At 46.4% G+C, this 43,995-nt stretch carries 35 protein-coding genes and 2 pseudogenes; 10 read left to right on the plus strand and 27 right to left on the minus strand.

What is annotated here, in order from left to right; genetic code table 11:
• Positions 1-147: 147 nt before the first annotated feature.
• Both glgB and V2H45_RS10640 read right to left on the minus strand, forming a co-directional pair.
• Positions 148-2,418 (minus strand): 1,4-alpha-glucan branching protein GlgB, encoded by a 2,271-nt coding sequence (gene glgB / locus V2H45_RS10635; RefSeq protein WP_330483620.1) that lies wholly within the window; start codon positions 2,416-2,418, stop codon positions 148-150.
• 98 nt (positions 2,419-2,516) lie between these two features.
• On the minus strand, positions 2,517-4,526 hold the full coding sequence (locus tag V2H45_RS10640; RefSeq protein WP_330483621.1) for a DUF1565 domain-containing protein: 2,010 nt from the start codon (positions 4,524-4,526) through the stop codon (positions 2,517-2,519).
• Positions 4,527-4,776: 250 nt separating this feature from the next.
• Here V2H45_RS10640 and V2H45_RS10645 point away from each other — a divergent pair, with 250 nt between their 5' ends.
• On the plus strand, positions 4,777-5,568 hold the full coding sequence (locus tag V2H45_RS10645) for a fatty acid desaturase (RefSeq protein ID WP_330483622.1): 792 nt from the start codon (positions 4,777-4,779) through the stop codon (positions 5,566-5,568).
• A gap of 84 nt (positions 5,569-5,652) precedes the next feature.
• On the opposite strand, the gene gloA is transcribed toward V2H45_RS10645, so the two are convergent.
• The 8 genes from gloA to V2H45_RS10685 all read right to left on the minus strand — a co-directional run bounded on the left by gloA (position 5,653) and on the right by V2H45_RS10685 (position 11,504).
• The gene (gloA, locus tag V2H45_RS10650) at positions 5,653-6,042 is read right to left on the minus strand and encodes a lactoylglutathione lyase (RefSeq protein ID WP_330483623.1); all 390 of its coding nucleotides are present in this window, start codon (positions 6,040-6,042) and stop codon (positions 5,653-5,655) included.
• Positions 6,043-6,118: 76 nt separating this feature from the next.
• A complete protein-coding gene (locus V2H45_RS10655; protein WP_330483624.1) occupies positions 6,119-6,577 on the minus strand; it encodes a DUF3531 family protein in 459 nt (152 codons plus the stop codon).
• Between the two features lie 317 nt (positions 6,578-6,894).
• Positions 6,895-7,302 carry a ChuX/HutX family heme-like substrate-binding protein gene (locus V2H45_RS10660; RefSeq protein WP_330483625.1) on the minus strand — a complete coding sequence of 136 codons (408 nt, stop codon included), beginning with the start codon at positions 7,300-7,302 and terminating at the stop codon, positions 6,895-6,897.
• 189 nt (positions 7,303-7,491) lie between these two features.
• The gene (locus tag V2H45_RS10665) at positions 7,492-8,496 is read right to left on the minus strand and encodes a heme o synthase (RefSeq protein WP_330483626.1); all 1,005 of its coding nucleotides are present in this window, start codon (positions 8,494-8,496) and stop codon (positions 7,492-7,494) included.
• A gap of 202 nt (positions 8,497-8,698) precedes the next feature.
• A complete protein-coding gene (locus tag V2H45_RS10670; protein WP_330483627.1) occupies positions 8,699-9,649 on the minus strand; it encodes a COX15/CtaA family protein in 951 nt (316 codons plus the stop codon).
• A 226-nt stretch (positions 9,650-9,875) separates the two neighbouring features.
• Positions 9,876-10,415, minus strand: coding sequence for a Spy/CpxP family protein refolding chaperone (locus tag V2H45_RS10675; RefSeq protein ID WP_330483628.1), 540 nt, complete (start codon positions 10,413-10,415; stop codon positions 9,876-9,878).
• 70 nt (positions 10,416-10,485) lie between these two features.
• Complete coding sequence (locus V2H45_RS10680) at positions 10,486-10,899, minus strand: hypothetical protein (protein WP_330483629.1); 414 nt, start codon at positions 10,897-10,899, stop codon at positions 10,486-10,488.
• Positions 10,896-11,504, minus strand: a complete 609-nt coding sequence (locus V2H45_RS10685; RefSeq protein ID WP_330483630.1) for a sigma-70 family RNA polymerase sigma factor — start codon at positions 11,502-11,504, stop codon at positions 10,896-10,898. The genes V2H45_RS10680 and V2H45_RS10685 overlap by 4 nt, the downstream gene beginning before the upstream one ends.
• A gap of 188 nt (positions 11,505-11,692) precedes the next feature.
• Between V2H45_RS10685 and V2H45_RS10690 the strand changes: the two genes are divergently transcribed.
• A complete protein-coding gene (locus V2H45_RS10690; RefSeq protein ID WP_330483631.1) occupies positions 11,693-12,193 on the plus strand; it encodes an LmeA family phospholipid-binding protein in 501 nt (166 codons plus the stop codon).
• On the opposite strand, the gene V2H45_RS10695 is transcribed toward V2H45_RS10690, so the two are convergent.
• The 3 genes and pseudogenes from V2H45_RS10695 to V2H45_RS25590 all read right to left on the minus strand — a co-directional run.
• A complete protein-coding gene (locus V2H45_RS10695) occupies positions 12,190-12,642 on the minus strand; it encodes a type II toxin-antitoxin system VapC family toxin (protein WP_330483632.1) in 453 nt (150 codons plus the stop codon). The two genes, V2H45_RS10690 and V2H45_RS10695, sit on opposite strands and share 4 nt — an antisense overlap.
• Positions 12,642-13,100, minus strand: a complete 459-nt coding sequence (locus tag V2H45_RS10700; protein WP_330483633.1) for a hypothetical protein — start codon at positions 13,098-13,100, stop codon at positions 12,642-12,644. Before V2H45_RS10700 ends, V2H45_RS10695 begins: the two co-directional genes overlap by 1 nt.
• A gap of 3 nt (positions 13,101-13,103) precedes the next feature.
• A pseudogene (locus V2H45_RS25590) lies at positions 13,104-13,160 on the minus strand (HNH endonuclease); the annotation flags it as partial.
• Positions 13,161-13,256: 96 nt separating this feature from the next.
• On the opposite strand from V2H45_RS25590, the gene psb30 reads away from it, so the two are divergent.
• Positions 13,257-13,397 carry a photosystem II reaction center protein Ycf12/Psb30 gene (gene psb30, locus V2H45_RS10705; RefSeq protein WP_330483634.1) on the plus strand — a complete coding sequence of 47 codons (141 nt, stop codon included), beginning with the start codon at positions 13,257-13,259 and terminating at the stop codon, positions 13,395-13,397.
• Here the strand turns inward: psb30 and V2H45_RS10710 are convergent.
• The 7 genes from V2H45_RS10710 to V2H45_RS10740 all read right to left on the minus strand — a co-directional run bounded on the left by V2H45_RS10710 (position 13,371) and on the right by V2H45_RS10740 (position 30,570).
• Positions 13,371-14,927 (minus strand): YcjF family protein, encoded by a 1,557-nt coding sequence (locus tag V2H45_RS10710; protein ID WP_330483635.1) that lies wholly within the window; start codon positions 14,925-14,927, stop codon positions 13,371-13,373. The genes psb30 and V2H45_RS10710 overlap by 27 nt on opposite strands.
• Before the next feature lie 94 nt (positions 14,928-15,021).
• Positions 15,022-19,431, minus strand: a complete 4,410-nt coding sequence (locus V2H45_RS10715) for a beta strand repeat-containing protein (RefSeq protein WP_330483636.1) — start codon at positions 19,429-19,431, stop codon at positions 15,022-15,024.
• A 44-nt stretch (positions 19,432-19,475) separates the two neighbouring features.
• Positions 19,476-21,614 (minus strand): OmpA family protein, encoded by a 2,139-nt coding sequence (locus V2H45_RS10720; protein ID WP_330483637.1) that lies wholly within the window; start codon positions 21,612-21,614, stop codon positions 19,476-19,478.
• Positions 21,615-21,684: 70 nt separating this feature from the next.
• Positions 21,685-25,599: an invasin domain 3-containing protein gene (locus V2H45_RS10725; protein WP_330483638.1), complete on the minus strand. Its 3,915-nt coding sequence runs from the start codon at positions 25,597-25,599 to the stop codon at positions 21,685-21,687.
• Positions 25,596-27,101 carry a hypothetical protein gene (locus V2H45_RS10730; protein ID WP_330483639.1) on the minus strand — a complete coding sequence of 502 codons (1,506 nt, stop codon included), beginning with the start codon at positions 27,099-27,101 and terminating at the stop codon, positions 25,596-25,598. Before V2H45_RS10730 ends, V2H45_RS10725 begins: the two co-directional genes overlap by 4 nt.
• A 78-nt stretch (positions 27,102-27,179) precedes the next feature.
• Positions 27,180-27,764 carry a hypothetical protein gene (locus tag V2H45_RS10735; RefSeq protein WP_330483640.1) on the minus strand — a complete coding sequence of 195 codons (585 nt, stop codon included), beginning with the start codon at positions 27,762-27,764 and terminating at the stop codon, positions 27,180-27,182.
• 127 nt (positions 27,765-27,891) lie between these two features.
• Positions 27,892-30,570: a beta strand repeat-containing protein gene (locus tag V2H45_RS10740; protein WP_330483641.1), complete on the minus strand. Its 2,679-nt coding sequence runs from the start codon at positions 30,568-30,570 to the stop codon at positions 27,892-27,894.
• Between the two features lie 870 nt (positions 30,571-31,440).
• Here V2H45_RS10740 and V2H45_RS10745 point away from each other — a divergent pair.
• The 4 genes and pseudogenes from V2H45_RS10745 to V2H45_RS25595 all read left to right on the plus strand — a co-directional run bounded on the left by V2H45_RS10745 (position 31,441) and on the right by V2H45_RS25595 (position 35,235).
• On the plus strand, positions 31,441-32,013 hold the full coding sequence (locus tag V2H45_RS10745) for a shikimate kinase (protein ID WP_330483642.1): 573 nt from the start codon (positions 31,441-31,443) through the stop codon (positions 32,011-32,013).
• A 34-nt stretch (positions 32,014-32,047) separates the two neighbouring features.
• Positions 32,048-33,922, plus strand: coding sequence for a DNA repair protein RecN (gene recN / locus V2H45_RS10750; RefSeq protein WP_330483643.1), 1,875 nt, complete (start codon positions 32,048-32,050; stop codon positions 33,920-33,922).
• Between the two features lie 124 nt (positions 33,923-34,046).
• Positions 34,047-34,385 carry a YbaB/EbfC family nucleoid-associated protein gene (locus V2H45_RS10755; RefSeq protein ID WP_330483644.1) on the plus strand — a complete coding sequence of 113 codons (339 nt, stop codon included), beginning with the start codon at positions 34,047-34,049 and terminating at the stop codon, positions 34,383-34,385.
• Between the two features lie 237 nt (positions 34,386-34,622).
• Positions 34,623-35,235, plus strand: a pseudogene (locus V2H45_RS25595) (Uma2 family endonuclease).
• A 64-nt stretch (positions 35,236-35,299) separates the two neighbouring features.
• On the opposite strand, the gene V2H45_RS10765 reads toward V2H45_RS25595, so the two are convergent.
• A complete protein-coding gene (locus tag V2H45_RS10765; protein WP_330483646.1) occupies positions 35,300-35,629 on the minus strand; it encodes a helix-turn-helix domain-containing protein in 330 nt (109 codons plus the stop codon).
• Position 35,630: 1 nt separating this feature from the next.
• Complete coding sequence (locus tag V2H45_RS10770; protein ID WP_330483647.1) at positions 35,631-36,011, minus strand: type II toxin-antitoxin system RelE/ParE family toxin; 381 nt, start codon at positions 36,009-36,011, stop codon at positions 35,631-35,633.
• Positions 36,012-36,581: 570 nt separating this feature from the next.
• Between V2H45_RS10770 and V2H45_RS10775 the strand changes: the two genes are divergently transcribed.
• Positions 36,582-37,253 carry a hypothetical protein gene (locus tag V2H45_RS10775; protein WP_330483648.1) on the plus strand — a complete coding sequence of 224 codons (672 nt, stop codon included), beginning with the start codon at positions 36,582-36,584 and terminating at the stop codon, positions 37,251-37,253.
• A 408-nt stretch (positions 37,254-37,661) separates the two neighbouring features.
• Positions 37,662-38,453 carry a phospholipase D-like domain-containing protein gene (locus V2H45_RS10780; protein WP_330483649.1) on the plus strand — a complete coding sequence of 264 codons (792 nt, stop codon included), beginning with the start codon at positions 37,662-37,664 and terminating at the stop codon, positions 38,451-38,453.
• 266 nt (positions 38,454-38,719) lie between these two features.
• Here the strand turns inward: V2H45_RS10780 and rsgA are convergent, their stop codons facing one another.
• From rsgA to V2H45_RS10805, 5 genes are all read right to left on the minus strand, one after another.
• Positions 38,720-39,859, minus strand: a complete 1,140-nt coding sequence (rsgA, locus tag V2H45_RS10785) for a small ribosomal subunit biogenesis GTPase RsgA (RefSeq protein WP_330483650.1) — start codon at positions 39,857-39,859, stop codon at positions 38,720-38,722.
• Complete coding sequence (locus tag V2H45_RS10790) at positions 39,856-40,077, minus strand: sulfurtransferase TusA family protein (RefSeq protein ID WP_330483651.1); 222 nt, start codon at positions 40,075-40,077, stop codon at positions 39,856-39,858. Before V2H45_RS10790 ends, rsgA begins: the two co-directional genes overlap by 4 nt.
• A 6-nt stretch (positions 40,078-40,083) precedes the next feature.
• A complete protein-coding gene (gene dnaJ / locus V2H45_RS10795; protein ID WP_330483652.1) occupies positions 40,084-41,199 on the minus strand; it encodes a molecular chaperone DnaJ in 1,116 nt (371 codons plus the stop codon).
• 176 nt (positions 41,200-41,375) lie between these two features.
• Entirely contained in the window at positions 41,376-41,672 is a 297-nt protein-coding gene (locus tag V2H45_RS10800; protein ID WP_330483653.1) for a 2Fe-2S iron-sulfur cluster-binding protein, read from the minus strand.
• 73 nt (positions 41,673-41,745) lie between these two features.
• Positions 41,746-42,531, minus strand: a complete 786-nt coding sequence (locus V2H45_RS10805; protein WP_330483654.1) for a precorrin-2 C(20)-methyltransferase — start codon at positions 42,529-42,531, stop codon at positions 41,746-41,748.
• A gap of 85 nt (positions 42,532-42,616) precedes the next feature.
• Here V2H45_RS10805 and V2H45_RS10810 point away from each other — a divergent pair, with 85 nt between their 5' ends.
• A complete protein-coding gene (locus tag V2H45_RS10810; protein ID WP_330483655.1) occupies positions 42,617-43,750 on the plus strand; it encodes an ABC transporter ATP-binding protein in 1,134 nt (377 codons plus the stop codon).
• Positions 43,751-43,995 lie beyond the last annotated feature (245 nt).

The following is a 43,995-nucleotide window of genomic DNA, read 5'->3' on the forward strand; positions in this document are numbered from 1 at the left end:
GTAAAGACTTCGCCCATCCTTTCTATTGGTCTGCGTTTATCTTGATTGGCAATGGGTTGTAGGTTTTAATCATCCCACCAAAAAAATTGAGCGAAATCAAAACCTGACTCCGCTCAATTCTTACACGATTCAATCCTAATGAAGATTCTATTCTTCTTTCGTTTCTTGGAATTTAAAGGCGACGACCGCTAAAGGAGGTAAACAAGCATTTAGCGAGTAGGGCTGATTGTGGCAACCCCAGTCATCCGAGTATTTACCACCCAGATTGCCCATGCCGCTGCCACCGTAAACCGTAGCATCGCTATTGAGAATCTCCTTATAGAATCCCTTAGCAGGAACGCCAATACGATAGTCGCCGTGGGGGACGGGGGTAAAGTTACAGGCAACAACGATAAATTCGCCATTGTCGCTGCGACGGATAAACGCCACAACGGAATTATTTGTGTCATCGCAGGCAATCCACTGGAAACCTTCAGGCGAGAAATCTAAGGTGTGCAAAGCAGGCTCAGCCTTGATCAAGCCATTAAGATCGCCCACGAACTTCTGAAGGTTCTTGTGAGGAGCAAATTGAAGCAGTCCCCATTCCAAATCGCCCCAAACATTCCATTCACTCCATTGGGCAAATTCCATCCCCATGAACAGAGTTTTCTTGCCGGGATGGGTAAACATATAGCCATATAGACAACGCAGGTTGGCGAACTTCTGCCATTCATCTCCAGGGATTTTACCGGGCATGGCGCTCTTGCCATGCACGACTTCATCGTGAGATAGCGCTAGCATGAAGTTCTCACTGAAGGCATACATGATGCTAAAGGTGACGTTGTTTTGGTGGAACTGACGGAACCAAGGATCCATACTGAAGTAGTCGAGCATATCGTGCATCCAGCCCATGTTCCACTTCAGATTAAAGCCTAAGCCACCCGCATAGGTCGGCCAGGTGATCATGGGATAGGAAGTTGATTCTTCTGCGATCGAGAGGACACCGGGGAAGTAGCTAAACAAGATGCTATGGAGATGACGGAATAACTCGATCGCACTGATATTCTCGCGACCGCCATATTGGTTCGGTAACCACTCGCCCTGCTTACGGTTGTAATCGAGGTAAAGCATAGAAGCCACCGCATCGACGCGAATTCCATCAATGTGATATTTGTCAAACCAAAAGAGAGCATTCGCAATCAGATAGTTGCGAACTTCGTTACGGGAATAGTTAAAGATTAACGTTCCCCATTCCTTATGTTCGCCAATGCGAGGGTCGGCATGTTCGTATAGGTGCGTTCCATCAAAGTTTGCCAAGCCATGACCATCTTTAGGGAAGTGGGCTGGAACCCAATCGACGATCACGCCAATGCCGTTAGCATGACAGCGATCGATGAAGTACATCAGGTCTTGGGGCGTGCCGTAACGCGAGGTGGCAGCATAATGTCCGATCACCTGATAGCCCCAAGAGCCATCAAAGGGATGCTCGGCGATCGGAAGCAATTCAATATGGGTGAAGCCTAGCTCTTTGACGTAGGGAATCAGTTTGTCAGCCAGTTCGCGATAGGTTAAAAATCTTGCCGTAGGCTTAAGGTCAGCGGCAGAAACGGTGGGATAGCCATCCGCAGGAGGCTGTTCGATCGCCCCATGCATCCAAGATCCTAGATGCAGTTCGTAGACTGAGACGGGCTTTTTGAGCGGATCGGTGGTGCGGCGCGTTTCCATCCAGTCTCGATCTTGCCATTGGTAAGTGCTGAGGTCAGCCACAATTGAGGCCGTCTTAGGACGAATTTCTTGCTGAAATCCATAGGGATCGGACTTTTCGTAGATATGCCCATCGGAATTTTTAATTTCGTACTTATACGCTGTACCTACGCCAATGTCAGGTATAAATAACTCCCATACCCCAGGATCGACGCGGCGCATTTGGTGCTTGCGCCCATCCCATAAATTAAAATCACCAAGTACTGAAACGTTACGAGCATTGGGCGCCCAAACCGCAAAATATACACCCTTTACCCCATCTACTTCCGTGAGGTGAGCGCCCATCTTTTCGTAAATCTGGTAATGATTGCCCTCACCAAATAGGTAGCGATCAAAGTCAGTCAAAAGGGGTGACTTGAAATAGTAAGGGTCGTAAATCAAGCGATCGCCGCCCGGTTCGGTCACTTTAAGTTTGTAGCTGAATAGTTGTGGGGCATCCGCGATCACGCATTCAAAAAAGTGAGGGTGATGTACAGACTGCATGGGATAGTGGCTTTTTTCATCAGGATTAATAACGGCTGCGGCTGTAGCGTCAGGCAGGTAGGCACGAATCACCCAGACAGATTTACCATCTAACTCAATTTCATGGGGACCTAAGACAGAGTAAGGATCGTGATGCTGATTCCAAACAATCCGATCGATCTGCTCTGTTGCAATTGTGGGTGCTATAGCCATAAAAATTGAGTAAATATACTTATTGTTAAGATTTCTTACTGAAATTGTATCTCTGAAATGATACATTTCTCGCTCTAACTAAAGATAGAGCTATTCAATTATAGGCTGCTGTGGTAAGCCACCCTAGAATCTAACCCAAACGATCGCAAAATTGCGCTTAAAACCTCAGCCCGATCGCGATCGGGGTAGCCCTGCACGCGAATGTGAGTCCCTAGCCTTGAAGGGGCAATTTGAGCCGTAGGGACAATACTGCGAACCTGAAACAAAATGTTGGGCGAAGCTGAGGGAATAATCACAATATAGCGACTTAGCTCGAAACTAGAAGGTGGTACGAGCAAAGCGATCGGCATATTCAGCGGTTGCATAAAGGCTGGAATTGGCACGCTGTTGGGCAGTAAATTTGCCAAATATTGCTGAGATGACGCGATCGGAACGACGCGATCTTTAGCTGTTGGGGCCTTAGGTGTTTGAGTTTGCGGCTTGGAAGAATTCATCGGTTTTGACTGTGCCACAGTAGTTGTTGCTGGTTTGGGTGTAGCTGGTTTGGGTGTAACGGGCTTGACGGAAGATGGGGAAGTCACAGGTAAAGGTAGGGATGATACAACCTCCCTCATGATGGTGACAGAAGACAGATACATAGTTTCTGCCACAGGTGCGATCGCCACTTCTGAATCGGGTTGATTAAGGCTCGGTTTGGTGTCTGCACTTTGAAGCTTTATCCCCGCAGGAACCAGTAAGGCAGAGGGTAATGGTTCGCTAACTTGTGTTGGCTTTGGGGAAGGTGCGATCGCTACAGCAGGTTTCGGGAGTGGGGATACTACAGTAGGTTTCGGGACAGTGGGTTTCGGGGTTGTCGTCGTTGTTGGTAGATTCGCAACTGGATTCAGGGGCGGCTTGACGGTTGGATTAACGGTCGGAGTTGCAGCTAAAGGTTTAGGGGGTTGGGTTAGATTTGGGGATGGTTTAGGCGTTGGCTGAGATACAGTGGGTGCAATCGGTTTAGGATTTGGTAATGCCGCCACGGTCGGAATTGTAGGATTCTTAGGAGTTGTAGGGGTTGTAGCGATCGCGGTTGGCATACTGGCAGGATTTAGAGCTACGAGACCAGCGACCTTGTTGCGATCTAGATCGTTCCCCACTGCCGCTAAGGTTGCAGCGGTAGAATTATTAATATCTTTCTCACCGTTATTTTTAAAAATGTTGCCACCCAAGCTTTGGGGCGTGCCTAGATCGGGGCTGGGCTGACCTTTGCGGTCGCGTAAAACCACCAAGCCATTACGTTTGTTATTCGCAATCAAATTGTCTCGAAGCTTTGGAGTAGAGAGATTGGAAATCACTACGCCATCCATGTTATTGAGAATGCGGTTTTTCTCCACCAATACATTCGATCTTTGTCCGATTGCCAAGCCAAATCCCGTATTATCAAAGGTATTGAACCGAATCTCTCCAGTACTTGTTCCCACAGCGGAAAGTCCATTCGCACCATTCTGACTAAATAGATTGTCAATCACAGATGCATTGGCATCGCCTGCGAGAAATACTCCTTCGCGGTTGTTTTTTGTGAAGGTGTTATTGGTGATCGTCACGCGCTTCTGCGATTCAACCCAGACCCCTGTACCTCTCGTATTGAGATTCTCAATCGTGATGCCTTCAATGCGCGAGTCGCTCCCCACCAAGATCGTAACGTTCTGTCCTGCAAACGTTGGGCTGAGATACTTTCCCCCACCAAGAATGACAATCCCTTTTCCCTTAATCTCAGGATCGCCGCGCAGTGCAACCCCTTGGGGCAGTTTGATGGGGAAGCTTTCGCCTGTCTCAACACTGTAAGTCCCAGTGGCTAGCTGAATAATTGTATTGGCAGGTGGATTTGTTTTTAGCGCTGCGGTAATAGAAGGAAAGGGATGCGCCTCTGTACCATCAACCGTTATGTTTGTATTTCCAATGGGAATAGTATTTTTTTTTGGCGCGACAAAGATTACTGATTCGTTTTGAAAACTTATCTGGGTGTCTTTTTTACTTAAACCTGAGTTAATAAAATTATTAAGTGATGGATTAAAAGGAGCAGCTAAAGCAGTGGAAGTGAAAGCGATCGCTATGGCAGTCACCATAGAGGGGAGGATTGAATTGCGTCTCATAATCTAGCCCTTCTATAAAAATCAATTCGGTAATTCTTGAAATCCAAAACCTATTAACAGACTACCAAGTTTTACCGAATCATTGCTGCATTTTCATAGGAAATAGAGAATTGTTTCTCTTAGCGATCTATGACTCTAGGTAGAAAAACGCAAAACTCCTTAAAATAACTTAATATAAATATACAATCAGTTTGTAAAGAAATCCAACTTTCAAACTGTACGCATGAATTCGCCAACGATCGTTCCGCCCCAAAGCTATCTGCTCAAACAAGATAGTGATTTAGACCTGCAAAGATGGCGTAAGGTGCTTTCCGATTACCAAAGCATGGCGATCGCTTTGCTGATAGTTGGTCTATGGTCAATTAGTCTTTTCCTTTGCAATCGGCTGAATCTCGCAGAGATTCCAATACTCTTTGTTATTTTGGTGGTTCTGGTGCGAACCTTCTTGCATACGGGCTTGTTTATCGTTGCCCATGATGCCGCGCACGGGACAGTATTTACAAGCGATCGCAGGGTGAATGACTGGTTTGGTAGAATTGCGATCGCATTGTATGCACTCTTGCCCTATGCGAAGTTCCTTAAAAACCACGGTCTCCATCACAAAAATCCTGGTAGGGCAGGCGACCCAGACTTCCATGACGGACAGCATAAGAATGCGATCGCTTGGTATGTCGCGTTTATGGTTCGCTATCTCGATCGCCGCCAACTAGTAGTAATTTTTGTAGGGTTCACGGTTATCTTCCATTCCCTCAGACTGGGTATGCAAGTTTCGCCCATCAATCTTTTGCTGTTTTGGATCTTGCCGATTTTGCTGAGTTCCATGCAACTGTTCCTTTTTGGGACGTTCCTCACCCATCGTGAGCCCCAACAGGGCTATACCAATCGACATCATGCCATGAGTAGTGATTTCCCAGTGATGCTCTCATTTCTAGCTTGCTATCACTTTGGCTATCATTGGGAACACCACGAATATCCCCATTTGCCGTGGTACAAACTACCATCAGTCAGAAAGTGATTCGGATTTGGACGATCGGAGAGAAGCATTCTAGAGAAAAGTCCCTTAATATAAATACTCCACTCCCCGAAATTCTTGAAATTCTTATTGCTCTTTTAGCTGAATCAACTCGATCTTATAGCCATCAGGATCCTCTACAAAGGCGATTTCAGTGCTCCCATGCTTCATAGGACCGGGTTCGCGGGTAACCTTACCACCCAGTTCTTTAATATTCGCACAGGCAGAATAGATGTTATCCACACCCAATGCCACATGACCGAACCCATTGCCTAAGTCATAGGATGTCGTATCCCAATTGTGGGTTAACTCAATCACAGCATTACTTTTTTCATCGCCATACCCCACAAAGGCAAGTGTAAACTTACCATTTGGATAATCCGTTCGTCGTAATAGCTGCATACCCAACACATCACAATAAAACTTGATCGAGCGATCTAAATCACCCACCCGAATCATCGTATGTAAAACTCGCATAGTTTTTTTGATATGAACAACTCAACCTAAGCTAACACAAGTAGACTTAGATGGCTTCTCTTTACAGCTAAATTCTCTAGTACTCGCCGTTGCGTTCGGTGCGATCGCGTTCTTCCTTACTTTCTACCAGCCAGTCTTCATTTTGCCCACCAATAATCACTTGTTTGATTTGTACGTATTCGCGGCTGAGTTGTCGTAGAGAATTAATCAGTGTGTCTAAAGCGATCGCATCAGAAGTTCCCAAGTCAACCCAGCATCTTGCCCAGCCCCCTTCATATTCCACATCGCTCATATTGTGCATCACTGCCATAAAGTCATCTTCAGCAGCTTGCTCGTCATAATTAAAGTAACTGATATCTACACCTGTCTCTTGTACTTGTAGATTTCCTGCATTAAACCCACCAAGTTTTCCCATCAGGAACCAAGAGTTAAATAATTCATCTAAAAACTGTTTTTCTGGTTCTGAGGGAAATTCGCTAAATTCTATCCATATCCATAGATCGAACCAATCACATTCACGAAATCTAACTTCCATAATTCTTCTTCTCTCTATTTTAAGGCTACTATGCATGCGCAAGTCGGCAGGCGCAAGTCGAACTTATACCATTTTCAAAAAATGATGCAACGCATCTTTTTGAAAAAACCGCGCTCAGCGCGGAATCTAAAACCTGATCTGTCGCAAATATTTAGGAAATTGGTATTACCCCCTTGAAATTCTCCCTTCCAACAGAGGAAGAGCAGCAGTCAGGTATCCTCTCCTCCCCTGCGAAGAGCTACCTCGCGTCATGGCAAGGGAAGGATTAGGGTGAGGTAAGCTACTTCAAGGTTTAAGTTGTATCGAAAAAGAAAAATCTAGAGGCTTTCCAACTTTTCTGGAGTCCAAGTTTCGCCATATTTAGCTTTGAGTGCTTCCCAAGCTTCGATTTGACCAGGAGCATATTCACCTGGTTTGCCCCACTGTACAAAAATACTTAATTGCGACTCATCAGCTCCATCTAATAGCCTGATTGCATAGGTTGTGAAGTTTCCGCGCTTGGCTTCACCCGTTTCAAAACGAACGCGATCGATTTTATCCATGTTTAAGTGAAACTCAAACACCTCGGAGTGCATATTGGCATATTTGCCCTTGGGAAGCTCAGCATAAAAGAGTTTTTCAAGTTTACCTTTTGCTTCTAATACTGCCCCTGCATTCGTCACAATTAGACGTACTAAGCCAAGGGAATCACATTCTTCTAAAAAGTCTTTTAAAGTGGGAGCCATGCTAAATTTTTATGCGATCGCTAAGTTAGTTAAGGAAATTAAACCACATCTACCTTACGCACTTAAGGTTTTTAAAAGGGAGGAATCCGCACTGCCTGCCATAAGAAAGATTTCTGCATTGATGTGGGGCATAAGCAAGAAGGGGCACTGTAGACAGCGCCCCTTCTTGCTTTCTAAAGGAAAGTGCTTTTAGGAATTTAGATAAGTCGAGGAGAGAAAACCAAATAAATTGCTGAAGCTACCCGTTACATAGGCAGTGATTTGGTTATTTAGAATATGGGTAGCAGGGAGGCTATCGACACCCATAGCAATACAGAGAAAAGCCAGATAAAGAATCGAGTATTTAAACACAGAGCGGGCAGTTTGGCGATCGCTTGGGTTTTGCAAAAGTTGATAGGCTTTTTGAATAAATACGCCACCTAAATAAAGTGCGATCGCCGTATAAATCGCCCCCATCACATGCAAAGGGTAGACCAGTAGCATCGTTACAGGCATTAACAAGATCGTGTAAATCAAGATTTGCTTAGCCGTTGCAGCATCGCCTTCAACCACAGGCAACATCGGCACACCGACCTTGGCATATTCATCGCGAATCATTAGAGCCAAAGCCCAGAAGTGTGGAGGTGTCCAGACAAAAATAATTGCAAATAAGATCCAAGCTGCCCAACTGAGATCGCCTGTCACCGCTGCCCAACCCACCAGTGGGGGAATTGCGCCTGCTGCACCACCAATCACGATGTTTTGCGTGCTCGATCGCTTGAGCCAGCAAGTGTAAATGCCCACGTAGGTTGCAATGCCAGACATTGCCAAAACTGCCGCTAAAAGATTGGCACAGACCGTCAATAGGGTGAAAGAAATCATTGCCAAGGCGATCGCAAAGATCAGGGCATCTCTGGGGCTTACTCGTCCAGACGGAAGGGGACGCCAGCGCGTGCGTTCCATCACATAGTCAATATCGCGATCGTAGAGACAGTTAATCGTGTTTGCCGATGCGGCGGCTAGCGCACCACCTAAAACCGTCGTCAGCATCAAGACTGCATCAACCTGCCCCTCTGAGGCAATCCACATCGCTCCTGCGGTCGTGATCAAAAGTAATACGATGATGCGAGGCTTGGTTAACTGGACGTAACTTTGAAACGCTTCATAGAGATTCCGATTACGTCGTGCAACATCGGCATAGATAAGTTCTTGCATCTATCGACTCCAAAAAAGAGGTTTTGTAATTTATCTGTAGGGAGTTCCCAAAGGCTTGAAAAGATCGGTACTTATTCTGTTAAGAGTTTCTTGAAGGATTGAAAACCCTCAAAAAATACGCCTAAAAAACTTTCTAGATTCGGTATACCGATCGACTAATCGTTGACCAAGTATCAGTGTCTGAGTTCGCTATCAAAATTTGTTAAACAACTGCGTCCTGTTTCTCTAGATCTTGGGGAACAAGATCGCGTAACGCTAAAACTGTGAAACAAACTAAAGTGCCAAGTAATGCAGCTCCAGTAGCTTGATGGGCAACGGTGAGCGGCTCAACTTGTAGATGCAATTTGTAGGTGGCATAGCCGATTGCGACTTGGGCGACTAAACAAATCCCAACCACATAGGATAACTGTCTGAGCACAGGGTGAAGCGCCGCAGTTCTCCATGCCACGAACATCACAGAAATTGCAGCCAGACTAGCAGGGACAACTCCTACAAGGTGACTATTCATCACCGTACATAGTTCTTCACTGGCAAAACATTGATGTAAAGCCCAACGTGAGGCAACCAAGCCACCTAAGATACTTTGTAAATACACCAAAATTGCTGCCGTGAGACCAAACCAAGGCAGTTTGCCAGCAGAGTGATTTGGCTTATAGGGCAACAGCGCCACAGTAATGCTCAGGAGGCTAGAGAAAAATAGTAAACCTGTGCCTAAATGGGCAGTAACAATATCAAATCGGAGCAGTTCTGTAACCGTTAGCCCACCTAGAATTCCTTGAAAAATTACCAAAAATACTGCCCATGTTGCACCCCAAGGTAACCATTTAGGGAGTGCATGACGAAACCACCAAGCTAAGCCTGCAAAGATCAGGGTTAAAAAACCTACTGAAGAGGCAACCAGACGGTGAAACCACTCTAAAAACACCTGTAAGTTCATTTGAGCGGTGGGAATTACTTCGCCATAGCACAGCGGCCAGTCAGGGCAAGATAATCCTGCATTCATCACCCGCGTGGCACTACCTAAACCCATGAGAAAGAATGTAGCGATCGCGAGGGTAAAGACAAGGCGACGTACATAAACAATCGGCTCGGGCTTGGAATTCGTTTGTATTTCGCTTTTAGGAATGGTTCGAACAGAAAGGGAGTCAGCCATTTGGAAATGAGTCACTCGACAACAACTGGATAGAGATTTTGATGTAGTGCCGTGGGATATTTCAAATTTGCGGCATCTCGATTGTTTTTATTCTTACCAATTTGTTAAGAATATCTAAGAAACTCAACAAACTTTAACTTCTCTTGAGGCATATACATCCACCTATACTAAGTGAGACTAAATACCTATTGTGGATGACTTAACAATTTCTGAAGATACTGGAAAATCAACGCCCCAAAAAAGGCTTTCGTCTCTCATGGCGGCGCTGTTTCAGAAATTCGACGAGCTGACCGCGTTGTTGAGGGGTTAGAACTTCTCGCGTTGCCAACATGCGCTCAAAGTGGATTTGCCCGAGCTTTTGCCTCAGCCCTTGAACTTGGTTAAATTTTTCGCGCAAGCGATCGCTAGAGGCTGAATTAGACATGAGACTTTGTAGCTCTGTCTGTGCTGCTTGCAGTTGTTGTGTGGTTGTCTGGATCTCACTCTTATTGTTGTCTCGAATTGCCTTCATCTGGCGCAGTTGAGTATCCGAAAGATTAAGTCGGCGTAAAACTTGCCCTGGTGGGATGTTCGTAAAGTCTTGCGCTTGTGCCTCTTCGGTATGGGTTTCTGCCAAAAGAACTGGGGATTGCGTGCTAATACCTTGCGATTGAGATTCGCTAGCCTGCGATCCTTTCAAAAAATTAGGTGCTAAGACCCATGCAGTTAAAGCGATCGCAGCAGTGGCAGCAGTGGCAGCAGTATAGCGAATAACTTTAGCGTTCATGGTCATTACCTTACTTATCTGTTTAATCTGATATATATCTAAAAAATAAATCCCAAAAAGTCACGCTTACCTATTGATAACTAGTAAAGCTCTCCGTCGATGGATCGAGCAGCAAATAAGCAGTTGCCGTATCCTCGGTCTCTTGATCGGTAGCAGTAGACCAGCTATGTACTAAAGAAGCCTCGATCGTGTCCCGATCTGCTTGACTGAGTTGAGGTTCAGAGGGACGGCTACCAAACCAAATTCCAGCAGCCATCGCCGCGATCGCCAAGGGCAGCCCCCATAATAGGTTCTTGTAGACCGATGATTTCGTTCGGTTGTGAATCCGTTGCGTCTGTGGCTCAGCCACAATTTTGTGCATGATTTCTTGTTCCAGATTACTGACTGGAGCAGGAGCCGCAGGTTTATATTGCTGCAAAAAATTTACAAGCGCGCGATCGTCGTCACGCTCTGAAGACTTTCCTGAAGAATTGTTTGGTTTCATAGCTCTACACCTTGGGATTCTAGAAACTGCCTCAAGCCAGCTCTGGCGTGAAACAGACGGGATTTAATCGTACCAATGGGTACTGCGAGGATCTCAGCAATTTCTTTTTGTGGGATCTCTTCTAAGTCATGCAATACCAAAACTGTACGGTGATCGAGGCTCAGCTCGGCGAGTCCCCTTTGTACGAGGTCTTGATAGTGCATATCCATCAACTCTGTATTGGGCGTCGCCTTTGCCGACACCAGATCTGAGAGATTTTCGAGCTGTGTATCGTCTACAGATACACTCCGCGATCGGCCTTGGGCTAAAGTTCGACGGCGATCGCAGGCGACATTCCAAGTAATGCGATAGAGCCAAGTGGAGAATTGTGCCGTTTGCTTAAACTTACCAAGTCCTTTCCATGCTCGTAAGAACGTCTCTTGAACCAGATCGTCCAAGCCATCGCTGCCACATAGCTGAAACAGCGTCGATCTAACTTTTTTTTGATGCCGTTGATAGAGCAAACGAAAACTCTGAGTTTTTCCTTGCAAACACTCGCGTACAAGGACAATGTCTGGATCTGGTTGGCTGAGTTCCGCTACTTTGGTAAATACCACTGTGAGCATTTATACTTATGAACAGGTTTGGTTGGAGAAAGAAGCGATCGACGACGCGATATCTACAAGTTGGGAATCTACATATTTTGACTGAGAAAGTCCAAACAAGGTTCAACTGTCACTTGTTAACTATCAACTGTCAACTTTTCCACCCTAGAGTTTTACTATAAATCCTGTTCATCTGTTTAAGCTCAACTATGTCTGTAATTAGTACTGTCCTGATCCCCATTATTAAACTTTGGCTGCGATCGCAGGTAGAAGCAATTCAAAACTTAGAAATTAATGTGGAGGGCAGTAGTCGTCAAATTTTGCAAGGGAATATCCTACAGGCAACTGTTTCCGCAGAGCACATTATCTACGAAGGTCTGCATGTAAGTGGTATCAACCTTAAAGCCAATGAAATTCATTTAAATATCGCTCAAATTCTTAAAGGAGAATCCTTAAAACTGCTACAACCGATCGCTGTCTGTATGGACGCAACCCTTGAAGCTTCTGATTTTCAGCAATGCTTAAGTTCGCCCGTGTTTCTAGAGGCAATTCACAAGACAGAAGCTCCTGAAGCAAAAACAGATGCAGAGATACGCGCTTTGATAGAGATACTCGTCGATAAGTTAGGCGATGACTTTACCCTTGAAGAATTAACCATAGAGTCGGGTAACTGCCATTGTCGCGGTTCCTTTGCGATCGCTGCCACTTAGTAGTACATTGACATAATTTTTCTTAGCATAACGATTGCGCGATCGCTGATATTAGGTGGCTGCAACAAACGTACAAAGCCTTCTTGCTCAAAATGTTTGTCAGTCGTCAATGCCTTGGTAACTTTACGTTGATGCATCAACACAAAACTGACAGCATCACAAAGAGAATAAGTTTTATCTTGTCTCACAATCAATAATTCTACTGCTGCTCGATGCAGTGCTTCATCGACCCATACTGTTTCTATATCTGGACTTCCCAATAAATCAACCACAAAATTGAGAACAGAGGAGCGTGAAAAACGCCTTGCATTGGCTAGCGCTACATACTCTGCAATGATGTAACTGTGGGTCAATCGAGTTTTTGCTTCTTGGTAGTTGGCAAGAGCTTGTGTATGAAGAGGTTCGGTAGAAAAGTGCAGGCAGAGTAACCCAGACGTATCGAGGAGCATCATTTATCCTCGTGAATACCAGCATATTCTCTGGCTAAATCAGCGTCGATATTCTCATTGTCAAAACTCATTGACTGATCGTTCAATGCCCCAAAATGACGCTCAAATCTTGTTCGTGCTTCATCCTTCTCTACTTCGTTCAAAAGCAACTTAAAGGTGTTAGCTAACTGCCGTTCTAATAAAGTCGCTGCTAGGTACTCTGGAGACATGCCGATTGTTTCCGCTTGTTGCTGAATAGCAGCAAACACCCGTTCGCTTAATTCCAAAGTCAGAATTTGGCTCATGAGAATTCTTAAAATACGTTGAAGATACCCTAATTGTAGCCTTCCTGAAAAAACAATTTTTACTGATTGGCAGCTAGATTTTGTCGCCGTGTTTCTGCTGCCTTTTTCGCGACTGCACCTCGTTTGCGAGCTAAAGCGGCTTCCTAACCAGTGTCTTTCATCCTTTTCTTCCAATAACTATTTATGACAATTTGAGCAGAGGATTACGAGATTGCTGATTTCATTCCTGCCTTTTAGCTTGAATAATTGCCGTTAAGATTTAAGGTGCGATCGCGCTTTAAAATAGGTAAAATGACAATCACGTCTTTATATTAAATTGCAAATACTGGTATGGAAATTTTTGATGGGATTATAGGGTTTGTCTCGGCGATTAACTTTGAATTGATTTTTCAACTGACTTGTTTGGGTTTGATCGTTGTGTCTGGTCCAGTTGTAATCTTCCTTTTAGCCTTTAAAGGCGGAGATATGTAACTGGTCTTTTAGAATATTGGATACAAAATTTGTAAAAAAATAATCACCCTGCGTGCTGCGGAATGTATTCTGACAGAACTCATGCAGGGTATTTTTCATGGGGCTAGAACCGATGGGTAGATGGGGTTGCTGCTCTAAATAGGTAATAAAGCTTTGACCGCCAATGTGAGTGAGATAGGCAGAAGCGATCGCTTGGACGGAACCACCGATTGCATAGGTGACAGCATTGGTTTTGAGACAGGTAGCGATCGCGGTGGTTGCTAATTCTACGCAACCTAGTTGCAACAGGCTCTGGGCAATGATTGAGGCGGTTTGCTGGGCTTGTTTGAGATTGAATGGGCGATCGTAGATGCGACTAATCTCGATCAAAAGCTGTGTATTGATGGCAGCACTAGCAACCAAATCCAAAGCAGGCAAAGGATTGGCGAAGGTCGTGGTAGCCACAATGACTTGATAGCGCGTCAGAACTTTCTCTGCCTCAGTACGCTGTAATTTTTGTAATGCTAGCTGGGCTTCTCGCTTTAAAGCTTGAATTTGCAGATGGGTGTTTTTGAGTAAAAGCTGCTCCCATTCGCTAGAGAGAATTTGCTCGATCCGTTCTTTTAGCGCTGCAATATCTGGTGGTAAAGTTTCCAGCCATTCTTTCACAGGCTGTGCGTTGGGTGATGTAGAAGCTAGGGTGTCATATTGACGCACTTTGATCGGATTCGGTTGCGCTGCGATCGCGACGATATCCTGCGCTGATAAGAAGCCTGTGGTACGTTCGGCAAGTTTTGCTTCAACTAAAGCCAGATCGGTGGGTAAATAGCAATCGGTTTTATTGAAAGCCAAAATCACGCGTTTGCCTAAACCAACCAGATACTTAAATTGTTGGTATTCAACCGCAGTTAGATCGCCTGCGGTGACAAAAATTAGAAGATCGGCGGCATGGGCTAAGCGAGTTGCTTCCAACTCTCTGCCCCGACCACTGAGACCCATTTCTTGAATCCCTGGGGTATCGACTAACGAGATTTGCCGCATATGCTTGCTTTTTTGTACAGCATCGCGATCGGAATTCCGCTCGGCATCATATACATAGGTTTGGGCTGTTTGGGTTGTGCCGATGGTAGCTGCCGTTTTTCCCGAATCCTTACTTGTTTTGCCCAGCAGGGCATTAATTACCGAGGTTTTCCCTGCGGAACCAGTGCCAAATACCACGATCCGAAACTGATTTTTTTCGAGATTGCTAGCAATATGTTCTGCCCGTTGCATTAAGTCTTGACGACTGGAAAGATCGCTGATTTTAGCAATCGTCTGTTTCACATGCTGGAGTTGCTTTTGCAAGCCAGGGCGGTCGATCGTCTCGGGTTCGCTATGGACGCGATCGCCAAGACTGCGCCGTAAATTGAAAAACAATAAAGCCCCACCAACCAGAAATATCGCAGCACTTATTGCCTGCCAGTCATTTACAACCGTAGCGATCGCATTGCCAGTTGCCAACACAACGACAGTTCCGAGGCCTAAGTACAGGAATGCACGGGAGTTCAGCATCAAAATCGTTCAGTTGAATTGAATACACTTAAAGATTTTATATGGATGCCGTACATTCTGGGGTTATTCAGCGCAACTAAGTTTACTTATACCTTTACTTTACAACTGTCTGAAAGCGAACAAAGCCATAGGAATTCGCTGGTGTACCTGCTCCCGTAGCAAAAGGAATTGTCGGTAGGTCTGGATTGCGTGTGACATCAACGACAGCTACGCCATTTACATTGGCACTGGGCGTTGCACCTTCGCCACAGTTGGTTGGTACGGGTGTGGGAGCTGCCAGAAACTGACCGCGATCGGGTGGATCGTTCACAGTGGTCAGGTATACCGAGGGTGTTGTACTGCTAACTGCCAAAGCCATCCCTAAGTCTGCTGCCAATCCGCCATCCGTAGGAAATAGTCCAGTAAAGGCATTAGGAAGATAGGTCTGATTTGGTAAGACGCGATCGCAGATTCTCACATTATTAGCAGCAGCTAGACCTGCATTTAGGAAGTAGATCGTGTATTCCAAGCGATCGCCAGCTAAAACGTTATTTACATTGATCTGACCTTGCAAATAACCCCCAGGCCAGTTGGCGTTATTATCATCTGTCGTGCTGGGGTCATCGATCAAACCTGCCTGTGCTGTGTTATTGATGCGGGTAATCCGCTTGACCAGTAGCACTTGCGGCGAATTGCCCACAACCAAGTTGGCACTCGCGGGCAGGGTATTGGTTGTACCCGAGTTGGTTACTAACGCTCCTGCTGGAATTACGTTGGGATAGGTTCCAGAGGCATTGGCGGTAACAGAAATTGAGATCGTACAGTTCCCATTCGCAGGAATCGTGCCACCTGTGAGGCGGACAAACGTTGTACCAAAGGTAACAGTGCCCCCACAGGTCGTGCTTTGAGCAGGCGTTGTGGCGGTTAAAACTCCTGCGGGGTAGTCGTCTTGCAGGCTTGCACCCGTAAGTGCAGTTGCAGTTGGGTTTTGGATTTGAATCGTCAGTACCGAAGTGCCACCGGGTGAAATATTCGTGGGTGTAAATGATTTTAAAAGCGAAACCGTTGGACCAGCTGTCAGGGTTGCAGATGCAGGTTGAAGATTGCTGATCCCTCCATCTGCTGTGACATTGCCCGCAGGAATCGTATTGAGAAAAGCACCAGCCACGGTAGCGGTGACATCTACGGCGATCGTACAACTTGAATTAGTTCCTAAGGTTGCCCCATTCAGGACAACAGAGGTAGCACCTGTGTTTGCAGTTACAGTTCCCGTTCCGCAAGTTGTTGAAGCATTGGGGGGATTTGCCACGACAACATTTGCTGGTAGTGGGTCAGTCACGGTCAAGCCCGTGAGCGCTCCTGCCAGACCGTTTGTGATTGTAATGGTAAGAGTACTGCGACCATTGGTAGGGATGCCTGCGGGCGCAAAAGCCTTTGATACGCTGAGAGCAGGCCCAGCACTAAGACTGGCGCTTGCAGCAGCCGTATTGCTCACACCCTCACGAGATGTAATAATCCCAATTGGAAGCGTGTTTGTACGGTTGCCTGTCACCGTTAAGGTAACTCGCAACGATACATTACAAGATGCGCCAGTATTTAGGCTTGCACCTGTAAGCGTAAAAGTATTTGAACCAGGGGTTGTTGTCACTACTCCACCTGTGCAAGTAGTGGTGGCATTTGGGACTGAGTAAACGATCATTCCTGCTGGCATCGTATCCACAAAACCAGCGTTGGTTAGGTTAATCCCAGCTCCAGGATTTGTAATCGTAACCGTCAGGGTCGAGGGTTGGCCAACGTTGATATTGGGTGGAGCCGTATCCTTAACAAGCGTTACGGCTGAGACTACACGAGTCAGCGTGGCAGTAATGGCGGCTGGGTTAGAAAATCCCTCGGCTGTAGTGATAGCTCCTGCTCCGATCGTGTTAACAAAAGTTGCGGGACCAGTGCCATCCATGACCACATCAAAACGCACAGTACAGATCCCTGCGACTCCACCAATTTGTGGTGGTATGGTTGCGCCAGTAACAGCTACGTTTCGAGTCCCTGCCGTCGTGGTGACATTGCCACCAACGCAGGTCGTACTAACATTGGGTGGGTTAGCTACGATGGTGTTTGCCTGAACCCATGTGTCATTAAATGTAGCGTTAGTAAGGGGGATGACTTGAGTATTTGTGAGGGTAATTACGGCGGTGGAGATACCATTAGCCGCAATATTAGGCGACTGAAATGCTTTAGATGGCGAAAGCGGCGAAATCACTGTAAGCGGAGCAGTTGGTAATGTCGCACCTTCACCCTCTGAGTTACTAAAAGCTGAAGGTGTGTTGTTATAGGTAATTGGTGTGGGAAAACTACCCTGAGTCTGGTTGATCTCGATCGCGTTAAGAGATATGGCACAAGAGCTAATTGGAGCAATGCTGCCCCCACTAAGACTAAACGAAGTACTACCAGAGGTCGCGCCAGTAATTAAGCCACCACAACTATTTGTAAGTGCGACGGGGTTAGCAACTTGTAGGTTAGTGGGTAGATTGTCAGTGATCGCAACGTTTGTAAGAGGTTCGGCAACTCCTAAGTTACTGCGACGATTGTTGCGGAGCGTAATTGTCATCTGGGAAGGAAGACCACGTCCAACAGTAGTAGGATTGAAAACCTTTGCTATTTCTACTCGACTGATCACCGAGAGGCGTCCTTCTGTCCCCGTAACACCATCGCTGTCAAGCCCCTGAGCGTTGGTAACAGAGTTATTGGGAATAACGTTATCAAAGATTGTGCCCACAGGCGAACTGGTCGTCACATCAAAGAAAACGTCGCAAACCACTGCTGCGTTGCTGAGGGAAGCTCCTGTGAGGGTTACTGATGTAGCTCCACTTACCAAGGCAGGAGAAATCGTACCGCCGCCGCAACCAGCCGTTACACTCGCGTTAGGAGGATTGGCGACAACGAGTCCCGCAGGTAGATTGTCGGTATAGCTTACTCCTGTGGCATTGGCGACACCCGAACGATTATTTACCCTGATTCTGACTCGGCTGGTGCTGCCGGGAGCAATGAGGTTGGTGTTAGGCGTATAGGTTTTAGTGACAATGATCCCTGCTCGGGCTGTAATGTTTGCTGTGGCTGGGGCTGCATTAGTTCTCCCTTCAGCATTTCCCAGAGCATTGGCAGGAATCGTGTTTGTCACGGCTAAAGTAGGTCCACCACCCAGATTTCCTAGGGTTCCACCTGCTGGCTTCACATTGACTGTCACAGTACAGGTTCCAAATACGTTAGTCGCAGGGTTAGAACCTGGTATTTGTGCCGCACCGCCAGCAACATTTCCATTATTGAGGGTAAAACTACCTGCCCCAGCCGTGACAGTAAGGGCTTGAGATGTACCAGTGGGTGTGCAAGTCGTGGAGGCAGTGGTATCTGCGACCACCAATGGAGAGGGTAAGTTGTCTGTGAGCGTAGCGCTTGTGAGTGCGACGCCGCCATTAGTAATAGAGATTGTAAGTGAAGTGGTTCGCTCTTCGTCAAGATTAGCCTGTCCAAAAGCCTTGGCGATCGTGACTTGGGTTTGGACGTTTAAGTTATCGCTGGGGGGATTACTGTTGCTAATGAGGTTGACCGTGCTAAGAGCATTGGCTGGAATCGTATTTGTGTAAGTACCGCCGACGGTACTGGTGGCATCAAAGGTAATCGTACAGCTTCCATTTGCAGGAATTGTGCCGCCTGAAAGTGATACCCCTGCTAATGCAGGGAGCGTGTTAACCGTTCCACCCGCACAAGTGGTGGTGGGCGCAATGGCACCGGGGCGAGTGTCTACGGTGACATTAGCTGGCAATGTGTCGGTCAGTGAAGCTCCAGTCAGAGCGTAAGGGTTTGTATTATTAATCGTGAGGGTAACCCTTGAGCGCCCGTCACCAGGGATCGTGTTTGGGTTAAATGCTTTATTGATCGTTGCAGCGGTCTGCGGCAAGATCTGCAGCGTAGCGCTGCTTGCGTCAGCATTGCTCAGCGTGGCAGAGGTGACACTGCCTGCGGCGATGGTCTCAATGTAGTTACCAGAAGTAAAACCTCGAACGGGGACATCAATTATACAAAAAGCACCTCCGGCAAGCGTCCCGCCTGTAAGCGTTACCGAACCAGCAGTGCCTGGGAAACTTCCTGGCGTGGAACTGGTAGCACCTCCACAAGTGCTGGTAATCGCAGGAGCCGCTGGGATAATCAGCACGCCTGGGACCGTGGCTAGAGGATTTACCAAGCCAAGATTGGTAAGTGGTGCACCGCTATCGTTGTTAATTTGAATCCGCAGGATCGAAGTAACTCCCGGAGCCACACTGGGTGGAATAAACTGATTTGTGACCCGAAGCAAGGTTGAAACTTGTGCTGAAGCGGGTTGGAGTAGCCAGTAGTTTTGGGTAGAGACCAGCAGAAATACAGCGCAGAAAATTCCAACTCTTTGCAAGAGGCGCTGGAGCCGATGGGGAGGGTTCAAAAATCGACTCATCCACTGAAATAGGGTTTGGATTGCGAACTGCCAACTACTCATGCTGATAAGAATCCTTAACTACTGATTGGGAAACTGATTGAGGACTAGGGAAGATAAGGGAGAAACAACGTAGGTTTCATCTGAGCTTTAAGATGCTTTTCTAATTGCAGATCCTCTTCTTGAGATTCAAATTGAATCTCAATGCCACGTACATCTTGGAAAGTCACCTCAACACGTCGATCGCGGGCATAGTCTAAAACCGTATTGCCTTGGGTGGCAGGTTGGCGTTCGCCTTGGGTACGAATCGTCATGCGCTCAGGGGCAACACCTCGGCGCAACAGGTAGTTACGGGCAGAACGGGCGCGACGGAGACCCAAATCGAGATTGTAATCATCGCCCGCACGCGGATCGGTATGACCTTCTAGATCGATGACGATCGTAGCGTATTGTTGCAAAACCTCGGCAATTCGATCTAATACTTTAGCGCTGGCAGGACCGATCTCATCGCGATCGAGGGCAAAATGAATTTGACGAGGAACCTTTAGCGTAATTTGGGCGGGGGGTGGCGTTTGGGCTACGGGCGGTGTGGTACAGCTAGGCATATCCATGATACGAGGGGCATTAAGATCGATCGCAGGCAGTGCCTTCCCAAGCTCTGCGATCCGCGCATTCCGAGCAGGTTCCGAAGTGCCATACTCAGGATCGGTGGCGATCGCGGAAATCGTATCTCCTGCTTTTACATTTTCTAGATTTGCGGCAAACTTGCCTCGATCGTCCACCTTGACTGTGGTGAGATATTCGTTGAGCGGACCATAGAGAGCGTTGTTTTCGTTGACTCGATAGAGATCGACCTCCGAGCCGACATCGGCAGTGCCATCAATGCCCACCTTGCCATTCAGTAAATAAAATTCCGTTGCCAAAAATATTGGGGCATTAATCGCGCCATTGGCAGTATCAACCCGCCGAAAATGGGAATCGCGCACCGCATTCACTCCGTCGCCCGTGTGAAAATCTGTGGTTCCCGTATTGCGACGAGTTACCAGATCGATGCTCATACCTTCAAGCGTGGCAAATAGGTTATTGCGAATCAGATTGCGATCGCTTTTGGGAAAAGCCGCGATCGCCACCCCTGAACCCGCTTGATGCGAAATTCGATTATCACTGACCTGATGATCGTTGCCCATTAAATAAATTGCGGCTCGACGCAAACCTCGTCCGTTGCCTGTAATCGCGTTTTGGGTCACCTTAATCGATCCAGAGGGCTTGAACAAAAAGATGGCGGAGCCATCATTGCCACAGATCAGATTCGATTTAATTGCAAGCCGATCGATTTCGCCTTCTAAACGAATTGCATCGGGGATTCCCGATAAGCCATTCCCAATAATGGCGTTGTCCAAAATTTGCGAACCTACGGCAGTGACTGAAGTAATAATTCCACTGCCTTGATGGTTGCCAATACGGTTACGCTGCACGATTGTTTCTACGCCGTTAAAAATCGACACGCCAAAGGCTGAAGATCGCTGTGTCATTTCACCCGTCGGCGGAATTCCCAACCAGTTTGCCTCTAGCACCACACCTTTAGGGGGTGTATTCCCTTCATAGAAAGGCGAAAATTTTGCAGGTTGCTGCTGTTCGGTGGTATCTGGTGGTGGTAAGCGATGGGAAATAAAAATATCGGCTGGGGGCGTCGTGGTTGTGGCGGTATGAATGGCGCTAAAGCCGTAGATACTCAGACCTTTAACCGTAACTCGGTCAGCCGTAATTGTGATGCCTCGCAGAATTTCAACGTTATCCGCAGGGGTAATTGCTACAACGGGTGTGGGAATATTGACTTCCGTGGCGAAGGACTTGCTGCTGTCATACCCTTCTTGACTTGTGCCATCAATGAAGAGGTTGGGGCTGACGATCGCAGGCAAGGCATCGGTGAGGCGAATGGTGGTCTGGTCAGCAGGCAGGGCAAATTCGATTTGAGAACCCGTTTGATTGAGAACAGTAACATTGGCTCGTTCGGCAGCACTGAGTTTTTCTATGTTTAGGGTTCCATTAGCCAGAGCGATCGCTTCTCTAAGAGTCAAGCGATCGTCAGGATTAATCAGCCCATCAGCATTACTATTGACACGAATCTTTAGTGAAGGAAAAGCAGACTGGGCTAGTACAACCGAAAAGCTGCTCCAGACTATGATTCCACCAAAGATCGCACTCAAAATGTAGGCGGACTGTTTTCGATTCTGGTTCCTTTTCATACTACGCACTCCTCACAATTAACCCATTCATGTCTCAACCAACGCTCATTTAGGCAACGCTCCTGGCGACTCATCGACTGATTTTCGTTGCCACAGAATAGGTCGCGATCGCACCGTTAGCGGCGATCGTCATCTGCTGTTTTACACCTCCAATGGCAAGTCTGGCTATATTATTTTGTAGCTGGCTTGGAGGTCGGCTCGGATTCGTTACGGCAGGCAAAGGTGTTGATAAGTTTGCAGGCACCGAACTTGAGGCGATCGGATTTGCTTCTACTGGAACAGAAGCTACGTTAGGTTCGGGAACCTTTGGTACTTCTGTCACTTTCGTGGTTGACTCCTGTGGCTGAGGCGGTGCGACCTTTTGGAGACCGAAACCATCAAACAGCTCGTTAATCTTAAATGTGACCGCAGCATAGAGACCACCCGCAGAACGAGATCCGCTAAAGTCGCGATCGACATTGACTCCTCCTGAGCTATAGCCAACGCCTACCCTTAAGTTAGGTGTGAGGTGGTAACCCAACTCTGCCAAAAATCCAGTTTCTGTATAGCCTGCTGACGGTTGACTGATTAGCCTACCCTCAGCGACTAAATCCCAGTTGTAACCGAGTCGATAGGTAGCTCTTAACTGACTTAGCGTAATGCTAGAAGTCCCAACAAGATCTTTAGCTAGATAAGAAGTACTATCGCGGAGCGCAAATTTGCCATAAAACTCCCATTGCCAGTTGGGTGAGTAAATCGCTTCGGCAGAAAGTATATTGGTTTGCGAACCCGATCCAGATCCTGACAGAAGTGTATCGGGTATCGTACCGGGGTTTTGACGAAATTCGTATTTCAGCAAAGCGTTAAAATTGTCGTTGGCAGGATCGCGATAAGCTAAACCAATCTTGAGGTTTGATGTATCGCCTAGCCCACTTAAAAGTTGATTTGCCACTCCAGCCTGTTGATAGCGTACCAAAGCTGTTAAAGAAGGCGAAAGTTTGCCAAGCGCCGCTGCTGAGATCACCGTATTCGAGCCAGTTGATGAGGTGCGATATTCATATTTAGCACTCGCCTTAAAATCTGGATTATCGGTATATTCAAAACCAATACTAAAGTTATCCCCTGCTTGGGTAGCTAGCGTTGATGAGTTCTGTCCAGGAGAAAAAGGCTGTAAAAACTGAGTTCCTGTCGCGGTCTGGGTGGAAAAATCACCAAAGATACGTTCGTAGGCAAAATTCAAGCCCAATCCAGGTGCGATCGTCCAACGCTGATTTATCCCTAATGCTCCTTGCGTAGTCCCAGTATTTGCCCCGCCCAAAACTGTGTATCTACCTGTAAGTGTCGTGTCGGAACCCAACTTATATTCACCGAGGAGATCGGCACTTGTGACAGAACTGCCAGCAAGCCTGCCATTGTGAAACCATTGTTGCGCCACCCGCAAGGTGATGCCATCAATTATTGCCCAATCTAACCCTACTGCCGAGCGATCTTGGTAAACAGGGTCAACGGTGGAAGAAAGACTTGTTTCATTCAGGGCGAGAAAGCGCAGGTTATTGGTAATCGGTACATTGATCTGCGATCGCAGTTGGCTTGAACTTCCAGAAAGTTGATTGGGGGCAACCCGATCTTCTCTATCTCTTGATAACCAAGTTAGTTCTAACCCAATATCCCCTAATTTTTGCTGTAGTCCAATCGAAAAGGTACGTAACGAATTATCAACGGGTGTACCCACTGGTAAAACATTTTGACGCAACGCCAGTAAATCCGCTAGAGAAGTCAAGGGCTGAGGCGGCAGTCCGCGATTTTCCTCTTGATCGTAGGCGGCCGTCAGATTTGTCGTAGGTGAGAGTTTGGCGATTACTTGAGCGCCAAAGCGCGTCTGTCCAGGCACAAAGCTGATCGTGGCATTATTGGCAAATCCAGTGTCAGCAGTACGATAGTAAGCCCTACCTGTTATTCCTGAGATAATTTCACTATTTACCTCAACCCGTGCCGCCGCACCTGTAACCCGCCCTAAGATATCTGAGAAGTTATCGGAGCGAGCATATTCAGCCACAAGCTTACCGTTTGTGCCAAAAGAAACTGCTGCACTTGCTCCATATAGCTGGAAGATACGTGACCCCTGATCTTCTTTGAAATAGTTGGCACCCAACCAGCTTTCACGATTGAGTTCGCGCGAAAAATGATAGCGCAGTTGACCAGCATAAAGATTGTTGGATGTTCCCGTAGCCTCATATTCATAGGTAACGACAATCTTACGAGTCATTAAAATGCCTGTGTCACCAAACGCAGTTTGCAGCAGTGGTTTGCGAAATAGTAACGTGCCGCGATCGTAATCGATCTCATAGTCCTGTCCCCGTTCTAACTTATCTCGTTTGATGACTTCGCCGGGGCGGTTTTGCTCCTCAAGTTCCACATATACGGTTTCGCTACCTGCTAATACCAAACGACGTGAGACAAAATAGTAACCACTTGTGCCGTCAGGGGCAATACTATCGCGTTGAAAGGCTTTGTCGGTGTTGCTATAAAAGCCAGTAATTTGTAAATCGCCAAGGTTATAGTTGAGCTTAAGCCCGTTGAGTTGGCGAGTAATTGCGGTGAATTGTTGAGCCGAAGTCGTGAACTCTTCTGTTTTGAAATCTCCCCACATAATGTAGTCAGTCCCTGCCAGTGGAACGGGCGAAGTGCGCTCTAAGCGCAAAAAGAGACTGCCAAGCGAAGGAGTTACTACTGTTGTTACGGAACTATCACCATAGGTTGGGTAGCTTTGATCGCAAAACTGAACATCACGAAATAGCCGAGTTTTTCCATTACAGTCAAGGTTTAGAGGACGAGCACTATTATATGCTCCAGTAATTTGCCATTCGCCAATTCTGCCAGTACCAAATAGCGCCGCATAAAAATCTACTTGATTTCGGTTATCTTGGTCTGTCGGCAAAAAATCTCGAAAGCTACGGTAATAGTCGGTTCCTCTTGCACCAAAGCGCAGATCGATTACACCCGTAACAATAGAAGGACGAAGGTTTGACTCAAATTGAACCTGTGTAAAAGCCTCTAGCTTTGAGCCACTGATGGCACGGATTGTGACATTCCCTGAGTTAAGGCTCGATCGCAGTTGGGACGTAAACTGACCGTTTTCAGCTTTGACTTGAAAACCTGGCTGAGCAGGATCTTGATCTATACCAACAAACTCGCCGTCGGTGGCAGTGAGGGTGACAATCGCATTGCGACTCGCCCGATTTCCTTGGGCATCAACGAGTTGACCGATTACAGTGGCAGTAGAGCGACCATCGGCAGGTACTCTGGTCTCTTGAGTGCGTAAACTGAGTTGGGCGATTTCCCCCCGCACTTGAATCTTAGCCTGCGTGATATTACCTTGATTATCTTGGACTTCGAGCAGGTTTTCACCTTCTTTAAGCACAACCCCATACCAAACCTGTGTGGTTAGGTTAGTAGAAGTATTTGTTTCAGTCCGACCGATTTGCTTAGGATTGACCGCAATTCCATTCACACGCAACTCAACTGTCTTGCCTATGGGGAATTGCACCATAATGCTAGAAGAAGGCGTGTCTAAAACCGTTCCAGAAATTGGCGCGAGAATTTGCAGGGGTGGTAGTGCCGTTTGAGATAGGGTTTGGGATGGAGCAGAAACAGATGGGATGGCAGGTTTTACGACATCAACTTGCGTTGATGGTTTTACGGTTTCTTGAGAAGACGGTGAGACTGGAGTTTGAATCGTAGCTTTTTGCTCAAGTTGAACAGGTACCTTTGTCTCATCTTGCTTTGATGTTGGCTGAGCAGGAAGAACTTGAGTCTCCGCCACTGGGACAATTCTTTGCGGTGCGGTAATTTGTGGTGAATTCTTTTGAGGATCTAAACGATCTTGCTCAAGCTGCCTCTGTTCAGTTTGTGCTTCGTTTGCCAATGTCGATAGGGGCAGCAAACCGAGATTGGGAATAGTTGCTAAAACAAGAAGCGTGGTTAGAGATACATTCGGTGTTTTCATTGTTGCTGCCCTCTTTGAGTTTCACCTTGGAAGATTGGCGTGACGGCAAAATTGGCTTTAACTAAGCCACTAGGTTCTAACCGTACCAATCGGGATTGGCTATTGCGCTCGATGAAATAAAGATTTGGCGCGAGCGTATACCCAGGCAATGAAGTAAGGTCAAGAACTAGAGTGCGGCTCCCTGAAATTACATTCATTACCGAATACAATCCATTCGCATCTGTAATAATCCGATTGCCATCATCCATAAAGATCACAGCATTAGGAACACCAGGCTCATTCGGTTGTTGTTCGCCATCAAAGTTCTTATCAACAAAGACCCGACCAATAATCGTGCCGCAATCAGAGATAATGCCTGGGTTAATCCGCAACGTGTAAATCGAAGGACCATCGCGGACAACGCGCCCATTATCTGCCCTGCGCCCACTCACAGAAGCTTGGTTTTGTCCGTTACCGCGTAATGCATCAGGTGTGATCCTAGCGGCAAAGGCAATGCGCAATCGTCGATCTTGGTTGCGAGGAGGAAGTGAGCCCGTGACATTGAACGTGATATTTCGACTATCTACCACAACATTCACAGGAACTGGTGCACCACCAATGTCTGCTCTTGCCGACCCATCCACATACTGAATTCCAATCGGTAGATTGTCCGTAACCACCAGTTCGCTAATCGTTGTAAGGGTAAGATTGCGAACTTCAAGGCGATAAACAGGAATGTCTCCTGGTTCGGCAGAAGCGCGATCGCCTGTTTTAATGATTTGCAGCTCTCTGGCTTCACAAATTGAAACGGCAACACCAAGACTACCGAGTGCCGAGCCAAAGCTAGTAGTGATAATTCCTGTTTCAAATACTGCTGCGCCATCAATCGTAACTGGCTTACCGTCCAAAGAAGTTATGGTAAATGCCACACGTCCGTCAGGCTGAGTCTTGCCAACTACGATGCGAATTCGGCGCTCTAATAGTCCAGACTCTGAGGGAGGACTGATCGCGAGAATGTATGTACGCCCTTCTGCTACCTGACCTTTGGCTGGATCGAGGAGGAAATTATAAACACCTGTGGTGCTTCCATTTAGAAGGAATGGATTTTTATTGAGGGTATTCGGTGCCTGACCAGTTGGAGGAGTAGAACCTGAGGGAAAGGTCGGCGTGAGCGCCACAAGACTACCAATTTCCCCTAAAGATCCAAGGGGCTCAAATAGAGCAACTCGGAACCCTGTATAGTCAGTGAAGGATTGACCCGCACAGTTTAAAATTTTACCTGCGGGATCGATTAAAGCAGGTGCTCCTGTGCTCAGACCAAGCGTATTACTTATACCTCCGATCGCCGCACCTGTGGGAGTTTGATAACTAGAAGTCGCTTTGTTGATTAGGGTTACTTGTTGCGCTTGTCCTGAAAAGACAAAAATGTTGTGTCCAGCAACACAAAGCAACACCACAGCAATCAGTAGGATTACAAAACGGCTGATTAGAGATTTTCGGTGGTTACGTTTGTGTCGTTTCACTGGAACAATACCTTCTCAATAGGAACTTCTTGCACTTAACTTATCTAGGAGCCGAAGGCTGATTGACAAACAGCAGCCCTATTTCACCCGTACTTGGTAAGTAGCTTGCAGAATGCTTTTGCCAGTAAAATTTTTGCCAAAGTTCCAGCGCACATGGGTATAGGCTTCGGGAGGTGCGGGACGCACTTCGATGACGCCATCTGCCCGTTGCACGGTAACTGTGGGTTTTGCCACAAATGTTTTGCTGCCATCAATGCTGTATGTGACCGTTGCTCCATCGGAACTTGGCAAGGTTGCGGAGCCAAGGATGTAGACCATTCCTGATGGAATCGGCTGGGTTACAATCAAGTCGGAAATGGGATTTTTTGTATTGTTTTGCGCCGCAACGGCATAGCGTAAGATGCTGCCTGGAACCACTTGCGCGTTATCATTTAACGCCTGCCAAGCGATCTGCTCGTTACCACTGTTATCCTTAACGATTACTTGTAGCGAGGCAACAAGAAGTAGCTTTAGGGGTTGAACTTCCGCAGGCCTTTGCGCCAAAAGTTCAGTTTGGCTTTTAGTGGTTGGGTTAGCCGGTGTGGTGGAAGCGATCGCGATCGGTGGCAACAGCAATGCTCCCAGAGCAGCTAGCCCAATTGGTAAACCTATAAAATGTTTCATAACCTACCTATGTCTACAGATTTCAACAGCGAACAGATTTGTGGAAATGGAATAAATGGAATGAACAGAGATCAATCAAGCCGATATCAGGGTGAGAGCTTTGGCTTACCCACCCTGAGCTAACTTTTTAGTTGGCAGTGCGACGGAAAGTAAAGGTGCCGGAAGGAGTCGCAGGATTAGGCGCAGGAACAACTGTACCCACAGTATTTTGATAGCGGGTCACGGCAATACCTGATGCAGGATCGCCTCCTACAATAGGTGCCGCGCCGTTAAAGAATTGCAAAGTTCCCAGTGTTGCTGTAGTACCAAAGTTATGGGTGGTTAAACCCGACCAGTTATTGGGTGCTACAGTGCCATCGTCATTAACTACGAAGTTACTGGCATTGAGCGTTCCATTCCCTGAACTTCCAGCCGTTGCAGGAGTCGAGAAGTTTGTATAGCTCAGTCGATATTCAATGATGTTGCCTTGGGCTGCGACTTTATTTGCAGTACTGAACGTACCATTTGCTCCACCTACTGCGGGACCTGTACCCTGTAGAATGCGCGACTCTTTCAGCAGATTCATGTAACCCGTGTAGACACGATCGATCGTGGTATTGCTAATCGGGTCATTGTCAAAGCCGTTGTTGTTGTTGTCGGCAAAGGCAACGATGGGCACTGAGTAGCCAGAACGATCGCCTGCGTTTGTATTACTACCAAGGGCAATAAAGCGATCGGAAGACTGTTGCGTACCAGCTGGAAGATCGACGGTAACCGTGTAATTGACGGTTTGATTGGGGGCAATTCCGTTGAGAACTACAGGCGCACCTGCAGTTTGCGTATAAACTCCAGCATTATAGGTATAGGTAACATCTTGAGCAGGATTTGCTCCTACAGCAGGAACTTGAATTCTCACTGTCGTTCCATCTGGCATATCCCCTGCTTGACGACCTGTGGGGTTGGCAGCATTGGCAGCATTGGGCGGCAATGGTACAAGCCCTACTCGGTCTAAATTACCTGCACCAGTATTTTGGAAAGTATTGGGAAATACCACAGCAGGCGGATCGATCGTAGCACCTGGGTTTAAACCTGCGGCAATTGGTGTCGAGAGATTGGTGAAGTCATCGGTGTTATTGGTTGGTCCTACCCCGGGAGCTTGTCCGTTAGGGCCATTGGTAATGTTGGTGGCTGTAGTAATTGTGATTACGTTATCTTCACCACCTGATGCAGCCGTACCTCCTACACCACCTGCGGGTTCAGTACCTGTGTTGTTGTTGTTATTGTCCGTACCATGTACAGCGGGGTTAGCCACACCATTTGCCGCACCCGTAGGGTCAGTCGCAGGATTTGGTGCAGTGCCTTGAGTAGGAATCGGACCGTATAAACTACCCTGAGGTGTTGGAGGCGTCGTTCCATTAATAAAGTTATTTGGAAATTGATCGCCCGATTCATCGTAGATGATGCGGTTGGTTGGATCGCCCAAAGTTTGCCCAAACACCTGTGCGATGTTGGCGATCGTACCACCCGCTGGAGCTAAGCCACTAGTGACGACTGTAAAGGTTAATCCACTGGCAGTGGGTACTGTTGTATAGCCGGGGGCAAGGTTACCCGTAAATACCATCCCAATTCTGGTAATTGCTGCGGGTGCTGGCGGTGTCGCTGTCCAATTCGCGGCAACCCCTACGGCTCCGATGGGGAGACTTGTCGTTGGGGAAGTACTGTATACAATTGTCCAGCCGGGAGGTGCGATCGCGGAACCTGCAACAAAGCTCGTACCAGCAGGAATAGCATCAGAAACAAGCACCCTTGTTTGCGCAGCTCCCTCTAAGCTAATCAATGTCCCTTGTAGGGAAGTGGGCGTAAAGTTTGGCACCGGCGAAGCTGACTCAACCCGCATATCAAGACGATAGGTAATCTGGTCGTCTGTGGTCACTGGGGTGTTTGGTACGTAGTTAGAGCGGGTCTTGAGTACCGTAGCAAGGGCGATATTTTGTACCGAAGATCCCACTGGAACCGATCTAATTGCGGCTGCCTCACGTTGACCGTTAACTGGAGCAAGCCCACTCACTGGGTCGTTGCCCGTCGTTCTGACATCATTAGGGTTGGTGGCATTATCATCGTTGATCGGGGGTGTGGGATCAAATCCAGTACCATTCGTGTCGGGACGGTTTTGGGTATTTGGTGAGTTGTCGTTGGGACCTGTGTTACCAAGGCTGACACTGACAGGATCGTTGACCAGTGCCGTGGGACTTACAGTACCAATGACTCGAACGTTGATCGCTTGACCAGCGGGAATTGTGGCTGGCGTTGGAAAGGCAGTATTTAGTGGAATGATTGTCTCAAACGTACCGTTGTTGTCTAGGTCAGCCTGATAGCCCGTAATCGTGAAGTTTTGGGTAGCGATATTGGCTGTAGAGGGAAGATTGAGCGTAGATGGGAAGTTCCCAGTATTAGTGACAATAAAGTCAAAGTTTAAAACATCATTGGGTGAAACGTTGCCTCCATTCACATCGGTAAAGGCAAGGTTTGTATTTGTAATACCTGCAACGGGGGCTGTTGTAACTCTTACGGTGTTAGATGTCGTGTTAATTACGTTGCCAGGATTGTTTGGATCGACGTAACTACCTGTGGCGCGGTTATCGATAGGTGTGCCAGCAGGAGTTAATTGAGCGATCGCACTTAAAGAAATTATTTGTCCTAGCCCACCCATTGTCAAAGAGGCAAGCACAAACCGTTTGAAGATAGAACCTCTTTTGTGGTGTTTTATGGTCTTAGCACCAAGGCTCTTTCCTTGGGAAGACTTGGCAATGTTTTTACGCTCAGACATGTTTCACTCCAGACAACAAGGTTAACTACAAATTCCACACGCGCAAAATTACGCTTTACGCAAGCAGGACAAACCCAGCTAGAAGTGCTGCATAGCTCCTCTAACTGAATTTCATCAATCAGTCAGTCAAAAAATATGACTCAGCGCAATTTATTACGCACTGAAAAATTGGAGCAGAAAAGAATCTCAATCGATCGCAAGCACTTCTAAAAAGCAGCCTGCTTGCTTAAATACTTTGTTTGCTCAACAACGGAACACAAAAGAGAGAAATATGTGAACTGTCGCTAATATCCATTCTCGGAGATAGGACTTTATTCACTTAAAGCACACTCTTAGTTTATTTTTTAGTCGAAAAATTGCCTTAAACCGCTTTGACTTTACTTGAAACTGTCCAAGCAGTCAACAAAATTTATATTAATCTATATAAATTTTGATCTTAATTTCATTAAAAAACAATCTTTTTAATACAAAATTCACAAAGATTGTAATTATTAAAGCCTCTGACCGCTTCTATAGCCTACCCCCAAAAAGGCGCAAACGATCATTTTACAAAAAAAATATAACATATCATGAAAAATTCGTGTGGGGATCACCTAGTTTTCGCCTATTTAAAACGAAAAGTGAATCCCCAAAGAATCATCTCATCCCCAATCTCGTCCCCGTGTAGCCTCAGTTATCACTTTGCAGATTGAAACCGATAGTTTCGTTCTTGCAGAAAACCCTACGAATTTGGACTTATATGAATTTTGGGATTAACCCAGAAATTCAAGTACTCAAATTTAGATGTGGTTTCATGTGGTTAGACTATCTTTTTCGATCGCTTGCCAACATCACCCAACTGGGTGAACAGAATTCGCTACAATAGACCCTATGCTTAAAGGAACCAGCGTATTTTTAATTGGCATGATGGGTGCAGGCAAAAGCACCATAGGCAAGCTGTTAGCGGCTCAGCTAGACTATCGTTTTTTAGACACCGACCAATTAGTCGAGACTTGCACGGGACAAACAATTTCTGAGATTTTTGCGCGATCGGGAGAAGCAAGTTTCCGAGAAGTCGAGCATCAAGTGCTAGGGCAGGTTTCTGCCTATACAAGGCTGGTGGTTGCTACGGGTGGCGGGATTGTGTTGAATCAAATGAATTGGTCGCACCTGCATCATGGATTGGTGGTTTGGTTAGATGTACCTGTCCCTGTTTTGTATCATCGCCTGATCAATGCCACCGTTCCGCGCCCCCTTTTGCAAACTGAAAATCCGATCTTGACCTTGACCAATATTTACGAGCAAAGACGCGATCGCTATGCCCAAGCAGACGTTCGCCTCACCGTGGGGGAAGAAGAGTCCTCTAAGCAAGTATGCGAACGCTTGATCGAGGCGATCTCCAAGAAAGTTGAGCCTGATCGCCTAAAGGTCTTGCCAGAGGAAGTAGGATTAGATTGCGAATAAAGCTGGAGTCAGAGCAACCCCAACCCAACAAACTATGCTTCTGAGCCTAAGAATTGAGAACTTTGCTCTCATTGACAATTTAGAACTGGAGCTATTTCCCGGACTGAATATCATGACGGGGGAAACAGGAGCAGGGAAGTCGATTATTTTGGATGCGATCGATGCAGCCCTTGGTGGGAAGGTTTCGAGCCGCATGTTGCGAACGGGAACAAATCGCGCCCTGATCGAAGCGACATTTCAGACCAATCCCCAATTATCTGAATGGTTAGCCAGTCAAGAAATCGACCTGTTAGATGATGGAGCGGTAATTTGCAGTCGCGAAATCACCAGCCGTAGCAATCGCACCCGACTGAATGGCGTGGTCGTGAATAAACAGCAAATCCAAGAATTACGCGAACAATTGGTCGAAATTACGGCACAGGGGCAAACTTTTTTATTGGGAAGAGAAGCGATTCAACGGGAGTGGTTGGATAGTTTTGGTGGAATCAAATTGCTCGATCTGCGTCAAAAAGTAACGCAATTATTTGAGATCGCTCAGCGATCGCATCGCGCTCTCAAAGCCCGTCAAGACAGCGATCGCAATCGCCTACAACAGATCGACTTACTCCAATATCAACTAAAAGAATTGGATGCGGCGGATTTAAGCGAACCCGATGAGTTAGAGAACTTGGAAAGCGATCGGATGCGGCTCTCTCATAGTGTAGAGCTTCAACAACAGAGCTATCAAGTCTACGAGATACTTTATCAAAATGATGCTGAGAATGCCTGTGCGGACTTGTTAGGCAAAGCGGAATCCATTCTCACGGAAATGGTAGCAGTGGATGGAAATCTGCAAGGTATTTTGGAACTCGTTACCAGTGCCTTAACTCAAGTAGAAGAAGCAGGACGAGCGATTAATACCTACGGTGACAATCTGGAATCTGAACCCGAACAATTGGAACAGATCGAAGACCGCATTCGACAGCTCAAGCAGATTTGTCGTAAATATGGCGCGACGCTTCAAGATGCGATCGCCTACGCCCAAAAATTGCGGCAAGAGTTAGATGGACTCACAAATCACGAGCAATCGATTGAGGAATTAGAAAAAATCGCCGCTGCCGATCGCAAAACCCTCGTCAAAGCCTGTCACGAACTCACCCAATTGCGGCAAATCGCTGCAACGCAACTAGAGCAAAAGTTAGTCGCCACGCTCAAATCTCTCGCCATGGAGAAAGTGCTGTTTCGCGTCACGATTGCCGCGATCGAACCGAATACCTTTGGAGCCGATCGCGTCACCTTTGAATTTAGCCCCAACCCCGGTGAGCCTTTACAGCCACTCTCAGAAACCGCCTCTGGTGGGGAAATTAGCCGATTTTTACTGGCGCTCAAAACCTGCTTTGCCCAAGCCGATCCGATTGGTACGATGGTATTTGATGAAATTGATGTGGGGGTGTCGGGGCGCGTATCGCAAGCGATCGCCCTGCAATTATGGCAACTCAGTCGCAACCGCCAAGTTCTCTGCGTAACGCACCAGCCGATTGTGGCAGCGATCGCCGATCATCATTTTCGCGTATCCAAGCAGGTGGTGATGGTCAATCAAAATTCCGCTACAAATTCCGCTACAAATTCTTCAGAGAATTCTAACGGCAATGGCAAACCCGAACTCACAGAACGCACAACCGTACAAGTCCAACTTTTAGAGCCAGAGCAGCGCAAACAGGAATTAGCCCAAATTGCAGGGGGTGTCAATGTGAGTGCTTCTGAAAGCGTCCCAGAAAATGGCTCAGAAAATGGGTCTGTCAAAAGCTTGGCAGATCGCAAAACCAAGAAAAAAGATCCCCCCCTTAATCCTGCGGTTTCTCAAGCGATCGCCTTTGCCGAATCTTTACTGACTCAAGCTGCTGCGATTAAAAACAGCGATCGAGGATAATCGCTATCCGACGAAATCCCATAAATAATTTAGGATTGCGATCGCTGACGGCTGACAACCGATAACTGATTAACCACTAGTGGCATAATAAGTAGGAAAACTTAGCTAAATAACTTAAAGCAATATGGCACAGGGACAAGGATTTGGTTTTGGCCTAGGCAAAATGAAAGAAGCCTTCCAAAAAGCTCAGCAAATTCAAGAAGGAGCAAAGATCCTACAAGCTGAGCTAGACGAAATGCGTCTGACTGGAGAATCTGGTGGGGGCTTAGTAAAAGTAACCCTGAGCGGAAACCAAGAACCTCATGGGGTCGAGATTGCTCCTGAAGCACTGAATGAAGGTGCTGAAGTTCTTTCTGACTTGGTGTTAGCAGCGCTAAAAGATGCCTATACGATCTCAACAACAACCATGAAAGAAAAAATGGAAACCCTCACTGGTGGCCTAGGTCTACCTGGCGGTTTTTAATTGGAGCTTGGTTTCTAATCGCTGCCAATTCTTGCTTAGGATGTATTGTCACGCAGTTCTATAGGAATAGATGCGTTAGGCACTGGCCGTAACGCATCTCAAGAAATTCTACTATCGGTTTTGTGTTGGAAGGTGTTTTCCATCGCTGTGTTACGCCAAGAGTCAATCACCACCGACGATTTTATCCGTTATATGTTCGATGGTAAACTGAAAGCATTGATTGGGCTAAGTTGACCTATGCCCCTTGCAACCGACCGACCCATACAACAGCAGCTACTCAACTTTGCCGAATTTCTCGCTCATTATGGTGGCGGCAACCGCTATGAAATGATCGATGGAGAGGTATTCGACTTGGAACTAACGGGCTTGCATGAAGAGGTTGCAGCGTTCATTACCGCAAAGATTTGCGTCCAACTCGACAAAATGGGCTTATCTTGGTTTGTCCTTCAACAAGGAATACTGCGCCCTTCAAACATGGGTATGACAGCATTTCGACCTGATCGCTCTGAGCTTACCAAAGAACCACTCTGGTCTGAACAGTCGATCCTGACGCTTGGCAGTTCGATTAAGTTTGTGGCGGAAGTTGTGAGCAGCAACTGGCAAAATGATTATTCCCGTAAAGGTCGAAGACTATGCGGTTTTAGGGATTCCCGAATATTGGATTGCAGACTATGCAGGCTTGGGTGGTACTCGACATATTGGGAAGCCCAAACAGCCTACCCTCTCTATCTGCACGCTAGTGGATGGGGACTATGAAATTCAGCAGTTGCGAGGCAAGCAACCGATCGTCTCTCTAACCTTTCCAGATTTAAAACTGACGGCTGAACAGGTTTTGAGGGCAGGTCGGTAAAATCACGCATTATGTTTCCATTATCCTCGATATGAGTTTGGAGTAACCGCATCTGTTATTTAGTCTAGACCATGACAACACGAGTCTGGGCTTGGATATTGGTTTGGGAGTTTGGAATAACACGAATTTCTACATTGCTGCCTAATGCATTGAGAAATCGAAAGAGTCTTTCTGTAGAGAAGCCTGATAGTTTCCCTCGAACTAATGCTGATACTTTAGGCTGATCTATGCCTAAAAGTTCCGCCGCCTCAATTTGAGTGAGTTGGCGGTCTGAGATGATTTCGCTGATTTGATGTGCAAGTTCCGCTTTGATTAATAATTCATCAGGGTTCGGTAAACCCAAGTCAGCAAAGATATTATCGCTACCTGAATATACTTTTATTTCTTCAGTCATTCTATTTCTCCTGTTTATTTTGCTTTGAGAATGTCTCGTAGTGCTCTCTAGCACGCTTGAGCCGCAATTCAATTAGGTCTATATCTTGCTTAGGGGTGGAAATACCATGCTTTGACTTCTTCTGAAAGACATGAAGAACATAAACTATTTCTTCAAATTTCACCGTATAAACTGCTCTGAAGGTATCTCCATCATAATCCTCAACAATTTCGAGAACACCTGAACCCTTGAATCCTTTGAGGGGTTTGGCATCAGGATGCTTTTTGCCCAACTGGGCGCGATACAAAGCGAAGCCCATCATTTGCTGAACTTCTTCTGGAAATTTCCGTAAGTCGTCGAGGGAACTGCCAATCCACTTAACAGGCTTTAATAATGGATTCATATCTTTGAATATGCCATTTATAGCATATTATGTCAAAGCGATCGCGCGGTCTAACTAGTCGTTGGAGTACACGGTCAAGAAGGGATACTGACAGCTATTGAGTACAACCGTTATTTTTGACGATCGCCAAAATCACCCAAAAATCACCACCAAAATCATCATTCTCAATATCAAAACCTAGCAACACGAGAGGCTCATACTAAACTTTTCCGCCTATCAAGCAAGTTCCAGAGATTGCTAAATAAGACTTAGCGATATATGATAAAATCCTGAAACACGGCGATAGAATTCTTGTTAACCGCCTAACGGAGCTAATGCGTTTCAACTCAACCTTTATACGGAAACTTTTCGCGGAACAACATAGTCAGTGTTCGTAAATTGCCAAGGAATCTGTTTTTCTGTGGAAAACATCTAACCTATTAAAAAAGATCTCAATACCTGATTTATAGGAGATTTAAAATGCCTCGAATGAACTTGCTCTGTTTTATATTGTGTAGCGCGACTGCATCGTTTTCCTTGTCTATCAGCGAACCAGAACAGGCTATTTCGCAAACGACGTGCGGCCCAAATATGATATCTAACGGTGGCGCTGGCTGTGTGATCGATTATTCCAATTATATCGATCGTTCACCCAAGCTAAGCAGCCCATCTACCCCATCTACATATATATATTCACCTCCTCGCGATCGCGAGGCTGAGAAATTAGAAGCGGATGTCATTTCACTGAAAAAGAGTGCGATAGAACAAGCAAGACTTCTCCATGACCCCGAATATATTAGATATCTGACAGGCAAATGGATATTCCCATCTTCAAAAGGCGCAAAAAATGGTGAATTTTGTACTGCCTTTTTTTCAAGGCAAGGAGTAATACTGACTTTAGGAGGTCCTGGAGGAGACTATAAGGGGGCAAGTCTAACATTTATGTCGGCAGATATTCCTCGTCCCAAAAAAACAGAGGTGGTAAAAGTTACGCTTTTGCAAAATGATGAGCCTCCCATAACAGTTAATGCTCTAAATTACTCAAACCCCAATCATTCTTTTGGTTCAATTGTTGTGGCTTTAACAGCAATCGATCCAGTTTTGACAAGCATGGAAGATTTCCAGCATTTTGATTTACAAATAGACGGTAAGTCAATCGCTAAGATCGACTGGCATAGTGGTTTGGCTGCAAGAGACGAGTTGAGTAAGTGCTTGAATGGTAAGCCTTATTCGGTGACGCAGATCGACCTGCTTGGAAAGTGAGAAAAAAATTTGCTTATGTGCGAGCCGTTTTAAAGCTAGTGGGCGATCGCTTGCCACTCAATTAAGCCGTTATTCCCGATCGCCAAAATCCCCCAATAATCACCACCAAAATCATCATTCTCAATATCAAAATCTGGCGGTACGAGGCTCATACTGAACTTTTCCACTTGTCAAGCAAATTCCAGAGATTGCTTAAATAAGACTTAGCGATATATGATAAAATCCTAAAATACAGCGACAGAACTAGTTGTTGGAACCGTCATAAAAACGACTTCTAGTTAACCGTTTAGTATGACTCATGCGGTTCAACTCAATCATTAACTTGCTTTTTGTAGCTTATCAGTTACGCTTTTAGCAGCATCTTAAAGCATACTTTTGTTATAGTCTAGAGGAGTTGACAAGTAAAAAATGGCAACAATTTCCTTTGTTGACGAGATAAAGATAGAAAACTTCTTAACTCCACCAGCTACCGATAAAGGTTATGTCTTGGACTTCTCTAATGATAAATTACAAAAGTTTGTAGGCTCTGTTACAGGAATTGATATTTATGGCGAAGGAAAATATGATCACTATGGGACTTCTAAAGCTAAGCGCCTAAAATGCTTTTTTGATAAAGAGCCTGGTCATATAGTAGGCAAAGTGTTGCTAGAGTTAACAGAATATCAAAAGACTTTGTCTCCTAAGTATCATTCTCTTGAAACACAACCTCATGAAATTGTAGAAATTGCGAATAAGCTGCTACAAGGTAGCATAGATGAAGATGATAATGCTGCTGGAAAAGCTTACTTTGAGAAAATCCGAGAGCAGATTCTAAGTGAACTAGAAAAGGCTGAGTTTACTATTTGGATAGCAATGGCGTGGTTTACCGATCCTATTTTATTTAACTGTCTGCTTACCAAAAGAACTCAAGGATTAAATATTCAGATAATCGTTAATGATGATAAAACCAATAATTCATCTGATTTAGACTACAGTCAATTTGAAACTTATAAGTTGCCTCCTTCAGGACTTCGCTCAATAAATAAGATGCATCATAAATTTTGTATCATAGATTTCAAAACCGTGATTCATGGTTCGTATAACTGGACTAAAAGTGCAAGATACAATGATGAAACTATAGAGATCTCACTCGGACACATTAAGGCAAGAAAATTCTCAAAAGAATTTATGAAGTTAAAATTGGAAGGACTAAAACAATAAATTACTTTGCGCTGGCTAACACTTTGCTAAAGTGAACTATTGGGGTAATTGCTCAACTTAGTAAAATCAACAAAAAATGACTGTCAAAAAGTCGATTTTACCTCTATTTTATCTATATATCAGCAAATTATCGTTTGACAAATGAGAATGGTGTCATTTAGCTAGTTTTTGAGACAATTTATAGGCTGAAACCCTGATTCCTTCTAGGTTGAGCAATTACCTATTGGGAAAAGGATCAGTTTAGGACGATAGCCTGCTCGCAACTGTTATTCCCGATCGTCAAAATCACCACCAAAATCATCATTCAAATTATCGTTCTCAATATCGAAATCTAGTTTTTGTAGATCGGTTCGGCGCGAGGTTCTGCGGTGTTTTTTGGTAATTAGGCGAGGTTCGTGTTGAACTTGTCCGCCCGTTCCAGATTTCGTTTTTAGAGTGGATTCCGTTTTTGTCGTGTCTCTGGCTTTGGAATAGTGCGCTTCGACATCATCCAAAAATAGAGAGTAGTGGGCATAGCGTTCCCAATCACCTTGGACGACACAGTTGGGTTCGTCACGGTGCAAGCAGTCGTTAAATTGACAAGTTCCAGATTCTAATCTCAGCCGTGCTTCAGGAAAACAGTAGGCTAACTCCGTAGGCGTTTTAGGCAGTGCGGGTTGCAAAAAACCGGGAGTATCCGCCAAATATCCCGTTGCCTGTTCGTCTAGGGGAAAAAGTTCGACATGGCGGGTGGTATGCCGACCATGCCCAAGCCGTTGCGAAACTTCACCCACCCTCAGCTTTAGTTCTGGAATTAAAAAATTGATTAGGCTAGATTTACCTACACCCGAAGGGCCCGCTGCCACGGTAACGCCCGTACTGAGATGTTGTTTGAGTTGCTCGATACCTTCACCCGTGTAGGTGCTGATTGCGATTGGGGCATAACCCCAGCTCTGCATGTGATCGCACCAAGTTTGCCGTTCGGCTTCGGTGACTAAATCGCATTTATTCAAACACAAGAGAATATCGAGATCGCTGGCTTCGATATTGACCAAAAACCGACTGAGTTGGAGAAGCTCGATCTCAGGATCGGCAAGAGCAAACACCAAGAGCACGCGATCGACATTGGCGATCGGAGGACGATCTAGCAAATTATGGCGTGGGGCTACCTCCGCGATCGCACCGCGATTTCCCTGCCAATCTGGCTCTTGAATCACGACGCGATCGCCGACACATATCTGCTGCCCAATCTTCTTGAGTCTAGCTCTGCGGGTACAGAGCAATTCTTTAGTGGCGATCGAACTGTCCTCTATGCCATGAATCGCAGCTAGAGCATAGAGATTGACGCGATCTAAACTAACGCGATAAAAGTTTGCTTGCACTGCCAAAACAGTGCCAGTCAAGTTTTCTATCTGGTTCGTCGTCACGCTTTTTGTACGGTCAAAGCAAAGAAATTTTCCCGTTCTTCAATGTTTTTGACAATGTGCCCATCAACGATCAGGCTATTGGGAACCTGCTCGATCGGTTCGCCGCGATCGAGCCAAACCTCTAGGGTTTCGCCTGAGGTAATTTTTTCAAGTTGTAGCTTAGCCCGCACAAAGCTGAGAGGGCATGGCACACCGCGCAAATCTATAGGGTTGGGCATAAACGCTTACCGATGATGAAAGATTCCACCTAAAAAGCCTTCAATGCCACCTTTGGAGGCTCCGCCTTTGAGCTTTTCGAGCAATTTCTCTAGGGCTTCTTTTTCTTCGCCACTGACCTTGGTGGGAATATCGACCTTAATTTTGATCAGATGATCGCCACGCGCCACGGGGTTGCCCAGCTTCGGTACGCCCAATCCCTCTAGTGTCAGTACTGTATCTGGCTGAGTCCCCGCAGGAATTGTGAGCGGCTTCTTGCCATCAACCGTATTCACGGCGATCTTGTCGCCCAAAATTGCCTGTAAGTAGCTGATCTTAATTTCCGACAGGATATTAATGCCTTCGCGCTCAAACTCTGTGTCCGATTGGACAAACAGATAAACATAGAGGTCTCCCGCAGGGCCACCCTTTTGCCCAGCATCGCCTTCGCCTGAGACGCGCAACCGCGTACCGCTATCGACACCCGCAGGAATCGTGATTTTCAGTTTTTTGTTAACCTGTGTCAGCCCTAACCCGCTACAAGGCTCGCACTTATCTTCAATCACTTGCCCCGTACCATTACAGGTCGGACAGGTTGACACTTGGGTAAAACTACCAAAGGGGGTACGGGTGGCGCGGCGGACTTGTCCTGCACCATTACAAGTACCGCAGGTACGCGGTCTCGTCCCGGGTTTTGCGCCCGAACCACTACAGACCGCACAGGTTTCTAGGTGGGTAATTTTGATCTGCTTTTCGCCACCAAAAATCGCTTCGCGAAATTCTAATTTTTGATCGAAGCGCAGGTCTTCGCCACGCATGGGGCCGCTGCGGCGACGGGGTTGTTGCCCCGCTGTGGAAAAACCACTAAAGAAGCTCTCAAAGATATCGGCAAAGCCGCCCATATCGCCCATGTCTGGCATGCCCCCTGAAGCGCCTGCCTCGCCAAAGCGATCGTACCGAGCGCGAGTTTCTGGCTCAGAGAGGACTTCGTAGGCACGGTTAATTTCTTTGAAACGTTCATCCGCACCTGATTCTTTGTTTACATCGGGGTGATATTTGCGTGCCAAACGTCGATATGCTCGCTTGATATCCTCTTTGTCCGCATTGCGTTCGACGCCAAGGATTTCATAATAGTCACGCGCCATAGGGGGTTCACTCAGTCGCTTAATTAAATAGTGATGGGCTATAGATCTTAATTTAACCTAGCATTCGGTTGAATAGGCTACTAGCTTTTCGCAAGCAACTATTCGCCATGAATACTAATTTAATCAATTTTTAACACATATTATTCGAGCTTACATACAGGAATTGCTCGTAATCTCTATGGGCGTGTCTTAACAGAGACATCGCCATTGACCAAGGTTTGGCAAGCAAGTCGATAGGTATCGGGTTTGCGCTTGAGTTTTTTTTGCTCGAAATCTGTACGAGGGGACAGATTTTCTATGCCTTCTGAGATCTCAACAATGCATGTGCCACATTGGCCGTAACCACCACAGTTAGTGAGCTTGCCCATGAGCTTATAGATATCGACATTGTGTTCCATTGCTTTGAGTCGTAAGTTTACGCCGTCCATCGCAATGACTTCTTTGTCTTCGTTCACGAACTTGATGTTTGCCATAACATTATTAAATTTTATTTCTGAATATTAAGCTTATCAAAATCTTGGCATTTAAAGCCTTGGGATTTGAGGCTTAATCTTCTAAACCAGTCATGGATTCGGAGCGACTCACAATTAACAGCGAAGCGTAGGGCGGCACTAAATGGGGGTAATCAGCAAGGTTTGACCAAATTCTCTGTTTTGTTAAGGTTGCCCAGGCGACGACATGACTGTGGTTGAGCAAATCTCGCGATCGCAGCACTTCCCAAATCTGCGCGTAGGTATTGCTAATTTTCATCAGAACGATCACTTCTGCCCAATCCAAGGCGTTTTCTAGATCTAAGATGCTGTTTAATGCAGGCAAAACCGCTAGTTTATCCGACCAAATGGTGAGGGGAATGCCTACAACTGCTGCTGCTGCCAAGGGCGAACTGATGCCTGGGACGATCTCAATCTCTAGATCGGGGCATTTGGCTTTTAATCCCAACATCATGTAAGTAAAGCTGCTATAAAAGCTGACATCGCCCTCGGCGATAAATGCAAGGCTCTTGCCCTGTCGCAGATAGGGTACGAGGTTAATCACTGCGGTTTGCCATGCCACGCGCAAAACCGAATTATCTTGGACAACAGGGAGCGATAGGGGAATTTGCTGTTGGTGGGGCTGTATAAATTTGGATGCGATCGCTTCAGCCATCCCCGGCTTACCATCACGTCCTGCGGGAAAAGCGATCGCATCGACCTCTCGCAAAATCCGAAAACCTTTAATCGTTAGAAGTTCGGGATCGCCGGGACCTACACCGATACCATAAAACTTGCCTAGAGTGGGTTGACCGAGGTCGTGGCGATTTCCGTTATTTGAGGTTTGATGATTTGGTGTCATTGGCAAGTTTCAATGAATATAGCCTTAGGATACAAAATTCCGCTATTCTGAGGGCGGAAACAATCGTTAAGTTAATAGGATCGTCATGGCTCCTGTCCGTCTATGCGCCGTGTCCAAAGCATTCGAGCAGAACGTAGTTCTACATGACATCGATCTGACGGTGGAAGATCGAGAATTTATGGTGCTGGTGGGGCCCTCTGGCTGCGGCAAAAGTACGCTTTTACGATTGATCGCAGGTTTAGAAACGGTGACAGAGGGGTCAATTTATCTGGGGGATACGCAAATTAACCATCTGCCGCCCAAGGCGAGAGATATCGCTATGGTGTTTCAAAGCTACGCGCTCTATCCCCACATGAGCGTGTATGAAAATATCGCCTTTGGGCTGCGCCGCCAACAATCTCAGCGATCGGGAATATTCTCCTCTATGGGTCACAAGCAACGTCAAGCGATCGCGCTGCGAGTACAGCAAGTGGCGGAATCGTTGCAAATTGACAAATTACTCGACCGCAAGCCTAAGGAATTATCGGGAGGGCAAAAGCAAAGAGTGGCTCTAGGCAGAGCGATCGCCCGCAATCCTCAAGCATTTTTGATGGACGAACCCCTGTCGAATCTGGATGCCCAATTACGCAGCGAGACTAGGGCGCAAATCGTACAACTGCAACAACAATTGCAAACCACCACAATTTACGTTACCCACGACCAAACCGAAGCGATGACGATGGGCAGTCGGATTACGGTATTGAATGGTGGAAAAATTCAACAGGTTGATACGCCACTCAATCTCTATCGCAAGCCCGCAAATCTCTTTGTCGCTGGGTTTATGGGTTCACCACCAATGAATTTTTTGCCTGTTGCCCTGGATGCAAATCGCTATTTGCAAGGGGAGCATTTCAGCCAACCAGTTCCTTTCGATCGAGATTCAAATCGAGATTTAGAGCTAAACCAATCTTACGTTCTAGGCATCCGACCTGAGGACTTAAAACCTTGCAGCCCCGATCGCGCTCATGTATGTGGGAGCGTCCAACTTGTAGAGGCTCTAGGTGCTGAAACTATTGTAATTCTTGATATTCATGGGCAATGTCTGAGGGCAAGGTTATCGGCTGACTTGATGTTTACCCTCGATCTAACTCTAGGGGCTAAGACCTACTGGCAGTTCGATCTAAACAAGTTATATCTCTTCGATCGCACCACAGAGAATGCGGTCTATCAGCCCATATAGCTCGTTTGAGCCTGCAAAAGCCAAACAGGCATAAGCTAAACATGCATAAGCTGAAATTAATATAGTTGCTTTTTCTTTGAACCTTTTTCAAGCCCATTCGGTCTAAATAAAAGTAATTATGGGATTACGGGGAATCACTCATGACTCAACCTTGGAATCGGTATCTATCAGTCTGTGGGATCGCGATCGCCCTAGTACAGCAGGGCGGAAATAGGGCTACCCTATAGAAGGTGAGCTAAATGAAA

Origin of the sequence: Tumidithrix elongata BACA0141 (assembly GCF_036349135.1) — a bacterium.
In the GTDB taxonomy this organism is placed as follows: Bacteria; Cyanobacteriota; Cyanobacteriia; order Pseudanabaenales; family Pseudanabaenaceae; genus Tumidithrix; species Tumidithrix elongata.

What these genes read in the sequence shown, in the direction of transcription:
- glgB (WP_330483620.1), bottom strand. Translation starts at nt 2,418, where the DNA reads ATGGCTATAGCACCCACAATTGCAACAGAGCAGATCGATCGGATTGTT.
- V2H45_RS10640 (WP_330483621.1), bottom strand. Translation starts at nt 4,526, where the DNA reads ATGGTGACTGCCATAGCGATCGCTTTCACTTCCACTGCTTTAGCTGCT.
- V2H45_RS10645 (WP_330483622.1), top strand. Translation starts at nt 4,777, where the DNA reads ATGAATTCGCCAACGATCGTTCCGCCCCAAAGCTATCTGCTCAAACAA.
- gloA (WP_330483623.1), bottom strand. Translation starts at nt 6,042, where the DNA reads ATGCGAGTTTTACATACGATGATTCGGGTGGGTGATTTAGATCGCTCG.
- V2H45_RS10655 (WP_330483624.1), bottom strand. Translation starts at nt 6,577, where the DNA reads ATGGAAGTTAGATTTCGTGAATGTGATTGGTTCGATCTATGGATATGG.
- V2H45_RS10660 (WP_330483625.1), bottom strand. Translation starts at nt 7,302, where the DNA reads ATGGCTCCCACTTTAAAAGACTTTTTAGAAGAATGTGATTCCCTTGGC.
- V2H45_RS10665 (WP_330483626.1), bottom strand. Translation starts at nt 8,496, where the DNA reads ATGCAAGAACTTATCTATGCCGATGTTGCACGACGTAATCGGAATCTC.
- V2H45_RS10670 (WP_330483627.1), bottom strand. Translation starts at nt 9,649, where the DNA reads ATGGCTGACTCCCTTTCTGTTCGAACCATTCCTAAAAGCGAAATACAA.
- V2H45_RS10675 (WP_330483628.1), bottom strand. Translation starts at nt 10,415, where the DNA reads ATGAACGCTAAAGTTATTCGCTATACTGCTGCCACTGCTGCCACTGCT.
- V2H45_RS10680 (WP_330483629.1), bottom strand. Translation starts at nt 10,899, where the DNA reads ATGAAACCAAACAATTCTTCAGGAAAGTCTTCAGAGCGTGACGACGAT.
- V2H45_RS10685 (WP_330483630.1), bottom strand. Translation starts at nt 11,504, where the DNA reads ATGCTCACAGTGGTATTTACCAAAGTAGCGGAACTCAGCCAACCAGAT.
- V2H45_RS10690 (WP_330483631.1), top strand. Translation starts at nt 11,693, where the DNA reads ATGTCTGTAATTAGTACTGTCCTGATCCCCATTATTAAACTTTGGCTG.
- V2H45_RS10695 (WP_330483632.1), bottom strand. Translation starts at nt 12,642, where the DNA reads ATGCTCCTCGATACGTCTGGGTTACTCTGCCTGCACTTTTCTACCGAA.
- psb30 (WP_330483634.1), top strand. Translation starts at nt 13,257, where the DNA reads ATGGAAATTTTTGATGGGATTATAGGGTTTGTCTCGGCGATTAACTTT.
- V2H45_RS10710 (WP_330483635.1), bottom strand. Translation starts at nt 14,927, where the DNA reads ATGCTGAACTCCCGTGCATTCCTGTACTTAGGCCTCGGAACTGTCGTT.
- V2H45_RS10715 (WP_330483636.1), bottom strand. Translation starts at nt 19,431, where the DNA reads ATGAGTAGTTGGCAGTTCGCAATCCAAACCCTATTTCAGTGGATGAGT.
- V2H45_RS10720 (WP_330483637.1), bottom strand. Translation starts at nt 21,614, where the DNA reads ATGAAAAGGAACCAGAATCGAAAACAGTCCGCCTACATTTTGAGTGCG.
- V2H45_RS10725 (WP_330483638.1), bottom strand. Translation starts at nt 25,599, where the DNA reads ATGAAAACACCGAATGTATCTCTAACCACGCTTCTTGTTTTAGCAACT.
- V2H45_RS10735 (WP_330483640.1), bottom strand. Translation starts at nt 27,764, where the DNA reads ATGAAACATTTTATAGGTTTACCAATTGGGCTAGCTGCTCTGGGAGCA.
- V2H45_RS10740 (WP_330483641.1), bottom strand. Translation starts at nt 30,570, where the DNA reads ATGTCTGAGCGTAAAAACATTGCCAAGTCTTCCCAAGGAAAGAGCCTT.
- V2H45_RS10745 (WP_330483642.1), top strand. Translation starts at nt 31,441, where the DNA reads ATGCTTAAAGGAACCAGCGTATTTTTAATTGGCATGATGGGTGCAGGC.
- recN (WP_330483643.1), top strand. Translation starts at nt 32,048, where the DNA reads ATGCTTCTGAGCCTAAGAATTGAGAACTTTGCTCTCATTGACAATTTA.
- V2H45_RS10755 (WP_330483644.1), top strand. Translation starts at nt 34,047, where the DNA reads ATGGCACAGGGACAAGGATTTGGTTTTGGCCTAGGCAAAATGAAAGAA.
- V2H45_RS10765 (WP_330483646.1), bottom strand. Translation starts at nt 35,629, where the DNA reads ATGACTGAAGAAATAAAAGTATATTCAGGTAGCGATAATATCTTTGCT.
- V2H45_RS10770 (WP_330483647.1), bottom strand. Translation starts at nt 36,011, where the DNA reads ATGAATCCATTATTAAAGCCTGTTAAGTGGATTGGCAGTTCCCTCGAC.
- V2H45_RS10775 (WP_330483648.1), top strand. Translation starts at nt 36,582, where the DNA reads ATGATATCTAACGGTGGCGCTGGCTGTGTGATCGATTATTCCAATTAT.
- V2H45_RS10780 (WP_330483649.1), top strand. Translation starts at nt 37,662, where the DNA reads ATGGCAACAATTTCCTTTGTTGACGAGATAAAGATAGAAAACTTCTTA.
- V2H45_RS10790 (WP_330483651.1), bottom strand. Translation starts at nt 40,077, where the DNA reads ATGCCCAACCCTATAGATTTGCGCGGTGTGCCATGCCCTCTCAGCTTT.
- dnaJ (WP_330483652.1), bottom strand. Translation starts at nt 41,199, where the DNA reads ATGGCGCGTGACTATTATGAAATCCTTGGCGTCGAACGCAATGCGGAC.
- V2H45_RS10800 (WP_330483653.1), bottom strand. Translation starts at nt 41,672, where the DNA reads ATGGCAAACATCAAGTTCGTGAACGAAGACAAAGAAGTCATTGCGATG.
- V2H45_RS10805 (WP_330483654.1), bottom strand. Translation starts at nt 42,531, where the DNA reads ATGACACCAAATCATCAAACCTCAAATAACGGAAATCGCCACGACCTC.
- V2H45_RS10810 (WP_330483655.1), top strand. Translation starts at nt 42,617, where the DNA reads ATGGCTCCTGTCCGTCTATGCGCCGTGTCCAAAGCATTCGAGCAGAAC.